Here is a 57671-nt window from a genome sequence, read left to right on the forward strand (position 1 = left end):
CACGGCGTCGTCGCCGGCCTCGCCTTGCTCACGGTCGGTGGCGGCTACGGGGCCTGGCTCGTCGGCCGCTGGGCCGCGAGCGGCTTCCAGCGCCTCCCGCTGGTGGGGGCCGACGTGGTCGCCTTTACCGCCATCGTCCTGGGTCTCCAGGCTGTCTTCAGTTCGTTTTTCTTCAGCACGCTGGCGGACGACGCGTAGCGGAGTCCCGGGCACGGTGGTGCGTTCTGGGCACGGTCGTGAGAACTGGGGCAGTGGTGCGTCCTGGGTGGTCTCGGCCACTCACGACGGCCTGGCGCTGTCCTGCGCTGGGTTCGACGACGGCGACGTCCCCGGCCGGCACTCTCGAACTATCGAATCTGATTCTCGGGGGCCAACGACTATGTGGGCCATTGGCAAAGATAGGTCCATGCGTGGACTCGCGGATCCGGACGGGCCGGTGCCAGCGATCGTGACAGTCGCCGTCCTCGGCGTCGTGTACCTCACGGTGCTGTCCGTCTGGACGGTCCTTCGAGCGGGCCGCCAGGGTGGCGACGCGATCGTGCGTCAGGCGGCCCGGGTCGGCCGGTGGCTCCCGACTCCGTCCCGCCCGGCCTGAGCCTGATCTACCGATCGACTGACTCGGATGGAGCAACGAGAACGGCGCTCGGAACCGGGTCAGTCGTCGCTTTTCTCGCCGGCGTCATCGCCGTCGGTCGCGGCGTCTGCTCCCGTGGCGCCGCTATCGTCGTCACCGTCGTCGATGCTCTCGAAGCCACTCTCGTCGTCGGCCGCCGTCTCGTCGGCGTCGCCAGCATCGATCGGGACGTCGGTGCCGCGCTCGACTTTCGGAATCTCGATTTCGAGCGTGCCGTGATCGGTGAGTCGTGCCGTCGCGTCGTCGGTGTCGATGTCGGCCCCGGGCGGTAACTCGACGCTGCCGTCGAGGGCGAGTGCACGGCCCGGGAACACCGTCTCGAAACCCTCGCGGAACTCCCGGAAGCGGTCGATCTGGACCTCGATTCGCCCGTCGGTGACGCGGACGGCGACGTCGCTGGCGGTCGCCCCGGGCGCGTCGACGACGGCGAGATAGGCCTCGTCGCTTTCGAGGAGGTCGGCGGGGAGCGGGCGGTGGCGCTGAGCCTCTGAGATCGCACGACCGATCGACTGGCTGACCTGGTGGCCGATCGACCGGGCGAGATCGCGTGGGTTCGTCATGGCGGGCGCTACGAGCGGCGCTGTCTTATAATCCACCCTCGGCGGGGTCGCCCGCGATCACTCCCAGTCGGTGAACGCGTGGATCTCGTAGGGCTTGTTCGCGCTCCCGCCGGTCCCCTGGAACAGGCCGACGTCGACCGGGATTGGCGGCGTCGTCGCCCACCCCGAGTCCAGTCCGGCGGTCCAGAGGATCCGCCCCGATCCGAGGTCGATCGCCATGGACTCGCGGTGGGTGTCGTACCCGCCCGCGTAGACGGTGCCACCGCCGATGGTCGGCGCGGGCGGATCCTCGGCGTACCCGACCGTCTGTCGCCACTGCTCGCGGCCGTGGCTCGCGTCGAGGGCGACGACGTCGGCGTCGGTCCGGACGACGACCAGCGAGGACGTGACGGCGGGCGTGGCGGCCGTCGAGGCGCGTTGCGTCCACTGCTGGGTGCCACGGGCGACGTCCCGGGCTTCGACGCCGCGCTGCCCGACGACGTACACCAGGCCGTTGCGCACGACCGGCGCGTACGGGCCGGCGAACACGCTCGTCGAGCGCCAGTCCTCTCGGTCCTGGAGCGGGTTGATCGCGACGACGTCGCGGTTGCCGTCGCCGGCCCGGGTCACGACGACGATCCGGCTCTCGGTGGTCGCGGGCGGGGCGGCGATCTCGCCGTCGATCGACCGCGAGTAGCGCTCGCTTCCGTCGGCGACGTCGACTTCGACCAGGCGTTCGGGCCCACCGCTGACGATCCGATCGGAGAGTCGCGGCCGGGGGACGAGCGCGCGCTCGTTGGAGACGTCCGCTCGCCAGTCCTCTTCGCCCGTCACCGGGTTGAGCGCGACGAGATAGCCCGTTCGCGTGGCGACGACCAGTCGGCGCGTGCCGTCGGTGTCGCGATGCAGCGTCGGCGGCCCGGTCGCCGCCGTCCCCAGATCGACCGACCAGACGACGCGGCCGGTGTCCGCCGCGAGCGCGAACAGCGAGGGCTGGTCGTCGCGATACCCCTTGAGCGCGGCGAAGACCAGCCCGTCGCTGACGATCGGCGCGAACGTCTCGCCCGGGAGTTCGTGACTCCAGACCCGGCGTGGCTGTGCGCGCAACTCGGTGGCCTCGTCCGCCGTGGCAGAGTTCGATCCCGCGTACCGAAAGGTCGGGAACGCGGTCTCGGTGCCCGCCGCCGCCAGGCGGTCCGCTCCCTGGGGTCGCGGCCCGGTGGTCTCGACCGGGTCGGCGGTCAGGGCCGCCGTCGGAGAGCCGACGGTCGCGTTCGTCCCGTTCGTCTCGTTCGCCGGGGCCCCGTCGTCGCCGTCGAGACAGCCAGCGCCGATCGCCATCGTCCCCGCGAGGCCGGCGAGCAGGGCCCGCCGTGTCGTGTGTCGCTCCACCATGGGCGTGTGGTCGCAGGCCCCTCCCATCAACATGGCGGTGGGGCGGCGCTCGCGTTCCGGCCGTCCATCCGTGACTCGGGGGCGGCGAGAAGGGCCGCGACCGATCCGCCGAACCGACGGTATATACGCCCGCGCCCGGTACGGGGCGGCCATGACCGACGTGACGATCGTCGACGGCTACGTCGACGAGCCGGCCCACTTCGGCGTGCCGCCCTACATCTCGACGTATCCGCGGTACGTCGCGGGCGCGCTCGTGGACGCGGGCGTCGAGAGACGTGCGATCACTTACCACACGATCGACGCGCTCAGAGAGGAGCGCCAGCGCTGGGGTGACGTCGCGGACGCCGACCTCGTGGTGTACGTCGGCGGGATGACCGTCCCGGGCCAGTACGTCGGCGGGACGCCTGCCACTCCCGAGGAGGCCCGCGAAGTGGCCTGGACCGCCGACGGGACGACACTCATGGGCGGGCCGGTTCGATTCGGGGTGGGCGACACCGAGGGGCGCACCGAGACCGAACGCGACGACCTGGACTTCGATTACGTCGCGGGCGCGGACGTCGAGGCCGCCGCTCACGACCTCGCTCTCAACGACCTGTCGGGCGTCGAACACCGCTATCGCGACCTCGAAGAATCCTCCCGGTGGGCCCGCGAGGGCGCCTTTATCGTCGAGCAACACCCCACCCATCCCGACTACCTGATCTGTGAGATCGAGACCGGGCGGGGGTGTGCCTACCGGTGTTCCTTTTGTACCGAACCGCTGTACGGCGACGCGACCTTCCGGGACGCCGAATCGATCGTCGACGAAGTCGACGCGCTGGCCGACCACGGCGTCCGATCCTTTCGCCTGGGCCGACAGGCCGATCTGCTCGCGTACGATCACGGGCGAAAACCGAACCCAGCGGCCATCGAACGGCTCTACCGGGGGATCCGTGCGGCCGTCCCCGATCTGGAGACGTTGCATCTCGACAACGTCAACCCCCGGACGATCGTGGAGTTCCCCGAGCGATCGCGCGAGGCGCTGGCGACCATCGCGGAGTACAACACGGCGGGCGACACCGCGGCGTTCGGCCTCGAATCGGCCGATCCCGTCGTGCAGGACGAAAACGATCTGCAGGTCTCCGCCGACGAGTGTTTCCGGGCGATCGAAATCGTCAACGAGGTCGCTGGCTGGCGCCCCGAGACGGGCGACGACACGACGCGCCTTCCGAAACTCCTCCCGGGGATCAACCTGCTCCACGGGCTGAAGGGCGAACGCGAGGAGACGTTCGCGCACAACCAGCGGTTTCTGGAGCGGGTGCTCGACGCGGGCCTGATGGTCCGGCGGATCAACGTCCGGCAGGTGATGACCTTCGAAGGCACCGAGATGGCCGAGGTGGGGACGGAGATTGCGGTCGCCAACCAGGACCGCTTCCGGGCGTACAAACGCGAAATTCGGGAGACGGTCGATCGGCCGATGCTCGAACGGGTCGTCCCGCCGGGGACCGTTCTGGAGGACGTTCACCTCGAATACCACGAGGAGGGCACGACGTTCGGCCGCCAACTCGGGACGTACCCGCTGCTGGTCGGGATTCCGGGCGAGCGCGATCTGGGTCGGACCCTCGATATCGCGATCACCGACCACGGCTTCCGGTCGGTGACGGGCGTGCCCTACCCGCTCGACGCGAACGCGGCCTCGATGGACGAACTTGCCACGCTGCCGGGTGTCACGCGCTCTCGGGCGGGCGACCTCGTGGTCGATCGCCCGTACGAATCGCCCGACGACGTGCCGGGCGTCCTCGATCCGTTCGTCCGCGTGGGGTGAGGAGGTCAAATCCCGGAACACTCTTTGTCGTCACGCGCCTTAGATGAGCCAATGGACGCTCATCGGGGGGTGAGCGTCGTCCTGCCGGCGTACAACGAGGCCGACCGCATCGCTGAGACCGTCGCGGTCACCGTCGAGACGCTGGAGGCGTACGATCCCGCGGGCGGGTTCGAGGTCATCGTCGCTGAAGACGGCTGCGAGGACCGCACACCCGAGATCGCGGATCGACTCGCTCGCGAGGACGACCGCGTGCGACACGTCCACAGCGACGAACGCCTGGGTCGGGGCGGCGCTCTCGAACACGCATTCAGGGCCTCGACTGGCGAGACCGTCGCGTATCTCGACACCGATCTCGCGACCGACATGGTCCACCTCCAGGAGGTGGTGGGGTCGGTCCACGACGGCACCGCGGACATCGCGATCGGGTCGCGACTGACGCCCGGCGCGCAGGCCGACCGACCGCACAAACGCTCGATTCCGAGTCTGGGGTTCAACCTCCTCGTGCGGACGTTGATCGGGTCGACGGTCCAGGACCACCAGTGTGGGTTCAAGGCGTTCGATCGCGCGGTCTTGTTCGAGATCCTGGCGGACGTCGAGGACGAACACTGGTTCTGGGACACCGAGGTGCTCGTGCGCGCCCAGCGTGCGGGCTACGAGGTTCGGGAGATCGCCGTCGACTGGGAGCCAAAAGGCGACTCGAAAGTTGATCTCGTGCGTGACGTCTTCGGGATGGGCAGTCAGATCGCGCGGACGGCGTGGCAACTCCGGGTGAGCCCGAAGATTACGCCGCGGCGGTCGATGGCCGCGGGCACGCTGCTCGTGATCGCCGTCCTCCTCGTGATGCCCCAGTATCTGGACTTCGGGGCGGTCCTGGACGAACTCCGCCAGGCCGACCCCGCGCTGGTCGGTCTCGCGGCACTCGTCTACGTCACCTCCTGGCCGCTGCGCGGGACTCGGTACCGGGACATCCTCGTCAGACAGGGCTATCGCGAGGACTGGGCGTTCCTGACGGGCGCGATCTTCATCAGCCAGACGGGCAACCTGATCATCCCCGCCCGGATGGGTGACGCCATCCGCGCGTACGTCATCAAGGCCCGCCGTGGGGTGCCCTACCCCTCGGGAGCGGCGTCGCTGGCGGTCGAACGCGTGTTCGACTTGCTCACGATCGCGGTGCTCGCGGGCGTCGTCTTGCTCGGCGTGATCGCGACCGGTGGTGCCGACGCGCTCGTGACGGCACTCACCGAGGGGGTCGGCCTGGAGGCCGAACGCCAGGCGAGCGCGCAGGTGGCGATGGTCGCGGCCGCCGCGGTGTCGCTCGCGGTCGTCGGGGCGACGATCGCCATCCTCGTCTCGGCGCGGACCGACCGGAACTACATCGGGCGGGTCGTCCACTCGCTGTCGGAAGACTCCTATGCCCGGTGGGTCGCGGATCAGATCCGCCAGTTCGTCGGGGACGTCCAGGTCGTCACCAGCGACGGGCGCACCTTCGCACTCGTGGGGACGACGAGTCTCGCGATCTGGACGATCGACGTGATCACCGCGGTGCTCGTGCTCGTCGCGTTCGACGTCGCGGTCGCGCCCGCAACGTTGCTCGCGGTCGGCTTTTTCGCGGTCAGCGTGGGCAACCTCTCGAAGGTGCTTCCGCTCTCGCCGGGCGGCCTCGGGTTGTACGAGGGGGCCTTTACCGTGATCGTCGTCGCACTCACGGGCCTCGGTGTCCCCGTCGCGCTGGGCGCGGCGATCCTCGATCACGCAGTGAAAAACGCCGTCACCGTCGCGGGCGGTCTGGTCTCGATGCTCTGGCTGAACGTTTCACTCACCGAAGCGGTCTCGGAAGCGCCGGACGTGGCCGACGAGGCGGCGGTCACCGACGACTGACTTAAATGGCGTGTGGGTCGGTACCGATCGCCCGATTGACCGATCGATCGTCGGATTCTCGACCTGATACCACAACCATTAAATAGGATTCTAACAAACCGCTCTTTCACCGAACCGCTTTCCGGGTTCTCGGGCGGCCTGCCGGGAAGCACACTCTTAGCCATGAGCGAGACCTCACTCCGATCCCAGTCGACCGTCGAAGAGGAAGAAGAGACCGAAGAGAGCGATCTTGTCTGTCCCGAGTGTTCGGGCAAACTGGTCGTCGACGACGAACACGGCGAGACCGTCTGTGAGGGCTGTGGACTGGTCGTCGAAAGCGGCGAGATCGATCGTGGGCCCGAGTGGCGCGCGTTCGACGCCCAGGAGAAAGACGAGAAGTCCCGCGTGGGCGCGCCCACGACGAACATGATGCACGACAAGGGACTCTCGACCAACATCGACTGGCGTGACAAAGACGCCTACGGCAACTCCCTGGGTGCGCGCCAGCGCGAGAAGATGCAGCGCCTGCGCAAGTGGAACGAGCGGTTCCGCACGCGTGACTCCAAAGAGCGCAATCTCAAACAGGCCCTCGGTGAGATCGACCGGATGGCGTCGGCGCTCGGCCTGCCCGAGAACGTCCGCGAGACCGCCAGCGTGATCTATCGGCGCGCACTCGACGAGGATCTCCTCCCCGGTCGTTCGATCGAGGGCGTCTCCACCTCGGCGGTGTACGCCGCCGCGCGCCAGGCCGGCGTCCCCCGGAGTCTCGACGAGATCACCGAGGTCTCCCGCGTTGAGAAAGACGAGATCGCCCGCACCTACCGCTACGTCGTCCGGGAACTCGGCTTGGAAGTCAAGCCCGCCGACCCCGAGAGCTACGTGCCGCGCTTCGCTTCTGATCTCGACCTCTCGGAGGAGGCCGAACACCGTGCGCGCGAACTGCTGCAGAACGCCAAAGAGAAAGGCGTCCACTCGGGGAAATCGCCGGTCGGCCTCGCGGCGGCAGCGGTCTACGCCGCCTCGCTGTTGACCAACGAGAAGACCACTCAGGCCGCCGTCAGCGAAGTCGCTGACATCTCGGAAGTGACGATCCGCAATCGATACCACGAACTGCTGGAAGCCGAGCAGTCGATCCCGATGGCCTGAGCACCGCCAAATAGTCGATTCGCCTCTTCGGACCCGCGACTGCGGCCCGCCCGCGATGGACGCCTTCTTTTCTGTGGCGCTCGACCCAGGGGTATGGAGGGGCCGCTGTGGACGAGTACGCACGCGCCGTCGATCGAGGAGCTCCCCCAGGCCGAGGTGCGCGAGCACTGCCGGACGCTGCTCGAAGAGCCGATGAACGCGTTCGTCTACGGCCCCCGCGGCGCGGGCAAGACCGCCGCGGTCGGCGCGCTCGCCCGAGCGGCCCACGACGACCCCGAGAACGACTTCGTCGTCATCAACGTCGACGATCTGTTCGCGATGACGAAATCCGAGCTGGAAGACGACCCCCGATTCGGCAGCTTCATCGATACGACACGCCGGCGGACCTCTTCGAAGGCCGATCTCGTGAACCACGTCCTCACCGAGATCGCGAGCTATCCGCCCGTCGCCGGGTCGTACAAGACGATCTTGCTCGACGACGCGGGCGCGATGCGCCAGGACTTCCAGCAGGCGCTCCGGCGTGTGATGGAGCGGTACCACGAGGCCACGCAGTTCGTCCTCGCGACGCGTCGCCCGGGCGCGGTCATCCCGCCGATCCGGTCGCGATGCTACCCCGTCACCGTTCGTGCGCCCACGATCGAGGAGATCGTCGGCGTCCTGGAGACGATCTGCGAGCGCGAGGGCGTCGATCGGACCGCCGACGGCCTGGAGTACGTCGCGGGCTACGCCGACGGTAACCTCCGCCGGGCGATTCTGTCCGCCCAGACGATCTCGGTCGAGGCCGACGCGATCACCATGGAGACGGCCTACGAGACGCTCTCGGCGGTCGAGACCGACGACGTCGCCGCCGAGATCCTCCAGGCCGCCGAAGAACAGCGGTTTCAGGACGCCCGTGGGCTGATCGACGATCAGTTGATCGACGAGGGCTACTCGGGCCAGGAACTGCTCGGCGACTTGCTCGGGGCGGCCCGGTCACGGTATACGGGCGATCGCCTCGCGCGCGTGGTCGAACTGGCCGCCGACGTGGATCTCGACCTCGAAACCGGGACGAACGACCGGATCCATCTCGCGCATTTCGTCGCCCGACTCCCCGCGATCACCGGGTGAGGGTCGCGCTCGATCCCGACTCACTCGTTGACGACCGCCGTCTCGAAGCCCGCGTCGGTGCGGGCGACGCCCGCGGCGGCGATCGGGTGCTCGAAGTCCATCTCGTAGACCTCGCGAGCGGCCGCCTCGGCACTTTCGGCGTCGAACGCGACCGGTTCGGGCCGATTCTTCTCGTAGGTCGCGACGAGCGTGGGTTCCTCGACGCTCTCGACCAGCAGTGCGTCACGGCGCACGACACCAACGTACGACTCGTCGACCGCCGATCCGTCCCCGACGACGCCCGCGACGCGGGGCGTGTCGTAGTCGTCTTTCTCGTAATCGAGTGCGTGCAGCGCCTCGACGAGCGCGTCGCGAGCGGGATAGCCCCGCGCGAGTTTCTCCGCGATCGGATCGACGTGTGAGCCGTTGCCGATCACGGCACCGCGATCGGTGGTTCGCAGACAGTTGTACGCGATGTAGGGATTCGATGTCTCGGGGGCGTCGGGCGTCGGTTCGACGGTGACGGCCCCCTCGCGGGCGCGGGCGCGACGGTTCGGGAACGATCGCGAGGAGACGCGATACGCGGCCAGTGATGGTGCGACGACGACGAATCGTCCGACGTACATGCGATAGCGTGGGCCGGCGGGCGGAAAGTAGCTGTCGGACGGCGACAAGGGCTATACGGTGCCCGGTCGAACCCCACGTCGATGCGAACGGTCACGGTCGCGGTCCTCGCGGTCGCCCTCGTCGCCGTCGCGACGGCCGGCGCGGCCTGGTCGCCAGCCGTGGACGGCCAGGCCGTCGACGCCGACACGGTGCTCATGGAGGCCGACCTCCAGCCGTCGGGTACGGCGGTCTGGACCGTCGCGTATCGCGTCCGTCTGGACACCGACAACGAGACCACCGCGTTCGAGGAACTCCGTGCGGACGTCCGGGACAACGAGTCCCGGTACGCGACCGCGTTTCGCGAGCGCATGTCCGGCACCGTCGACGCCGCCGCCGAGGACACCGGCCGGGCGATGACCGTCGCAAACGTCTCTGCCGACGCCCGGATTACGCGCGTGCCCCGCTCGACCGGCGTGTTGACCTATCGTTTCGAGTGGACTGGGTTCGCCCGCGCCGACGGTGACCGTCTGATCGCCGGCGACGCCCTTTCTGGACTCTATCTCGACTCGAACACCGTGCTCACGATGGCCTGGCCGTCTGACTACGAGACGACGCGGGTCGCACCGTCGGGCGAGGCGGGCAATCGGAGTGTAACGTGGTACGGGCCTCGCGATTTCGGCCCGAACGAGCCCAGCGTGGCGGTCGCGCCCGCGGACACCGCTTCGGGCCCGAGTGGTGTCTCCGCGGGGTCGCAGTGGCCTCTGGTGGTGATCGCGCTCGCGCTCGTCGTGCTCCTCGTCGTGCTCGGCTACGGCTGGCACCGACGCGGCGACGACGCGGACCCGACCACGACCGAAGGGACGTCGAGCGACCACGCGGGCGTCGACGAGACGGCGGCGGACCCTGACCGTGGCGCGTCGGCCGACGACACCGCCGACGGCCCGCCGTTCGACCAGTCGCTGCTCAGAAACGACGAGCAGGTCGTTCGCCTGCTCGACGCCAACGACGGGCGGATGAAACAGCAGGCCATCGCCGCGACCCTCGACTGGACCGACGCCAAGACCAGCCAGGTCGTCGGCGGCCTCCGCGACGAGGGGCGCGTCGAGACGTTCCGGATCGGTCGCGAGAACGTCGTCGAACTGACGACCGACGGGGATCCGGAGTCCGCTTAAGAACGTTCCGGTCGTTCGACGACGGCCGATGCCAGTATCAGCATCGAAACCGCTGCTGTCTGGTGGTTTTAATCCGGCTTAATCGGGCCCAATCCGGGCTCAGACGGGCTGACGGACTCGGATTTATATGCCCTTCTGGCTCCTACCTGAGGATGCAATGACCCACCGAACGCCGCTGTTGATCGCACTGCTGGTCGTCGTGGGGGCCGTCGGGCTCCTCGCGACCGGCGGGGCGATGGCACAGACCGAGACGAACACGACGAACGCGAGCGAGAACGCGACCGTCGAGCCCGGCGCTCGCCTCGCTGGCGTCGTCGGCATGCAGGACGCCGAGATCGACGGCATCGTCGATCGACGCGCGTTCGGCCTACGGGTTGCCGCCGCAGCGAGTGACGACGCGAGAGCCCGCGCGGTCGCTGATCAGACCGACCGTATCGGGGAGCGCGTCGACGCCCTCGAACAGCGCAAGGCGGCACTCGAACGCGCCCGCGAGAACGGCTCGATCAGCGACTCGCGCTACTCCGCTCAGATGGCCGAGCTGAGTTCGGAACTCGACGCGACGCGCAATCTCGCGAACGACACGAACGAGACCGCCGCGGGACTGCCCGAGGAGACGTTGGAAGCCAACGGCGTGAACGCCACGGCGATCCAGATGCTCAAAGACCGGGCTGACAACATGACTGGCCCCGAAGTCGCCGCGATCGCGCGGACCATCGGCGGCCCGCCCGAGAACGTCGGCCCGCCCGCCTGGGCCGGTCCGAGTGGCGAGCGTGGCCCGCCCGCTGCGGCCGACCGCGGTGGGACGGAGAGCGGTGAGCGCGGACCGACGAACATGACCGACGGCGAGCGCGGCCCGCCGGGTGACCGCGGTCCGTCCGGTGACGAGTCCACCGATGCGACCGACACCGCGACCGACGGATCGGAGTCCGCGGCCGAGAACGGGTCCGAATCCGGGCTGTAACTGGCCAGTAGATTTTTTGACCGACCTTTGAGAAGCCAACACATGGACTATTCGACGATCCGAACACAACTGCTCGTCGCGCTGATCGCCGTGGGCGTCGCGAGCCTCGCGGTCGTGGCCGTCGGGCCCGCTGCCGCGCAGACCGACCCCGGGGCCGTGACGGTCGCGCTCGACACGGACGGTGCGGCGACCGTGTCGGTGACCTACCGGTACGACCTCGCGGGCGAGCGGGCGGGCGCCTTCGAAGACCTCCAGGGTGACGCGACCGCACAGGAGACCACCGCCCAGCGATTCGCTGACCGGGTCCGATCGATCGCGGGCGACGTCGAAAACCAGACGGGCCGCGAGATGTCGATTTCGGACCCCCGTGCGGCGGTGTCGACCGCGGACGGCGTCGGCACGGTCACGGTCTCGGTGACCTGGGACGGCCTCGCGGCGGTCGACGGTGACCAGATCAGGCTCGCGGAGCCGTTCGACGCGGGCTTCGAGTCCAATCGTCCGCTCGTCGTCGACTTGCCGGACGGCTACACCGCCGTCGAGACGACGCCCGAGCCGGACAGCGCCGCCGACGGCGAACTGCGCTGGACGGCCGATCAGTCGCTGACGGACTTCGCGGTGACCGCCGCGCCCGAATCGACGCCTACGGCGGCAGGCGGGCCGGGCTTCGGGGCCGGCGCTGCAGCGCTCGCGCTGGTCGTGACGCTGGTCGCAGTCGGGCGATCGAGATTCTAGTTCCTGGTCGCCCCGGGGGCACGACCCTGATTGTTGGTCGCCCTCTGTCGAGCGCGACCCTACTTTCCGGTCGCGCCCTGACGGGCGCGACCCTCGTTGTAGGTCGCGAAAAACCGCTCGCGACCCTAGTTTCCGGTCACCCTCTGTCGAGGGTGACCCTAGTTCCCCTGGATCGCGTCGATGACCATGCTCGCGGCGATGATCGCTTCTTTCGGGACCGAACTCGCGTCGTCGATCGTGATGTCGTATTTATCCTTGAGCGAGACGCGGCCCTCGATCGAGCCGACGTGGCCGCCCTCGGCGTCGGTGATCTCGTATTTGTGGGGGATGAGCCAGCCCAGCGGGAGGTAATGACGCGTGAGCGTGATCAGGGCGCCGCGGGAGTCGATCTTCGCGAGCACCTCTTCGGTGTCGGCGTCACGAACCCGCCAGGTGTCCTGGAAGATCGAGAAGTCGTTGTCCAGCACGACGACCTCCTCGCCGGTCTGGGCGTCGCTCAACACGTAGTTGCCTGCGACGTCGATGATCCCCCCGGCTTTGACGGTGAACACCTCGGTGCCGTCGCCGTCGGTAAAGGGGAACTCCTCTTTCATCTTGAACATCTTCTGTTTCCCCCGGAGTACGACGTTGCCGGCGGCGTCTTCGGCACGGTACTTGTTGCGAATCATCGACTGGACGACGGTGTACTCGTCGTCGTTGAGATTCACGCCGGCGATTTCGTATTTGCCCATGTGCGAGGGGACTCCGGCATGGCTCAAAAAACCAGACCATCGGGGCCCGAGACCGAGTGAGAACCGTTAACTGCCGATGCCGCAGTATCACAACCAATGGAACTTCCCGACACGCAGGCAGCGGTCCTCGACGCCGCGAGTGCGACCGAGCGGCGGTCGGTCGAGGTGATTGCCGACGATATCGGCGTCCCACCGGCGGCCGCGCGCCGGGGGGCGCTCGAACTCGCGGATCGGGGCCTGCTCGACGTGGACAGCGAGACCGAGGTGTCGATCAGCGTGACCGCGGAGGGCCAGCAGTATCTCGACGAGGGCCTCCCCGAGGTCCGCCTGTATCGGGCCGCCGTCGACGCCGGCGCGGACACCGATCCTGTCGAGATGGGGCCGCTCCTCGGCGCGGCCGCCCTCGACGGCCCGGCGGTCGACATCGCGCTGTCGAACTTCGCGCGGAAAGGCTACGGGTCGATCGACGCGGGCGCGGTCGAGGCGAGCGACGCCGATCCCGACGCCGACCCGGAGGCGGCGGCGCTCGCGGCGGTGGCCGACGGCGAGAGCGCCGACGAGGGCGTCCTCGATCGCCTCGAATCGCGCGGCCTGATCGAGCGCGCCGAGCGGACCGTCGATCGAGTGACGCTGACCGAGGCGGGCGTGACCGCGATGATGGAGGGCGTGGAGGCCGTCGACCGCGTCGATCAGGTCACCGGCGATCTGCTCGCGAGCGGTGACTGGCGCGACGTCGAGTTCGCAGCCTACGACGTCGAAGCCGACGCGCCCGCGCGTGATCCGGGGCGGATGCACCCGCTGCGCGCGATGGCCGAGCGCGTCAAGGAGGTCCTCGTCGGCATGGGGTTCGAGGAGATGGACGGGCCCCACGCCGACGCGGAGTTTTGGATCAACGACTGTCTGTATATGCCCCAGGACCACCCCGCGCGCACGCACTGGGACCAGTTCAAACTCGACGTGCCGCCGATGGCCGAGTTGCCCGACGAGGTGCGTGACGCCGTCGAGCGCGCCCACCGCGAGGGCGTCGGCCCGGACGGCGACGGCTATCACTCCCCCTGGGGCGAGGAGATGGCCCGGGAGGTCGACCTGCGTGGCCACACGACCTCACTCTCGGCCCGGCATCTCGCGGGCGTCGCGCGTGGCGACCTCGAACCGCCACAGCGGTTCTTTTCGGTGCAGAAAGCCTATCGGAACGACGAGATCGACCCGACCCACCTCCTGGAGTTCTTCCAGATCGAGGGGTGGGTGATGGCCGAGGACCTCTCGGTGCGGGATCTGATGGGCACCTTCGAGGAGTTCTACGCGCAGTTCGGGATCACTGACCTGGAGTTCAAGCCCACCTACAACCCCTACACCGAGCCGAGTTTCGAGCTGTTCGGGGAGCACCCCGTCACGGGCGAGGTCGTCGAGATCGGGAACTCCGGCCTGTTCCGCCCGGAGATGCTCGACCCGCTCGGCGTCGACTGTTCGGTGATGGCGTGGGGGCTCGCGCTCGAACGGCTGATGATGCTCGTCACGGGGGCCGAGGACATCCGTGACGTCCACGGGACGCTCGTGGATCTGGAGTATCTGCGGACCGAGGAGGTGCGATACTGATGCCCACCGTCGACGTCGATCCCGACGACCTTCGGGACCTGACCGGCCACGAGGAGAAAAGCGACGACGACCTGCGCGCGGACCTGTTCGAACTCGGCCTCGAATACGAGGGCGAGACCGAGGAGGGCCTCCGTTTCGAGTTCGAGCCCGATCGCCTGGATCGCCTCTCGGTCGAGGGTGTCGCGCGATCGCTGCGGTATCAGTACGGCGACGATCGCGGGGTGTACGTTCCACCGACGAACGACCCCGAGTGGACGATCAGCGTCGAAGACGTGCCCGACGAGCGGCCCTACGTCACCGGCGCGGTCGTCCGGGGCCTGGACCTGGACGAGGCGACACTCGACTCGCTGATCCAGTTGCAGGAGAAACTCCACGCGACGATGGGGCGCAAGCGCGCGAAAGGCGCGATCGGTGTCCACGACCTGACGATGCTGAAAGGCGAATCGATCGCTGCGGACGAGGGCGACGATTCCGAATCGGGCGCGCCAACCGACGGGGAGAAGCAGATTACGTACACCGGGGTCGCCCCCGACGGCGATCGGTTCGTCCCCCTGGAGGGCGACGCGGAGCTAACGCCTGGGGAGGTCATCACCGACCACCACATCGGCCAGGAGTACGCCAGCCTCGTCGCAGACATGGACCGCGTGCCCGCGATCTACGACGCGATCGGCCTCTTTTCGTTCCCGCCGGTGGTCAACGGCCGCCGGACGGAGGTGACGACCGAGTCGCGCGATCTGTTCATCGAGATGACGGGGACCGACCAGTGGACGATCGATCGGATGCTCGCGATCGTCTGTTATGCGCTGTCGGCCCGGGGCGGCACGATCGAATCCGTCCGCGTCGAGTACGAGGACGCCCCCGACGAGTACCCCGCCGAGTTGGTCCGGCCCGATTTCGAGACGACGACGAAGACGGTCTCCCACGAGCGCATCGAGACCACGCTCGGGGTCGGCCTCGCGGAGGATCGTGTGATCGACCTGCTCGAACGGTCGGGCCTCGACGCCACCGTCTCGGACGGCGAGTATACCGTCGCGATTCCGCCCTACCGGGTCGACGTGCGCCACCCGGTCGACGTGGTCGACGACGTCGGGCGCGCGTACGGATTCAACGACCTCGACTCGCGGTACCCGGACGTGAGTACGATCGGCGGGCGCCACGACCGCTCGCGGCTCGAAGAGGCGGTCCGGACCGCGCTCGTCGGCCACGGCTTCCAGGACCTCCTGAACTTCCATCTCACGAGCGAGGCCGACGTCCTCGACCGGATGGACCTCGCGCCCGACGACGAGGCGTTCGGCGCGCACTCGCCCGCGTGCGTGAAGAACCCCTATAGCGAGGCCTACACTGTCGTCCGGACGTGGCTGTTGCCCTCGATCGTCCAGGTCTTCGAGAACAACACGCACCGACGCTACCCACAGGATCTCGCGGAGGTGGGCTTCGTCGCCCATCGGGACGACGATCGGACGACGCGGGTCGCGGAATCACACCACGTCGCGGGCGCACTCGCGCGTCACGACGCCTCCTACGAGGACGCGAAATCGCGGCTCCAGGCGCTCGTCGCGGACTTCGGTGGCGAGTTGGCGACGCCTCCGATCGACCATCCGAGCTTCCTCGACGGTCGCGTCGCGGCAGTCGAGATCGACGGCGAGCGCGTCGGCGTGATCGGTGAACTGCACCCCGCGGTGCTCGTCGAGCACGACCTCGAAGTCCCCGTCGCGGCCTTCGAGTTCGACCTCGCGGCGCTGTAGTCATTCGTTTTCGAGCGGCGACGCTCTCCAGAAGACTGTCGCGCGGCCGGAGAGCGACCGGTCATACCACGCTCTCACGTCGGGTCCCGGCCGCGTGGGATGCCGCGCGACCGACGGGAGGAGCCGAGTACGGATAGGCGATGCGAACCCTAGATCTCTTCGAGGTGCTCGACGCCCTCCTTCGAGACGTTGCCCTTGGTGATCTCGGTGGGCATCCAGTCGGGCTTGTCGTCGGGCGCGCGCTCGTTCCAGGCCCAGCCCTCGTAGACGTGGACCTTGGTCGTGCCCTTCTCGCGGAGCTGGATCGTCGTCGAGTTCGCCTTCGCGGCGACCTCCGAATCCGCCGGATCCAGCCGTCGCGCGGCCTTCAACGCGGCTTGCCGCGGTGTTCGTCCGGAGAATACGCTCGGTTCCTCGCCGCCAGTTTCCCGCAGCGCGAAGTTGCGCTTGTCGGTGTCTTGTGCCATGGGATGGCCTCTCCATGCAAACCCAGCGCAGGATTCATAATAAAAATACCCCCCAGACGACGGAGGGGTCGCCGTGAAGTTTATACGCTGTCGGTATTCACCCGGTCGATCACCGCTCGATCGGGCTTCGAACGCGTCCAGGGCGGCCGATCGAGGGTGCGCGCTGGCGTCCCGCGCACCGAGCGCGGTACACTTAAGTTCGTCCTGCGGCGAGCATGCACCCACGAGTGCCCGATGGTCCGAAAGAAGAAGCTCAGCCCGAGTGGGGCCAAAGACGAGGACGGCGAGTATCACAACGTCCATATCAATCTCCACGAGGACGAACTGTCTGTCGCGGGCATGGAGATCGGTGACGAGGTCTTCGTCCGCGTTCGTGATAACAAGATCATCATCCAGAAAGCCGATCAGGATGACGTCGAACACGACTTCTAGGGTGGATCAGTGACATTCTACGAAGCCGTTCGACCACTGGTTTTTCGACTCGACCCCGAGCAGGCCCACCACCTCGTCGCACGCGGCCTGGGGCTCGTCGACGGGACGCCGATCGAACGGGCCATGGGGGCCGCGCTGACCGTCGAGGACGACCGATTGGGGACCGAAGCGTTCGGCTGTGAGTTCGCGTCGCCGGTCGGCGTCGCCGCGGGCTTCGACAAGAACGCCGAGTTCCCGAGCGCCCTTGGGGCGCTCGGGTTCGGACACCTCGAAGTCGGTGGTGTCACGCCCGACTCGCGCGCGGGCAACCCTCGCCCACGGATCTTCCGCCTCGTCGAGGACGAGGGCGTCATCAATCGGATGGGGCTCAACAACGACGGGGCCCGCGTCGTCGGTGATCGCCTGCGCGGGCGGGCGATCGATCACCCCGTGGGGGTCAACCTCGCGGTGGGCGATCACGCCGAGGACGAACCGGCGGCCTACCGCGAGAGCTACGAGGGCGTCGCGGGCGCGGGCGATTTCTATGTGATCAACGTCTCCTGTCCGAACGCCGAGGGCGTGCGCGATTTGCAGGACCGCGAGAAACTGGAGGCCATCGTCGAGACACTCCAGGACGCGGGCGCTGCACCGTTGCTCATCAAGGTCTCGCCCGACCTCTCAGAGTCCGCGCTCGCGGACGTCGTCGAGGTCGTCGAGCAGTTCGATCTCGCGGGCCTGGTCGCGACGAACACCACGACCGACCGGCCCGAGGGCCTCTCGGGGCCCACGGAGGAGGCAGGCGGGCTCTCCGGGCGGCCGTTAGCCGATCGATCGACCGAAGTCGTCCGTCAGCTGGCCCGCTGCACGGACAAACCGATCGTCGGCGTCGGTGGCGTGTTCACCGCTGCGGACGCCTACGACAAGCTCCGCGCGGGCGCGTCGCTCGTGCAGGTCTACACCGGCCTGATCTATCGGGGCCCGACGGTCGCCCGCTCGATCAACACGGGACTGCTCACGCTCATGGAGCGCGACGGATACGAGTCGATCGACGCCGTCGTCGGTGCGGACCTCGAATAGGCGCTTTTCGGCGGTGTATCGGGCGGTTTGTGACGTTCCACAGCGCCAGGATTGCCGATCTGATTCGCCCGTCCGAACGTGGGTCGTTCACGTACCCCTATCCATTGTAATCGCATGACGGGGCGGCGACGAGACGACGCACTTATATGCATGCCCCCTCTCGGATGAAATACGTCGCGGCGCAGGCCCGCAACGGTCTGCCCGGACGCGATCGAACGCACTCCGATCCGACGCCCTTAAACGGAACGGGCGATTCGGAGTGGAACACGCGCGGTCCGACGTCGGACGCGATTCCGACTCGGATCGATCCGACGCCCTTATATGGTAAGGGCGATTCGGAAATAAACACGCACGGCCCGACGTCGGGCGAATCCGACGAGGGACGATCCGACGCCCTTAAGTGTAAAGGGGCGCTCGGATGTGATGCGAACGCGGCCGGTGGAGGCCGGACGGTCTCCCGCCGCACGGATCGCCACGCCGGTTCGAAGGGTTTATGCCCTTCACCGGAGTAAGACGCGATCCGAACGGAATGAGGATTCCACCCCTGCGGTCCGCCGTAAAGATGGGATCTGATGTCAGCCTTGATGGTTCGGTGACACTCGGTCGGCGGGTGTCGTCGAGCTCCCAAACGATAGCACCACACCAGTTCTGGTGTGGACCCGCCTAACCCCTGGCTTTGCCAGGGACATTCCGGTTGATCCTGCCGGAGGCCATTGCTATCGGAGTCCGATTGAGCCATGCTAGTCGCACGGGTTTAGACCCGTGGCGGATAGCTCAGTGACACGTGGCCAAGCTACCCTGTGGACTGGAATAACCTCGGGAAACTGAGGCTAATTCCTGATAGCGGTCCCCTGCTTGAATGCCGGGACCGTGAAACGCTCCGGCGCCACAGGATGCGGCTGCGGCCGATTAGGTAGACGGTGGGGTAACGGCCCACCGTGCCCATAATCGGTACGGGTGATGGAAGTCAGTGCCCGGAGACGGTATCTGAGACAAGATACCGGGCCCTACGGGGCGCAGCAGGCGCGAAACCTTTACACTGCACGACAGTGCGATAAGGGGACTCCGAGTGCGAGGGCATATAGCCCTCGCTTTTCTGTACCGTAGGGTGGTACAGGAACAAGTGCTGGGCAAGACCGGTGCCAGCCGCCGCGGTAATACCGGCAGCACGAGTGATGGCCGATTTTATTGGGCCTAAAGCGTCCGTAGCTGGCCGCACAAGTCCGTCGGGAAATCGACGCGCCCAACGCGTCGGCGTCCGGCGGAAACTGTTCGGCTTGGGACCGGAAGACCTGAGGGGTACGTCCGGGGTAGGAGTGAAATCCTGTAATCCTGGACGGACCACCGGTGGCGAAAGCGCCTCAGGAAGACGGATCCGACAGTGAGGGACGAAAGCTAGGGTCTCGAACCGGATTAGATACCCGGGTAGTCCTAGCTGTAAACGATGCTCGCTAGGTGTGGCGCAGGCTACGAGCCTGCGCTGTGCCGCAGGGAAGCCGCGAAGCGAGCCGCCTGGGAAGTACGTCTGCAAGGATGAAACTTAAAGGAATTGGCGGGGGAGCACAACAACCGGAGGAGCCTGCGGTTTAATTGGACTCAACGCCGGACATCTCACCGGCACCGACAATGTGCAGTGAAGATCAGGTTGATGACCTTATTGGAGCCATTGAGAGGAGGTGCATGGCCGCCGTCAGCTCGTACCGTGAGGCGTCCTGTTAAGTCAGGCAACGAGCGAGACCCGCACTCCTAGTTGCCAGCAGCATCTTGCGATGGCTGGGTACACTAGGAGGACTGCCGCTGCTAAAGCGGAGGAAGGAACGGGCAACGGTAGGTCAGTATGCCCCGAATGTGCCGGGCGACACGCGGGCTACAATGGCCGAGACAGTGGGATGCCATTCCGAGAGGAAGCGCTAATCCCCGAAACTCGGTCGTAGTTCGGATTGCGGACTGAAACTCGTCCGCATGAAGCTGGATTCGGTAGTAGTCGCGCGTCAGAAGCGCGCGGCGAATACGTCCCTGCTCCTTGCACACACCGCCCGTCAAATCACCCGAGTGGGGTCCGGATGAGGCCGTCTTACGACGGTCGAATCTGGGCTCCGCAAGGGGGATTAAGTCGTAACAAGGTAGCCGTAGGGGAATCTGCGGCTGGATCACCTCCTACTGACCGGGACTGGGGTTCGCCCCAGCCCACCTTTCGGGATCTCGACGATCTCACCGACCGAGCACTTCAGAACCATCAAGGCTGACACCGCAGGGACGGGCCCATAGCTCAGTGGCAGAGCGCCGCCTTTGCAAGGCGGAGGCCCTGGGTTCAAATCCCAGTGGGTCCATACACCGTCCCCGACTCGAAGTCGCTCCCCTTAAGTGTGGGAAGACGTTCGATCGGGTACGGACGACCGATGCACCACCCCGTGTGAGCGCGGGTGGGAAGGGTTGATGCATGCCCCTCACCGAGGGTATGCGGATGACACCGTGTGTACGTGCGATCCAGGCGTCAACTGGACGTGTTCATCGAAGTGCAGTGAAGTGAAGTACCGAAGCCACACCTGACGTGGCTGCTACGCCAGTTGGTGAATGGCTCGGCTCGGAAGCCGAAGAAGGGCGTGCCAAGCTGCGATAAGCCCGGGGGAGCCGCACGGAGGCTAAGAACCCGGGATTCCTCAATGGGAACTCCTCTTCGCAATTGCTTTGCGCAATGGGGAACACCGAGAACTGAAACATCTCAGTATCGGTAGGAAAAGAAAACGAATGTGATGTCGTTAGTAACCGCGAGTGGACGCGACACAGCCCAAACCGAAGCCCTCACGGGCAATGTGGTGTGTGGGCTGGCACTCATCGGCCGACCGTCTGCGAGAAGTCCCCTGGAAAGGGGCGTGAGACAGGGTGATAACCCCGTACCGCAGACCAGTACGTCGTGCGCCAGTTCCGGAGTAGCGGGGGTTGGAAATCCCTCGTGAACGAGGCAGGCATCGACTGCCAAGGCTAAACACTCTCCGAGACCGATAGCGAACAAGTAGCGTGAGCGAACGCTGCAAAGTACCCTCCAACGGGAGGTGAAATAGAGCCTGAAATCAACTGGTTATGGAGCGACGGGGCACAAAAGGCCTTGTGGAGAACGACAGAGGGGCGACCCTCCAGTAGGACCCACGAGGAGCCGGTGTTCCGTCGTACGTTTTGAAAAACGAACCAGGGAGTGTGTCTGTATGGCGAGTCTAACCCGATCATCGGGGAAGGCATAGGGAAACCGACATGGCCGCAGTGCTTTGCACCAGGGCCGCCGTCTTCAAGGGCGGGGAGTCATTCGGACACGACCCGAATCCGGACGATCTACGCGTGGGCAAGGTGAAGCGTGGCGAAAGCTACGTGGAGGCCTGCCAGGGATGGTGTCCTACAATACCCTCCCGTGACCCATGTGTAGGGGTGAAAGGCCCATCGAGTCCGGCAACAGCTGGTTCCGACCGAAACATGTCGAAGCATGACCTCTGCTGAGGTAGTCTGTGGGGTAGAGCGACTGATTGCCGTGTCCGCCTCCGAGAGGAGTCGGCGCGGCTGTCAAACTCCGAACCTACAGACGCCGTCGATGCAGGGAGTCCGGTGTGCGGAGTAAGTCTGTGCACCAAAAGGGAGACAACCCAGAGTTAGGTTAAGGTCCCCAAGTGTGGATTAAGTGCGATCAAAGGTGGTCCCGAGCCCCAGACAGCCGGGAGGTGAGCTTAGAAGCAGCTACCCTCCAAGAAAAGCGTAACAGCTTACCGGCCGAGGTTCGGGGCGCCCAAAATGATCGGGGCTCAAATCCACCACCGAGACCTGACCACACCCGTCACAGGGTGATTGCGTAGGTCGGCGCTCCGCGCGGGTGGAAGTACGGGCGAGAGTTCGTATGGACCGCGTGGTGACGCAAATCCTGGTCGTAGTAGCAGCGAAAGTCGGGTTGAAATCCTGACGGCCGAAAGGGCAAGGGTTCCTCGGCACTGTTCGACAGCCGAGGGTTAGCCGGTCCTAAGATCCGCCGTAATTCGAACGGATCAAATGGGAAACTGGTTAATATTCCAGTGCCACCATACATTCAACGTCGACGCCTTGGGGTAGACTGAGCCGGGCACTCGCCCGGTCGAACCGTCGAAATCCGTGGAAGCCGTAATGGCACGAAGCGGACGAATGGCGGGATAGCGCAAGTCAGTCCAACCTAGGGCCCGTGAAAAGACAGTATGGTGTCCGTACCGAGAACCGACACAGGTGCCCAGGCGGAGTAAGCCAAGGCCTGTCGGGAATAACCGACGTTAGGGAATTCGGCAAATTGGCCCCGTAAGTTCGCGATAAGGGGTGCCTGCCTCGGAAAGAGGCAGGTCGCAGTGACCTGGACGCTCCGACTGTCTAGTAACAACATAGGTGACCGCAAATGCGCAAGCACTCGTACGGTCACTGAATCCTGCCCAGTGCGGGTATCTGAACACCCATTACAATGGGACGAAGGACCCGTCAACGGCGGGGGTAACTATGACCCTCTTAAGGTAGCGTAGTACCTTGCCGCTTCAGTAGCGGCTTGCATGAATGGATTAACGAGAGCGTCGCTGTCCCAACGTTGGGCCCGGTGAACCGTACGTTCCAGTGCGGAGTCTGGAGACCCCCAGGGGGAAGCGAAGACCCTATGGAGCTTTACTGCAGGCTGTCGCTGGGACGTGGTCGCTGATGTGCAGGGTAGGTAGAAGACATTACACAGGTGCGTGCGCTAGCACGTCGCCGAGTCGCCCATGAAACACTACCCGTCAGTGACTGCGACCCTCACTCCGGGAGGAGGACACCGGTAGCCGGGCAGTTTGACTGGGGCGGTACGCGCTTGAAAAGATATCGAGCGCGCCCCAAGGCCATCTCATCCGGGACAGAGATCCGGAGAAGAGCGCAAGAGCAAAAGATGGCTTGACAGTGTTCTTCCCAACGAGGAACGCTGACGTGAAAGCGTGGTCTAGCGAACTCATTTGCCCGCTTGATGCGGGCAATGAATGACAGAAAAGCTACCCTAGGGATAACAGAGTTGTCGCCGGCAAGAGTACATATCGACCCGGCGGTTTGCTACCTCGATGTCGGTTCCCTCCATCCTGCCCGTGCAGAAGCGGGCAAGGGTGAGGTTGTTCGCCTATTAAAGGAGGTCGTGAGCTGGGTTTAGACCGTCGTGAGACAGGTCGGCTGCTATCTACTGGGGGTGTCATGGTACCTGATGGGAACGCTCGTATAGTACGAGAGGAACTACGGGTGGTGGCCACTGGTGTACCGGTCGTCCGAGAGGGCGTTGCCGGGCAGCCACGCCACATGGGGTAAGAGCTGAACGCATCTAAGCTCGAAACCCTCCCAAAAAAGAGGTACCTCTGAGACCACTCGTCTAAGACGAGATCGATAGACTCGGGGTGTACGCACCGAGGTAACGAGGTGTTTAGCCCGCGAGAACTAACTGGTCGAAGCCACCAATCATACACCATGTGGCTCCGGACGAACACGTCCAGGCGTTCACTGGATCGCACATACACGCGGAAACCGACTGCTGGCCATTCGCGCGGTTCGACTCCGCGAGTCGGCGTTAAGGCGGCCACAGCGGCGGGGCAACACCCGTACCCATTCCGAACACGGAAGTTAAGCCCGCCTGCGTTCCGGTGAGTACTGGAGTGGGAGACCCTCTGGGAAACTCGGATCGCCGCCTTTCATTCTTACCACATTCACGTTCGCGAGCGACGGCTATGTCGCTCGCAGTTTTCGTACCACGAAGAGCGGCTGCACCGTGCAGCCCACTCCTTACCCGTAGTCGTCACGCTTTACCCCGTCCCTGTCGAATCCGTCGCCATGAGCGCGGAGGCGGCCACGAACACCGTCGTCATCGGCCTGGAGGTCCACGTCCAACTCGACACCGCGACGAAGATCTTCTGTGGCTGTGCGACCGAGAGCGCGGACGAGCCGAACACGAACACCTGCCCGGTCTGTCTCGGCCTGCCGGGATCGCTGCCGGTCCTCAACGAAGCGGCCGTCGAGGCCGCCGTCAAGGTCGGGCGGGCGATCGACGCGACGATTCCCGAACGAACCCGATTTCACCGGAAGAACTACTACTACCCCGACTTGCCGAAGAACTTTCAGATCACACAGTACGACGCGCCGATCTGCCAGGCGGGCACGCTCGAATTCACCCACGAGGGGACGCGCCGATCGATCGGCATCGAGCGCGCCCATCTCGAAGAGGACCCCGGGAGCGTCCGCCACATTCGCGAGGGGACCGGTCCGATCGACGTCCGGGACTGTTCGATCGACCGCGCGGACTACACCCTGATCGATTACAACCGCGCGGGCACGCCCCTGATGGAGATCGTCACCGAACCGGACTTCCGCGATCCCAGCGAGGTGCGGGCCTTCCTGGAGAAACTCGAAGAGATCCTCCAGTACCTAGGCGTCTACGACCCGACAGCCGACGGCTCGCTCCGTGTCGACGCGAACCTCTCGCTCGTAGACGCGTCGGCGGTCGGTCCCGACGGATCGATCCCCGACGACGTGCTCGTCGAGGCGAACCGCACGGAAGTCAAGAACATCTCCAGCCACCGCGGCGCCGAGCGCGCACTCGCCTACGAAGCGTCGCGCCAGCGCGATCTCCTCGCCGCGGGCGAGACCGTCGCCCAGGAGACCCGCCACTTCAACGAGACCCACGGGAACACCGTCGCGATGCGCTCGAAAGAAGAAGAGAAGGACTATCGCTACTTCCGCGAGGCCGACCTCCCACCGCTGGAGGTCAGTCACTGGATCGAGGAGATCCCGATCCCGGAACTGCCCGACGCGCGTCGCGAGCGATTCGGTGCGGAGTACGGCCTCGACGACGAGACTGCCGAGAAGTTGATGTCGCGAAAGGCCGTGGCGGACGTCTACGAAGAACTCGCGGGCGCGTACGACCCCGACCTGGTCGCCACCTGGGTTGCCGACGAACTACTGGGTGAACTCAACTATCGCGATCTGTCGCTCGACGCCGTGACTGATCGCCTCGACGAGGTCGAGCGCCTGGTCGAACTCGTCGCCCGCGAAGCGATCACCGCGAAAAACGCGCGCGAAGTGGTGCTGCGCGAGATGCTCGACGCGGGCGCAGATCCCGATACGGTCGTCGAGCGCGAAGGCCTGGGCACGGTCGCCGACGACGCAGTCGCCGAGGCCGTCGCCGCTGCGATCGCGGACAACCCCGACGCCGTCGCGGACTACCACGACGGCGAAGACGGCGCACTGAACTTTCTCGTTGGCCAGGTCATGCAACAGACGGGTGGCTCGGCCGACCCGGGAACGGTCAACGAGCGGCTACGCGAACGCCTCGACAGCGAGTGACGGCCCACGTCCGCAATTGACGCGACGATCAGGTTCTTTCTCCTCGCGCTCGAACACCAGCTATGCCGTCGATTGTCGATGCCGCGTGGGTGGAGGCAAACGATCCGGTCGTGATCGACGTCCGCGAGTCGTGGGCGTACGACGCACTCGGACACGTCCCCGGCGCGGTGAACGTCCCCTTCGAGACGATTCGGTCGGGCGAACGCGGCGCGGGCGACATGCTCCCCGACCGTGCGGACTGGATCGCACAGATGCGCGCCGCGGGACTCCGGACCGACCGTGACCTCGTCGCGTACGACGACGACCACGGGGTCTTCGCCGCCCGACTGCTGGTGACGGCGCTCCTCTTCGGGCACCCGCCCGACCGGCTGCACCTGCTGGACGGCGATTTCAGCGCGTGGCAACGCGACTGGCCCGTGAGCGAGGAGTGCCCGTCCCCCGATTCCACCGACTACGACCCCGACCCACCAGTGGCGACGCCGTTGATCGGCCGGGCGGGCGTCCGTTCGGCGGTCGAGAACGACGTGACGATCGTCGACACGCGCACGCGCGAAGAGTTCGACGACGGCCACATCCCGGGTGCGATCCACCTCGACTGGCGTGACCTCGTCGACGACGAGACCCGTGGCGTGCGCGCGCCCGAGGAGATCCGAGCGGTCCTCGCTGATCGCGACATCGCCCTCGACGATCGGATCGTGCTGTACTGTAACACCGCACGCCGGATCAGCCACACCTACCTCGTGCTGTGCGAGATGGGGGCCGCCGACGTCGCCTTTTACGAGGGAAGTCTGACAGACTGGGAGGCCGCGGGCGAGCGCATCGAGTAGCCCCGCATGTCGGTCTGGTGGGTACTGCCCCGTCGAGTCTTGTGGGGGGTCGGTCACAGGGAGCGTACCGGATCGCGTGTCGTGCCCGACGACTCGTCGATCTGCCGATCGTTCGGGCGGTTTTCGCGACGAGAGCAACTGGTCGACCGTCGATGTGGGCCCGTTTGCGGGCGTTTAGGGCGGCCTAATCGAGCACGTATGAATATCACGGTCTACCCAATATTTTCTCAAGGCCTGGGAAGCCGCCGCCCATCTTTACGCAGTCTGCCGAATGAACACATATGGAGGCCCTGGAGCGCGTTCAACGGTCAGTCCAGGGCGGTGACGGCCCGCGTCACGACCGCGAGAGCGGCGTGATTCCCGCCGACGCCGGCCTGGATTCGGTCTGTGACGACGAAATCGAGACCGTCGAGGCGATTCTCGACGGGTATCCCGCACGGACCGAGAGCATCATTCCCGCACTGCAGGACGTACAGGACGAATACGGCTACATCCCGCGGTTCGCGATGGAACTGATCGCCAGCGAGTGCGACTCGACGATGGCCCACGTGTACGGCACGACGTCGTTTTACTCGCAGTTCTATCTCGAACCACGGGGCGATCACACCATCAAGGTCTGTACCGGGACGGCCTGTCACGTTCAGGGTGCCGACGAGGTCTCGGAGTCGTTCTGTGACGAACTCGACGTCGACCTCGAAGAGATCACCGAGGACGGCACCTTCACCGTGAGCCACGTCCGGTGTATCGGCGCGTGCAGCCTCGCGGTCGCCGTGATGGTCGGAGACGAGGTGTACGGCGACGTCGAACCAGACGGTGTCGACGATATCATCGAGGAGTACCGCGACTCATGAGTGTCACCACGTCCGCCGTCGATCGCATCGGCTCTCGATCCGACCTGGATGCCCTCCGTCGCGAGGGCGAACGGTCGCTGTATCCCGACGACCCGAAGGTCATCGTCGGGATGTCGTCGTGTGGCCAGGCCGCCGGCGCCGACGACGTCTACGAGGCGTTCGTCGAGGCGACCGGCGACGCGGTCCGGGTGGGCAAAACCGGCTGTCTGGGCTTCTGTGACGCCGAACCGCTGGTCGAGATCATCCAGCCAGACGGCGCGAGCGTCATCTACGAGAACGTCGAAGTGCGTGACGTCGAGACGCTCGCTGCGGCCGCGCGCGAGGGGCATTTCCCCGAGGCCGGCCGCCTCGCGGCCCGCGACCACGCCGACTCGTGTGCTCACGACGACGATCACCCCCACATGGACGACGTCGCCTTCTACGAGTCCCAGGACCGCGTCGTCATGGGGAACTCCGGGCTGGTCGATCCGGTCTCGATCGAGGAGTACGTCGCCCGCGACGGCTTTTACGGGCTCTGGGAGACGCTCACCCAGTACGACCCGGAGGGCCTGATCGACGAACTCAAGCGCTCGAAGTTGCGCGGCCGCGGGGGCGGTGGGTTCCCGACGGGCCAGAAGTGGCAGTTCCTCGCGGGCGAGGACCGCGAGCCGAAATACCTGATCTGTAATGCCGACGAGGGCGACCCCGGGGCGTACATGGACCGGACGCTCCTGGAGAGCGACCCGTACGCCGTCATCGAGGGGATGCTCATCGGCGGGTTCGCGATGGGCGCCGAGAAAGGCTACATCTACGTGCGCGCGGAGTACCCCCTCGCGATCGAACGCCTCCAGGAAGCCATCGAGACCTGTCGGGCGGTCGGCCTCCTCGGTGAGGACGTCTTCGGAGAGGGGTTGAGCTTCGATCTGGAGATCAAGAAAGGCGCGGGCGCGTTCGTCTGCGGTGAGGAGACCGCGCTGATGGCGTCGATCGAGTCCGAGCGCGGCATGCCTTCCCCGCGCCCCCCGTTCCCGCCCCAATCCGGCCTGTGGGAACAGCCCACCTCGATCAACAACGTCGAGACCTGGGCGAACGTGCCCCCGATCGTCCGGAAGGGTGCGTCGTGGTTCGCGGATCTCGGCACCGAGGAGAGCGGCGGAACGAAGGTGTTCTCGGTCACGGGCGACGTCGAGAACACTGGTCTCGTCGAGGTCCCGCTGGGGACGCCACTCGAAGAGGTCGTCTTCGAGATCGGCGGCGGGACGACCGGTGGCGAGTTCAAGGCCGTCCAGACCGGTGGGCCCTCCGGCGGGGTGATCCCCCGCGAGGACGCCGACACGCCGATCGACTACGAGACGCTCGTCGAACTCGGCTCGATGATGGGCTCCGGGGGGATGATCGTCATGGACGAGTCGACCTGTATGGTCGATCAGGCCCGTTTCTTCCTGGATTTCTGTGTCGACGAGTCCTGCGGGAAATGTCCTCCCTGTCGGTACGGGACCAAACAGTCCCTGGAGATGCTCGAAGCGATCACCAACGGTGAGGCCGATTCGGAGACGATCGACGAACTCGCGGATCTGGGCGAGACGATGCAGGACACCTCGTTGTGCGGACTCGGCCAGACAGCGGCGAACCCCGTCTTGAGCACGCTCGAATACTTCGAGGCGGAGTACCTGGCCCACGTCGAGGACAACGAGTGTCCCGCCGGCGACTGTGAACTCGGCAGCGGCCAGCACTCGAAGACCTACAAGATCCTCCACGAGGACTGTATCGGCTGTCACCAGTGCTCGAAGGCCTGCCCGGTCGACGCGATCAGCGGCGAACCCCAGGAGACCCACGAGATCGATCCCGAGGCCTGTATCGGCTGTGGACAGTGTGTCGAGGCCTGTCCGCTGGACATCATCGAGGTACGGACGTGATACAATGAGTCAAGCGACAGAGAGCGAGGCGCCGACGACGGTCAGCCTCACCATCGACGGCACGGAGGTACAGGCACGACCCGATCAGACGATCCTGGAGGCCGCCCGCGAGGCCGACATCGACGTTCCGACGCTGTGTGCGTACGAGGGCCTCTCGAACGTCGGGGCCTGCCGGATGTGTCTGGTCGAGATCGACGGTGAACGTACCGAGACGGCCTGTACGACGACCGTTCAGGACGAGATGAGCGTCGCGGTCCACACCGACGAGTTGTGGGACCAGCGACGCAGCCTGCTCGAACTGATGTTCGCGGAGGAGAATCACTACTGCATGTACTGCGAGATGGAGGGCGACTGCGAACTCGAAGACCTGTTCAACGAGGCGGGTCTCGACGAGTGTCACCTTCCGCTCGAATACATGGATCTCGACCCGGACACCAGTCACGACTACATCACGCTCGATCTCGACCGGTGTATCTCGTGTGGCCGGTGCATTCGGAGCTGTGAGGAGGTCGTCGGGAACGCGACGCTCTCTTTCAGCGATCGGGGCCGCGAGGCCGAAATCGTCGCAGACGACGACGTGCCGCTGGGCGAGTCCTCGTGTGTCTCGTGTGGGTCGTGTGTGCAGGCCTGCCCGACCGGGGCCCTGTACGGCACCCAGTCGGCCTACCGCGGGCGCGAACGCAACTGTGAGGTCACCGAGACGACCTGTCCCGAGTGCTCGGTCGGCTGTACGCTGGAGGTGTACACCAACTCCGGGCGGATCGTCAAGATCGAGGGCGCCGAAGACGGGCCCGATGGTGGGCAACTCTGTGAGAAGGGTCGCTTCGAACTGCTTGGCGACGGTCGCCCGCGCGTGGAGAAAGCTCGCGTCGGGGGCACCGAGGAGTCCGTCAGCGAGGCCCGCCAGCGCGTCCGCGAGATCCTCGCTGACGCCGACGCGATCGACGCGGTCGCCTCGGATCGTCTGCCCCTGGAGACCCTGCAGGGCTTCGCCGCCGCTCTCGAGGACTACCCCGCGGCGGTGTCCGTGCCCGGACGCGAGCGCGTGACACTCGAAGATCGCGTGGTCGCGGCCGTCACGAGCGAGTTCGACGTCGATCGCGGTGACCTGTACGCGAGTACGCTCGCCGGTCTGGAAGACCGTGACTCGATCGTCGTCTACGACACCTCGATCGTCGATTCGCACCCGGTCGCCGCGAGCTACGTCCGCCGGGCCGCCCGGTCGGGCGCGGACCTGGTTACCGTCGAAGACGAGACGGATCGACTGGATCGGTTCTCCGACACCACGATCGATCGGTCGGCCCCGCTCGCGGACGTCACCGACGACGCCGCCGAAGTGTTCTCGGCGGGCACGAGCGCGATCGAATCGGACGCCCAGTCGGCGGCCGAGAGCCTCTCGGCGGCCGTCGACGGCGACAGCGCGATCGTCGTCGGCCCGGAGATCCGGGACGCATCGACGCTCGCGAACGTCTTCGGGCTGGCGGCGATGTCGGGCGCGGAGGTCCTCAGCCTCAACGACGCCTCGAATCAGGTGTTCGGCCGGATGGAGACGACCGACTCGCCCGCCGATCCCGACGTGGCCTACCTGTTCGCGGCCGACGACCGTGATGAACACATCGAGGCGATGATCGAGCACGCGCTCGCCGCCGACACCGTCATCGTCCAGGCCACGCGCGAATCGCCGCTGACGAAACTCGCGGACGTCGTCTTGCCCGCGCTCGACTGGTACGAACGCGGCGGGACCTTCGTCGACGCCGCGGGTCGACGCCGGACGATCGATCCAGTGCTCCGCCCGCGCGGCGCGATCGACGACGATCTGGTCGCGGACGTGGAGGTGGACGCATGAGCGCCGACAGCGAGGCGAGCGATGCACCGGCCGACACGGCGGGAGACGACGAGGACGCTCGCACCACCGTCGCGACGGTCTGTCTCGGCGGCTGTTCGGGCTGTCACATGGAGTTTTTGAACGTCGATCACGGACTCGTCGACCTCCTCGAAGACGTCGAGTTCGTCGCGAGCCACATGATCGTTGACGAGAAGGAGGTCCCAGAGGCCGACATCGGCATCGCGGAGGGCGTCGTCACCAACGAGGAGAACGTCGAGGTCGCCCAGGAACTCCGCGAGAACTGTGACACCGTCGTCGCGTGGGGCGACTGTGCCGCGCTCCGGGGGATCATGTCCCTGCGCAACGACCAGGACCCAGAGGATATGCTCGAAGCGGCCTTCGACGGCAAAGCCGACGAGCACAGCGAGGTCCCAACTGGCGAGGGCGATGCCGTCCCACGCCTCCTCCAGGACGCCCGGCCGCTCGACGAGTTCATCGACGTCGACGTGTTCGTCCCGGGCTGTCCGCCCGACGCCGACGTGATGGAAGCGAGCCTGGCCGCACTGGCCCGCGGTGAAACCCCCGAGATTTCGGGTGAAGCGCTGCAGTACGACTAATCCATGAGCGAAACAGAAGTCATCGACCCTGTCACGCGCGTCGAGGGGCACGGCAAGATCACCATCGAACTCGACGACGACGGTGGCGTCGAGGACGCGAAGTTCCACGTCACCGAGTTTCGCGGGTTCGAGGAGTTCGTCGAGGGCCGTCCGGTCTGGGAGATGCCCGAGATCACCGCGCGGATCTGTGGGATCTGCCCGGTGAGCCACCAGCTCGCGGCGGCGAAAGCCGCCGATCAGATCGCGGGTGTCGAATTGCCCGAGGGCGCGGTCCGCCTGCGCGAGTTGCTCCACATGGGCCAGGTGCTGCAATCACACGCCCTGAGTTTCTTCTACCTGTCGAGCCCGGACCTCGTGCTGGGCCACGACGCCGATCCCGCCAAGCGCAACATCGAGGGCGTCTTGGAGGAACATCCCGATCTCGCCGAACGCGGGATCGAACTCCGGAGTTTCGGCCAGGACGTCATCGCCGCGCTGGGCGAGAAGAAAGTCCACCCCGACTTCGCGGTGATGGGCGGGGTGACGAACACGCTCGACCGCTCGGACGGCGAGTCGCTGCGCACGCGTTCCGAGCCGTTGACGGGCTACATCCGCGAGACGATCGATGAACTCGCGGAGATCTTCGCGGACATGGACGAGCAACTGCTCGACTACGCGACCTACGCGACGGGCTATATGGGCCTCGTCGACGACGGCAGCCTCGAACACTACGACGGCGACGTCCGCCTGACCGACGAGGACGGCTCGATCCTCGAAGAGATCGACGACGCGGCGTACGACGAGATCATCGCGGAGCGCTCGACGGACTGGAGCTATCTGAAGTTCCCGTACTACAAGGAGGCCGGTTTCGAGGCCGGTCAGTACCGCGTCGGCCCGCTCGCGCGGTTGAACGCCGCCGACTCGGTCGACACGCCCGAGGCCGGCGAGGAGTACGAGCGCTTTATGGCCGCCGCCGACGGCCCGGTCCACGAGCGCTCGACGTACTACCACTGGGCGCGCCTGATCGAGATGCTGTACTGCGTCGAGCGGATTCAGGAACTGCTCGACGGGACCGCCGTCTACGACGGCATTCCGAACGTCGCCGCAAAACCCGAGAACTCCCGCGGTGTCGGCGTCATCGAGGCGCCCCGGGGAACGCTCATCCACGAGTACGAAGTCGACGACGGCGGCGCGGTCACCAACGCGAACTTCATCGTCGCGACCACCCACAACAACGGCGCGATGAACCGCGGCGTGAAATCCGCCGCCGAGTCGTTCATCCAGGGCCCGGAGATCCCCGAGGACACGCTCAACACCATGGAGAGCGTGATCCGGTGTTACGACCCCTGCCTGTCGTGTTCGACCCACGCCATCGGTGAGATGCCCCTGGAGGTCACCCTCGAACGCGATGGCGACGTCCTCGATCACGTCGAGCGCTAATCCATGACACTGATCGTCGGCATCGGCAACGAGATCAAACGCGACGACGTGGTCGGCCTCGAAGTCACCGATCGCATCGCCGAGGCGTACGATCTCGACGCGGAGATCCGGACGATGACCTCCGGGCGATTGATGCTCATCGACGAGTTGAGCGGGCACGATCGCGCCATCCTGATCGACGCGGTCGCGACCGAGGACGGGACGCCCGGCGAGTGGTACCAGTTCGACCCCGCGACGGTCGAACCGGACTCGGGCGGTGGGGTGGCGACCCACAACGTCGGCCTGGAGACGCTGACGACACTGGGCGAGGCGATGGGCGAGTCGATGCCCGAGGTGACGATCTACGCCATCGAGGTCGCAGACCCCTTCACGTACGAGGAGGGGATGACCGATCCGGTCGCGGCACGCGTCGACGATCTGGTCAGCGAGATCGGTGACGCGATCAGCGAGGAGTTGGCGGCGGCGATGTAGTGGTCGACGACTCGTTTGTTCGAGCTTCTCGATCGCCGTCTGGACCTCGTCACGTTCGTGGACGACTCGAGTGGTATTCTGGTCAGGGACGGCGATATCGACCCGCCGTTCCTTCGACGGTGGCTGTCGAGGTGGTGGAGATCTACGAGGAGTGGTTCACGCCGGTGGCGTGAGGCGGCGAGTCGCGGGGACGGCCAGAGTGGACGGGTGTATCGGGGTGGGGGAGGCGTGTGCGGCTCTACTGGAGCCCCACGGTGACGGTTTTCGTCTGCGTGTAGTGATCGACGGCGTCCTGGGCGGTCTCACGACCGATCCCCGACTGTTTATACCCGCCGAACGGCTGGCCCGCCGGGAAGTCGTTGTACGTATTGATCCAGACGTTGCCCGCTTCGAGATCTTTCGCACACTCGTGGGCGGTCGAGACGTCACCGGTCAGGACGCCCGCGGCGAGGCCGTAATCGACGTCGTTGGCTAGGTCGATCATCGCGTCGTAGTCGCTCCAGGTGAAGATTTCCTGGACCGGGCCGAAGATCTCCTCCTGGACGGCCGCGTGATCGTGATCGATGTCGCTGATCAGTGTCGGCTCGACGAAACAGCCGTCCGCGAGGCTGTCGTCGTCGGGCTGGCTCCCGCCAGTGAGGACGGTCGCGTCCGCGTCGCGGGCGCGCTCGATGTACTCCAGTGTACGATCGAGCTGGTCGGCACTCACCTTCGGGCCGAGATCGGTCGATTCGAGCAGCGGATCACCAATCGTGAGGTCTGCGGCGGCACTCGCCAGCTGATCGAGGAACTGATCTTCGATGTCCTCGTGGACGAACAGCCGCGACCCGGCACAGCAGACCTCGCCGGTGTTGAAAAAGATCGCGAGGATCGCCGTCTCGACCGCGGCGTCGAGGTCGGCGTCCGGGAAGACCACCAGCGGGCTCTTCCCGCCGAGTTCGAGCGTGACGTCGGTGATCGATTCGGCGGCGCTCTGCATGACCTCCGAGCCGACCGCGGTCGACCCGGTAAAGGCGAGCTTTCGAATGTCGTCGTGGCTGGCCAGGGGCGCGCCAGCCGCCTCGCCCAGACCGGGGACCACGTTGACGACGCCGTCCGGAATGATGTCCTCGGTCAGTTCCATCAGCTTGAGAATCGAGAGTGGGGTCTGCTCGGCCGGTTTGAGCACGACGGTGTTGCCCGCCGCCAGCGCGGGACCGAGTTTCCAGGCGGCCATCAACAGCGGGAAGTTCCAGGGGATGATCTGCCCGACGACGCCGTAGGGCTCTTCGAGCGTCTGGACGTGGCGGCTGTCGTCGGTCTCGACGGTCGTGCCCTCGTGGGTCCGGGCCGCGCCGGCGAAATACCGGAAGTGATCGATGACGAGGCTCACGTCGATCCGGGCCTCGCTGATCGGCTTGCCGTTGTCGAGCGATTCGAGTCGGGCGAACGCCTCGCTGTTCGCTTCGACCCGGTCGGCGATCGATTCGAGCATCGCCTGGCGTTCGGCGGTCGAGAACTCGCTGAATCGCTCGTCGAAGGCGTCCCAGGCGGCGGCGACGGCGTCGTCGATGTCGGCGCTCGACCCGGCGGCGACGCTGGCGAGTGACTCGCCGGTCGTCGGGTCGCGCGTCTCGAACGAGTCGCCCGAGGCACTGTCGACCCAGGACCCACCGATGTACAGGCTGCGATGGTCCGGCAGCACTTCCTCGGCCGCGTCGGCGTGGCGCTGTTCGATCGACGATGCTTCGTCAGAGATGTCCTTACTGGCTGTCTCCATACATATGTTGCCGCGACCCACTATAATTTAAACGTATCTGTTTCGAATCGCGAAATATCGGTGACGGCGGGCTGGTCTCCCACGACGACATCGAATCCTCGTCGAGCGAGTCGCGAGCCACACGGGAACCGGCACGTCGGTCAGGAGTCGAGACGTGCCGCGTTCGCGACCGCGCGCCACCGCCCGCTGTGGAAGCGATAGGTGTTGACCGCCGCCTTGAGCGCGTAGTCGGCGACGAGGGCGGTGTAGATCGCCGGCAGGCCAAGGCCCGCACCGATCGTGACCGTCCCGAGCGCCGGGAGCGCGACCGCGAGGCCGGCCGGCAGCGCGAGCGCGGCGATCGCGAGTCGAACCGTCGATCCGAGGACCGTGCCGTAGAGTGGCCACCGCGTGTCGCCCGCACCCCGGAGTGCGCCGCGCATCGTCCGCGAGAGGCTGAAACTCGCGACGATCACGCCGAAGGTGCGGACGAACGCGACGACGAGATCGGGATGGGCCGTCCCGAAGAGGTGCGCGATCGGGCGTGCGGCGGCGACGATGACGATCGCGACCCCCACCTGGGTGACCAGTGCGATCCGTGCGGTCTGCCAGCCAGCCGATCGCGCGCCGTCGGGATCCTCACCACCGAGACGCTGCCCGACGAGCGTACTCGACGCGGTCGCGAAGCCCCACGCGGGCATCATCGCGAGCATGACGACGCGTCGCCCGACGGCATAGGCCGCCACGGCGGGCGTACTCACCAGACCCAAAATTGCGAGGAAGGGGAATCGCGCGCCGGTCTGGAGCAGCCGCATCCCCGCGAGCGGGAGCGCGACCCGGACGATCTCGACGATCAACGCAGGATCGACGGTGGGTCGGCGCGGCAGCGCGACGACGAACCGCCCCGAGAGCAACAGGCCGAGGAAGGCACCGGCGGCGATCGCGTTCGCGATCACGGTCCCGATCGCCGCGCCCGCGACGCCCAGCCGCGGGGCCGGCCCCAGCCCGAAGATCAGCACGGCGTTGAGCACGACGTTCGTCGGGAGCGTGATCGTCCGGACGGCCATCGGCGTGACGGTGTCGCCACCGCCGGCGAGCGCCCGCGCAGCGACCATGCTCCAGAATCGCGGCACCATCGCGAGCATGACGATCGCGAGGTACGTGCTGCCGTAGCGCACGACGTCGGGATCGGGCGTGAGCAATCCCACCAGTTCGGGCGCGCGGAGCCAGGCGAGCACGGTCAGCGGCAGACCGATCGCGACGGCGAGCCACAGCGACTGGGCGACCGCGCGGTTCGCCCGGTCGTACTCGCCCGCGCCGTGGAGTCGCGAGACGACACTGATCGTCCCAGAGGAGATCGCCAGCGAGAGGCCGAAGCCCACGAAGTAGTACTGAAAGCCGAGTTCGAGGCCGGCGATCGCCGCGTCGCCCAGCGCCCATCCGACCATCGCGAAATCCGCGACCCGGAGGAGCACGCGCAACCCGCCGGTGACCATCACCGGCGCAGCCAGCGCGAGCGCCGCTTCGCCGTCGGTCCGATCGACGAGACCCAGCCAGGCGAGCGCGGCGACGTACGCGTGACCGACGCGTCGGGCGATCGAGCGAATCCCTGCCATCGCGTGGCTGGACGGTCGGGCCCCCGCTGGCTTCGGTGTTCGGATCGCGACGCGTCAGAAAATACGCGTACCATCTGAATAAATTTAATAAAAAGGTTGTTGCAGTTAGAGCGTCTAGTGCGATCGTTGCGAGGGGAAACCGCAACAGATCCAACGATGGAACCACACGACTCCGCCGACGACGACCCGGTGACCGACCGGTTCGCGTCCACACGACGACGATTCATGCGAACGGGTGCCGCGGCCGGGCTGGGAACGGCCGCGCTCGGAAGCCTTTCGACGGCGTCTGCGGCGACGCTGTCGAACCCGGACGCCACCGACAACGCACGCGCACTGTACCAGTATCTCCAGGAGATTTCCGGCGAGAAGATCCTCTCCGGACAGGAGTACGAACCCTGGGGCATCGACGAGATGGACTACCTCCAGGACGTGACGGGCCGCCAACCCGCCGTCATGGGCCTGGATTTCATCAACGAGAACTTCGAGTGGCGTGTCGATCGCGCGATCGAACACTGGAACGCGGGTGGGATCGTGACGCTCATGTGGCACTGGGGCGCGCCGACGTTGGGCCCGGGCTACGAGAACAGCAAGGGCGAGATCGACGTCTGGCGCTGCTTCGAGGAGGGCACCGCCGAGAACCAGGCGATGTACGAGGATCTCGACCAGATCGCTGAGCACCTCGCGACCCTGCGCGACGAGGGGATCCCGGTCATCTGGCGGCCGATGCACGAACTGAACGGGGGCTGGTTCTGGTGGTCGAAAAGCGGTGCCGACGCGTTCATCGAACTCTGGCAGACGGTGTACGACTACTTCACCGACGAGTGGGACCTCGACAACCTCATCTGGGTGCTGGGCTACGCCGACACCCCCGACGCGGACTGGGACCCCGGTCGCGAGTACTACGACATCGCCGGGGCCGACACCTACAGCCCGCCCTCTGACTCCCTAGTGAGCATGTACGACGGCGTCGTCGACATCCACGGCTCGGAGATCCCCATCGCGTACCACGAGTGCGGGACCCCGCCGGACCCGGCGGCGTGTGCGAACGACGGCGCGTGGTGGTCCTGGTGGATGAACTGGCACACCGAGTGGCTCACCGACAACTCCGACGGGCATCTGGACTACGTCTACAATCACGACCTCACCCTGACACTCGACGATCTTCCGGATCTGACGGATCAGGGGACGACCTGTGAGCCGACGGACCTCGCGCCGTACGTCAGTGTCGACGGCGGCGAGTGGACCGAGGCCGCGACGGTATCGATCGAGGCGGGCCAGACCGTCGAGATCGGCCCGCATCCGACCGACGGTGGGTCGTGGTCGTGGGACGGGCCGGGCGTCTCGGCGACGACCCGCGAGATCGAGGTCTCGCCGTCCGAGACCAGTACGTACACCGCGACGTTCACGAACTCCTGTGGCGAACAGTCGACCGTGTCGGTGACGGTCGCCGTCGAAGAGGCGTCCGGCCCGGAGCCCATCGCGGGCACCGTCCCACAGGACCTCGACGGTGACGGCCTGTACGAGGACGTCTCCGGCAACGACAAACTGGACTTTCCCGACGTGAACGTCCTGTTCCAGCACACCGACGATCCCGCAGTCCAGAATTACGCGTCGGCATACGACTTCAGCGGCGACGGCACTGTCGACTCACAGGACGTGCTGGCACTGTTCGAACTGGTGTAAGACTGCCACGGCTGGACGTCCAGGCCCGGCCGTTTTTCACGCTGGCCGACGCCGTTCGCATATGGCCGTCTACGAGACCGAGGTGCCCGGCGTCGGTCACAAGTTCGAACTCGACCTCGACCGCGACCGACGAGTGATCGTCCTGATCCATCACGACGGCACGCGCGAACTGTATCTGCGGCCCGACGCGGACAGCGACAGCGAGAAACTGTTCAGCCTCGACGACCAGCGCGCGCGGCAACTCGGGTCGATCCTCGAAGGCGCTCACTTCCAGCCGATCGAGGCCGGCGACGTCGAGGTGCCGCTGGGCGACGGACTCATCGAGTGGACGGAAATCACGGCCGACTCGCCACTCGTCGGGCAGACGCTCGCAACGACGGACATTCGCGAGCGAACGGGGGCGTCGGTCATCGCGATCCAGCGCGACGAGCAGTCCATTCCGAATCCCGGGCCCGAGACGACCGTCGAGGCTGGCGACCTCCTCGTCACGCTGGGCACGCGGGACGAACAGCACGCCGTCGACGAGATTACGGATTCGAACTGATGGCGCCACTGCTCGAAGTGGGCATCGCGCTCACTGCGATCGCACTCGCCGGCGCGCTCGCCTCCCGGATCGGTCTCTCGGTGATCCCCGCGTACATCGTCGTCGGCGTGCTCGTCGGGCCGAACCCGCCGACCGAGCTGTTCGGCGTGTCACTCACGCTGGTCGCGTACGGCGAGTTCGTCGAGGTCGTTGCCGAACTCGGTGTGGTCTTCTTGCTGTTCTTTCTCGGATTGGAGTTCAGCGTCGGCCAACTCCTCGCTGATCGCGAGCGCGTCCTCACGATCGGTGCGGTCGACGCCGTGATCAACGGCGGACTGGGCCTCGCGCTCGGCTTCCTCTTTGGGTACAGCGTGATCGAGACGCTGTTTCTCGCGGGGATCGTCTACATATCGTCGAGTGCGGTCATCACGAAGTCGCTGATCGACACCGGGTGGGTCGCCAACCCCGAGAGCCGGCCAATCCTGGGCACGCTCGTCTTCGAGGACATCGCGATCGCGGTGTATCTCGCGGTGCTCGCGGCGGTCGCGCTCGGATCGGGCACGCCCGTCGAGGCGGCGATCGACGTGGGCCGGGCCTTCGCCGTGCTGGGCGTGCTCGGAGCGGTCGCGTGGTACGGCCCGTCGCTCGTGACTCGACTGTTCAGCACCGACAGCGACGAACTGTTCGTCCTCCGGGTGATCGGCGTGACGACGCTGATCGCCGGCGTCGCGCTCGCGACGGGGCTGAGCGAGGCGGTCGCCGCCTTCTTCGTCGGGATGGCGTTCAGCGAGACCGATCTCACCGATCGCATCGAGTCGGTCGTCGGGCCCGCCAAAGACCTGTTCGCGGCCGTCTTTTTCTTCGTGATCGGCGTCCAGACCGACGTCACGCTGTTCGCGGGCGTCGCCGGCCTCCTGGCGGTGGCGGTCCTGGTCACGACCGCGGGCAAACTCGCCAGCGGCACGCTCTCGGGGCAGGTCTACGGGCTCTCGCGAACACGGTCGATTCGCGTGGGACTCGGCATGGTGCCTCGCGGGGAGTTCTCCCTGGTGATCGCCGCGCTCGCGACGACGGTCGGGACCGGCGCGCTCGCCGCGGAGATTCCCGCCTTTGCCGTGGGCTACGTCCTCGTGATGAGTACGCTCGGGACGATCCTCATCCAAGAGTCGGCGTGGATCACCGATCGAGTGGGGACCTGAAGGCAAGGAATTTTGTCGTCGCGCACGGAGTCGCCGGTGTGCCCGACCGCGACTCCGATCCAGACGACTCCGTCCGCGACGCGATCGAGCGCTCCCGGAGCGGTGCGCCCGCGGCGGGCCGTGTCATCCGCGATCGCTTCTCGTCGAACGAGATCTTCCAGCGCATCATCGCCGCCGCCGACGAGGAGATCACCGCCGACTCCCGAGAGCTGTTTTTCAGCGGGCTCGCCGCTGGCTTCGCCATCTCGATCACCTTCCTGCTGTACGTCTCTCTGACGGCGTCGACCGACGGTCATTCGGTGTTGAGCGTCCTGCTCTACCCGCTGGGTTTCATCTACATCATCATCGGTGGGTATCAACTGTTCACCGAGAACACGCTCCCACCGGTCGCGCTGACGATCGAGCGACTGGCGAGCGTGCCCGCCCTGCTCCGCAACTGGGTCGTCGTGCTCGCGGGCAACTTCCTCGGTGGCCTCGGCGGTGCGGCCGCACTCGCGTTCGGCGGCGTGCTGTCGAGTGACGCGACTGGGGTGGCACTCGATATCGCTCAGAAGGGCATCGACACCGGCCCGGGCGTCCTGTTCGTCAAGGCGGCGTTCGCCGGCCTGATCGTCGCCGGCGTCGTCTGGGTGGAGTACGCCGCGCGCGACACCGTCTCGCGGATCGTCGTGGTCTATCTGGCCTTTCTGGCGATCCCGCTGGGCAACCTGTTCCACGTCGTCGTCTCCTTCACGGAGATGATGTATCTCGTCTTCGCGGGCAGTGTCGCCGTCGGGACGGGAATGGTCGAGTTCGTGCTCCCCGTCCTCGCGGGCAACACCGCCGGCGGCGTCGTGCTCGTCACCGTCGTGAACTACTTCCAGACCAGCGAAGAGCGCCTCGAAAGCGCCCGCTTCGAGGGCGCGCGTCGACAGCTCTCCTGGCGAGAGTGGCTGTTCGGCGGCCTGGCCGGCCGATCGTACGTCCCGCTGGTCGAAGACGAGACCGAGTACACCGACGAGGACCCCTTCCGGATCGTCGTGCCGATCGCCGATCCCGACGTCAGCACGGGCATTGGAGACCTCGCCGGTGGACTGGCCGCCTCGAAAGCGAGTGCCGTCGTCGAACTCGTCCTCGTCGTCCCCGAGTACGATCCACATTCCCGGCCGATCGACACCGAACACGCGACGACCGATGCCGACGCCGCGGCGATGCTCGCAGACGTCCGCACCGCCGTCGAGAGCCACGGTGTCCGGTGTGACGTCTCGTCGGCCGTCGCACGGCGGCCGTTCCGCGCGGTGTTCACGGGGCCCGCGACCACTGCCGACCTCCTGGTGATGAAACAGGGCGAAGACTCGACGTGGGCCTCGGGCGTCGCAGACCGTCGCCTCGCGGAACTCGCCGGGCGACTCCCCTGTGACGTGCTGGTCTTCCGCGACCGTGGGTTCGACCCGGGCCGCGTGCTCGTTCCGGTGCTCGACACGCCCCACGGCACCCTGAGTGCCGAGGTCGCTCGACAGCTGCTGAGCCAGTTCGACACTCGCGTCACGCTGTTACACGTCGTGGACGGCCCCGACCGACGGGCCCACGGCGAGCAGTTCCTCAACAACTGGGCGATCGATCACGACCTCGAAGACGCCGATCGGCTGGTCGACGACAGCGGCGACCTCCCGACGGCGTTTACCGACGCCGCCGCCGATCATACGCTCGTGATCGTCGGGGCTCGCGAGCGTGGCCTGATCTCGCGGTTGCTCGACGACTCGTTGCACCTCGAAGTCGTCTCGGAGATCGATCAGTCGGTCCTGCTCGCCGAACGCCCCACGGGCGGTGGGCTTCGGACCCGGCTGTTCGGCGAGTCCTGACGCGACGACCCGCTTGCCTTTTCATCACGTCGGTCGAGTGATCGGTATGAGCGTTCGAGATCACCTCTGGTCGGGAGTGGGCGTCGTCCGCGAGGAGCCACGAATCGCCGTCGTGATCGCTGCCGTCGTCGCCGTCGGCCACCTCGCTGTCGTCGGAACTGTCGGTCTCTTGATGGTCGTTCCAGACTCGCTTGCCGTCTTCTTTATCTTGCTCGTTCCGATCGTGGTGACGATGGCGATGCCGGTGCTGGCCACTGTCGCGATCGACGGTCTGCTCGGGACGGTCGACACCGCGGTCGCTGGCCGGTTTTCGCCGCGTCGTCTTCTCGCACCGGACCTCGAACGGTACGGTCTGCTCTTCCTCTGGGTGCTCGCCCTCGGCGCGATCTGGTTCGTCGTCTGGCAGGTGGTCTCGATGCTGGGGTCGATCGTGGCTGTCGTCCTCCTTGAGGTGACTCAGACGTCGTCGACCGGTCCTGCTGTCGCCGTCCTGGCTGCGACCGTCGTGGTCGCTATCCTGGCAGTCGGGACGCTCGCCTTCGCGGTCCCGCTCGCGGCTCTCCTCTGGGTGCCCGCTGCTGTCGTCCTCGACGAGCGCTCACTCGGGCCAGCCCTCCGGGCCGCGTGGTCGGCGGTCACGCAAGCGCCCGGGACGAGCGTCGCACTGGCGGTGATCCCGATCTTCGGGATGGTCGCCGGGTCGGTCATCCCGGGCAGCGTACTCGCGGCCGTCGATGCGGTCGTCGGCCTGCCAGCGGGACCGGACGATGTCGTGGTCACGGTCGTCACCTCCGTCGTGGGAACGGTTCTGATTACGACGGCCACGTGGACTCTCGTCCTGCCAGCGTATGTGGTCGCGTACCACGAGATCGGGCCCGTGAAAGAAGACGCCGCTCGTCAGTCTCCCGATTCGACGTACGGCAGCGAGTCGGCGGTCGCGTCGATTTCGCCTCCGTTCGCACTCATCAGCGCCGTCGTGTCCCAGATCCCCTCGACTAAGGCCTGGCGCTGGGCGTCGTCGACCTCGACCTCGACGGTCTGATCGCCGTAGGTGACGGTCTCGCTCTCGACGTCGATGTCGATGTCGCCGTCGGGATTGGCTTCGACCCAGTCCTGTAGCTCGGCGATCGTCTCGCTGTCGGCTGTGACGGTCGGCATGCCGAGTGCGAGACAGTTGCCCGCGAAGATCTCCGCGAACGACTCGCCGATGAACGCGTCGATCCCCCAGCGCATCAGCGCCTGCGGGGCGTGTTCACGCGAGGAGCCACAGCCGAAGTTGTCGTTGACGACCATGATATTCGCCTCGCTGAACTGGTCCTCGTTCATCGGGTGGGCTTTCTGATTGTCTTCGTCGTCGTAGCGGACGTCGAAGAAGGCGAACTGGCCCAGGCCGTCGAAGGTGACGACCTTCATGAACCGCGCGGGGATGATCTGGTCGGTGTCGATGTCGTTCCCGCGGATCGCCACGCCCGTGCCCGCGACTGCGCGGACTTCGGGAATCTCGACGTCGCTCATGCGGAGGTCACCTCCGGCAGTTCGCGGACGTCAGTCACTTCGCCGGTGATCGCGGCCGCGGCGACCATCTGGGGGTTCATCAGCACGGTCCGGCCGTCTTTCGAGCCCTGACGGCCGACGAAGTTCCGGTTCGAGGAGGACGCCGACGCTTCGTCGCCCTCCAGTTGGTCTTCGTTCATGCCCAGACACATCGAACAGCCGGCGTTGCGCCACTCGAAGCCGGCCTCGCGGAAGATATCGGCCAGGCCCTCTGCCTCGGCGGCCTCCTGGACGCGCTGGCTGCCGGGGACGGCCATCGCGCGCACGTCGTCGTCGACCTGGCGGCCCTCGACGATGGCCGCGGCGCGGCGCAGGTCGGGCAGGCGACCGTTCGTACACGAGCCCAGGAAGATCACGTCGATGTCGTAGCCCGCCATGGTCTCGCCGGGCTCGACGCCCATGTGCTCCTGAGCGCGCCGCGCGGTGTCCTGTTTGTCCGCGGGCAGGTCCTCGGGGTGGGGAATCGGCTCCGAGATCCCGACGCCCTGTCCCGGGGTGGTCCCCCAGGTGACCATCGGTTCGAGCTCGCTGGCGTCGATGTGGACGACATCGTCGTACTCGGCGTCCGCGTCGCTGCGAATCGACTCCCAGTACGGTTTGAGTGCCTCGAAGGCCTCGGGGTCGTCCTGGAAGGCGTCGGTCTCTTTCAGGTAGTCGTAGGTGGTGGCGTCGGGGTTGACGTAGCCCGCGCGCGCCCCGCCCTCGATGGACATGTTGCAGATACTCATCCGGCCTTCCATGTCGAGGTTCTCGATGGCCTCGCCCGCGTACTCGTAGACGTAGCCCACCCCGCCGTCGGTGCCCAGCCGGCGGATGATCTCCAGGACGATGTCTTTGGCCTCGACGCCGGGCCCGAGTTCGCCGTCGATCTGGATCTTTCGGACTTTCTGTTTCTCCATCGCGATGCACTGGGTGGCCAGGACGTCCCGGATCTGGGAGGTCCCGATGCCGAAGGCCAGCGCGCCGAACGCGCCGTGCGTGGAGGTATGACTGTCCCCACAGACGATGGTCTTCCCCGGCTGGGTCATGCCCTGCTCCGGGCCGATGACGTGGACGATGCCCTGATCGCCCGTGGTGGGGTCCGAGAAGTCGATGCCCGCCTCGCGGACGTTGGCTTCGAGTTCGGCCATCATCTCCTCGGCGGCGTCGTCGCTGTAGGGTCGGGACTGATCGCTCGTCGGCACGATGTGATCGACCGTCGCGTGGGTCAGGTCGGGGCGGGCGACCTCGATATCGCGCTCGCGAAGCATGCCGAAGGCCTGCGGACTCGTCACTTCGTGGATGAGATGGAGGCCCACGAACAGCTGATCCTGCCCGTTGGGCAGCGTCGTGACCTTGTGGCGATCCCACACCTTGTCGTACAGCGTTCCCTTACTCATGCTCGAAATTACTCCTCGGCCCAGCTGAACAGCTCACGCAGGTCCGCGCCGACCCGTTCGATGTCGTGGTCGGCCTCGGCGTCGTGCAGCTGTTTGTAGCTGGGACGATTGGTCTGGTTCTCGGTGATCCACTCGCGGGCGAACGTGCCGTCCTGGACCTCCTCGAGGATCTGTTCCATGCCTGCTTTCGCTTCCTCGTCGATGACGTACTCGCCGCGGGTCAGCCCGCCGTACTCGGCGGTGTCGGAGACCGAATCCCACATGCCCGAGAGCCCGCCCTCGTAGATCAAATCGACGATGAGCTTCATCTCGTTCATGACCTCGAAGTACGCCATCTCCTCGCTGTAGCCCGCCTCGACGAGCGTGTCGTAGCCGGCTTTCATCATCGCCGTGACGCCGCCACAGAGGACGGCCTGCTCGCCGAACAGGTCGGTCTCGGTCTCCTCGGCGAACGTGGTCTCGATGACGCCCGCGCGCGTACAGCCGATCGCTTTCGCGTAGGCGAGCGCGCGATCGAAGGCGTCGCCGGTCGCGTCCTGCTCGACCGCGACCAGGCCGGGGACACCCTCGCCGTTCTCGTAGGTCCGGCGAACGAGATGGCCCGGCGATTTCGGCGCGACCATCGTGACGTTCACGTCTTCGGGCGGTTCGATCTGGCCGTAGTGGATGTTGAACCCGTGGGCGAACTGGATGGTGTCACCGGCGTCGAGTTCCTCGGCAATCTCGTCGTACACTGCGGGCTGGATCGTGTCCGGGACGAGCACGGAGACCACGTCGGCGGCCGCGGCGGCGTCGGCGGGCGTCTCGACGGGCAGGCCCGCATCCTCGGCGGCCGGGCGGTCGGGGTTGCCCTCGGGCAGGCCCACGATCACGTCGACCCCGCTGTCCGCGAGGTTCTGGGCGTGAGCGTGGCCCTGGCTGCCGAAGCCCAGCACGGCTACGGTGGTGTCCTCGAGTGTCGATACGTCGGCGTCGTCGTCGCGATAGACGGTCGCGTTCAGATTCTCGGTCATGGTATATCGGTCGTGGATCTGTATTGTGTCGTGAATCGTCGTTCAGTCGTGATTCAGCGTCGTCGTCCCCCGATCGAGTGCGGCCGCACCCGTCCGGGCGAGTTCGTGGATGTCGAACTGATCGAAGGCCTCGATCGCGGCGTCGATCTTCTGCTCGCTGCCGGTGATCTCGACGGTGACGGCCTCGGGCGAGGCGTCGACGGCCTGGCCGTCGTACATCTCGGCCATCGCCTGCACCCGGTCGGGGTGGTCGTTGGCGACCTTGATGAGGGCGAGTTCCCGGCGCGTCGCCTCGATTTCGAGTTCGCGCACCGAGATGACCGGCACGAGCTTGCGAAGCTGCTTTTTCGCCTGCACGACGCCGGGTTCGGGCTCTTCGATCACGATCGTCATCCGCGCGACGTCCGGATCTGTCGTCGCCCCGACGGTCAGACTTTCGATGTTGAACTGCCGTCGGCTGAACAGTCCGGAAATCTCCGCGAGGACGCCCGGTTCGTGTTCGACCAGCGTCGAGAGCACGGCGTGGCGGGGTTCGTGGGTCACCTCGACTTCGGGGTCGACCCGGATGCCCTGGCTGTTGCGCCGGCCCTGCGGGCGCATTCGATCCTCGGGCGCGGGCCCTGGCAGTCCACCCGGCATTACAGCCCCTCCAGTTGGGCCTCGGTCAGCGCGAACAGGCCGTTGTCGCCCCCGCTGGGGACCATCGGGTAGACGTCCTCGCCGGGGTCGATGATCGCGTCGATGACCGCCGGGCCGTCGTAGGCGCGTGCGGCCTCGATGGTCTCGTCGACGTCGCTCTCGTCTTCCAGCCGGAAGCCCCGTGCGCCGAACGCCTCGGCGAGTTTGTCGAACTCGGGGACCCACGGATATTCGGAGGCCATCCGGCGGCCCTCGTAAAAGCCGTCCTGCCACTGGCGAACCATCCCGACGGCCTCGTTGTTCAGCACGACGTACGTGATATCGAGGTTCTCCCGGACGGCGACCGACAGCTCGTGGACGGTCATCAAAAAGGAGCCGTCGCCGTCGAAGGTGACGACCTCGCGGTCGGGCGCGGCGACTTTCGCGCCGATCGCGGAGGGGACGCCGTAGCCCATCGTCCCCAGGCCGTTCGAGGACACCCACGTCCGGGGCGACTCGAACGTCCAGTACTGACAGCCCCACATCTGGTGTTGGCCGACGCCGGTCGTGACGATCGCGTCGTCGTCGGCGATCGCGTCGAACCGCTCGACGACGTACTGGGGTTTGAGCGGTTCGTCGTCGGGGGTCTCGTAGTCCAGGGGGTACTCCTCGGTCCAGCCCCGACAGGTCGCCCGCCAGTCGTCGGCGTCGGGCGGCCCGTCGAGCGCGGCGTCGAGTTGGTCGATGACTGCCCCGGCGTCACCGACCAGCGGGTAGTCGGCCTCGATGATCTTCGAGATCTCCGCGGGATCGATGTCGACGTGCGCGATCGCGGCGTCGGGCGCGAACGTCTCGACGCCGCCGGTCAGGCGGTCGTCGAACCGCGTGCCGATCCCCAGGAGGTAGTCGGTGTTCGTGATCGCCAGATTCGCCGCGCCCGTGCCGTGCATCCCGGCCATGCCCAGCGCCAGATTGTCGGTCTCGGGGAACGATCCCAGCCCGGGCATCGTCGTGATGACGGGGATCTCGTACTGCCGGGCGAACGATCGGAGCGCGTCGCTGGCGTCGCTTTTGATGACGCCGCCGCCCGCGAGGATGACCGGGCGTTCGGCCTCACCGAGCGCGTCGGCGGCCGCCGCGACGGTCGACTCGTCGGCCGTGAGTTGGGTCTCGTAGGTCTCGGGTGTCCCACCCTCGACGATGGCGTCCGCGACGTCGGCTTGCGTGACGTCTTTGGGCAGGTCGACCAGCGTGGGCCCCTGGCGGTGGGCGTCGGCCAGGTCGAACGCCTCGCCGACGGTCGACCCGATCGTCGCCGGGTCGTCCGCGAAGTAGTTGGATTTGGTGATCGGCTGGGTGATGCCGACGGTGTCGACCTCCTGGAAGGCGTCGTTGCCGACGAAGTCGGTCGCGACCTGGCCCGTCAGCGCGATCAGCGGATCCGAATCCATCGACGCGTCTGCGATGCCGGTGATGAGATTCGTCGCGCCAGGGCCCGAGGTCGCAAACGCCACGCCCGGATCGCCGGAGACGATGCCGTACGCGTCGGCGGCGTGGGCCGCGCCCTGCTCGTGGGCCATCGTCACGTGGGTGATCGTCGAGTCGTACAGCTTGTCGTAGACGGGCATGATCGCGCCGCCCTGGACGCCAAAGGCCGTCTCGACGCCCGACTGTTCGAGGGCGGCGACGACGGCTTCCGCGCCAGTCGTGGGATCGTCGAAGCCGGCGTCGGTGGGTTCGGCCGCCGACCCGCCGTCGGTCGTCGTCTGCTCCCCTGTCGTGTCGTCTGGTGTCGGTTCCTGTTCGCTCATCGGTGATTCGTCGTCTGTGTGGAGTGCTCGCTCGCTCATGGGTCTGTGGGCTGTGAGGTGGTTGGCCCGTCGGTCGGGCGTCGAACGATACGGCCGGAATCGAGGGTGAAGAGAGGTGGGGCTAGAGCGCCCCTACGAGAACGAGGGCGAGCGAACGCGCCGGGCCACTCGATCGGGCCATCGTATACTGACCGAACGGACGATTCGTAATAAATTTTCCGTGTGGATCCGTCACAGTCCGGCGTCTGCGGGCGTCCCGGTCCGCACCCGGAGTGCGAGCACTGCCGCTGGGGAGTCGGCGACCCGACGACGTGGGCGCTCACGCTGTGACCTCTTCGGTGGCCTGAGCGACGCCGACGTCGTCGGCAAATCGTTCGAGAACCTCCATCGTGACCTCGCGGTCCTGGGCGCCGTAGTCTTTGACCCGCCGGGTGACCTGCTCGACGTCACGCTCGCTGGGCTCGTAGCCCGCGTCTTTCAGGCGCTCGCGAACGGAGTGTTGGCCCGTGTGTTTGCCGAGGACGAGTTCGCGTTCGGCCCCCACCATCTCGGGGGTCATCACGCCGGGTTCGAACGTGTCGGTGTTCTCGATGACGCCCGCGGCGTGGATGCCGCTCTCGTGTGAGAACGCGTTCGAGCCGACGACGGGCTTGTTGCCCGGGACGTCGATCGAACTCTTCGATTCGATCAGCTGCGAGAGCTCCGTAATCGACGTGGTCTCGATCCCCGTGTCCACGTCGTAGAGGCTCTCTAAGGCCATGACGAGCTCTTCGTAGGCGGCGTTGCCCGCCCGCTCACCGATGCCGTTGACGCTGACCTGGGCCTGGGCCGCGCCGCCTTCCATGCCCGCGAGCGCGTTCGCCGTCGCCAGCCCGAAGTCGTCGTGGGTGTGGACGTCCACGCGGGCGTCCGTGTGCGCGGTGACGGTCTCGATCAACTCGCGGAATCGACCGGGCGTCGCGACGCCGGTCGTGTCGGGGACGTTGATCCAGTCCGCGCCCGCCTCCGTGACGGCCTCCACGACTTCGACGAGAAACTCCTCGTCGGTCCGGGTGGCGTCCATCGGCGAGAACATACACTCGACGCCCGCGTCTGTCACGCGCTCGACGGACTCGACCGCGCGTGCTTTGGCCTCCTCGCGGGAAGCGTGCATCGAGTCCTGCAACTGGATGTCGCTGGTCGAGACGAACACGTGCACCAGGTCGACACCCGAGTCGAGTGCGGCCTCGACGTCGGCCTCGACGACGCGAGCCAGTCCACAGACCGTCGTCGACGTGGCGGCCTGGATGTCGCGGACGGCCTCGAACTCCGCCTCGCTGTTTACGGGGAACCCCGCCTCGATGACGTGGGTGCCCATCTCGTCGAGCAGCGTGGCTATCTCCCGTTTGTCCTCGTAGGAAAACGAGGTGCCGGGTGACTGTTCACCGTCGCGCAACGTGGTGTCGAAAATTCGTGCCTCGGTAATTTCCGAGGTGCTATCCAGAGTGCCCTGGAAGAACTCGACCCGCCGGGGAATCCGACGAATCCTCCTGTCGTGTCATCGTGTCCGCACCGAGGTACTGCTCGGTCTTAAGCGTTCCCGAAGCGGCCCACTACTGCGCCGGCTGGGCGATCGCTGCCATCGGCGCGCTGTCTCCGCCCGCCGCGCTGACGTTCACCCAGAGATGCAGCGTCCGATACGCCGTCGCGTCGGTCGGCTTCTCTGGAATCCCGTCGCGATAGAGCAGCCATTGCAGACGCAACTCCGTGCCGGTCGTGCGCGGCGTGACGCTCACGGCGCGGTGGGCGGTCTCGTTGTCGCCCAGCGTCGTCTCGAAGCGCGCGACCTCCTCCCGTTGCTCGACGATCACCGCGGGGGCGGTGGTCGGCGTGGCGGTCCCGGACGCGTTCGGGCGATCCTCGACGGTCCGGTTCTCGATGCGGACCTCCTGGAGTTGCCCGACGACGCCGTAGTTGACCGGTTCGTGCTCGTGATTGCCGATCCCGACGATCAGCGTCGCGGCCTCGCCGTCGACCATCTCGGTGGGGTAGTCGTCGGCGACCAGCGCGCCGTCGTCGCCCTCGGTCAGCAGGTAGAACTCGGTGAACCCCTCGCCCTGGTGGGGGACGAACACCGCCCACCCGACCGAAGCGGTCGCGAGCAATAGCGAGGCGATCAAGAGGACGTTCAACGCGGCGTCGGCCCGCGAGTCCGGGTGGAACAGTTCCGCGCGAGCGTCCGCGACCCACGCGCGATAGGGGACGCGAAACCGATCGTCGGGCGTACAGTCCCGACGGCGCTGGACGGCGATCGCCGTCAGCGCGAGCGTCAGGCCACCGTGCGCGACGACGATCGGGACGGTCCGCAGCCCCCACGGCGTCACCGACAGTGCGAGGCCGAGGAGCGCGACGACCGCGATCGAGGTCCCGATCGCGAGTGCCGCCCGCTCCAGGCCGTCGATCGCCCGATCGTCCGGGAACAGTGCGGCGACGAGTGCGTACCCCGGCGCGACGAGGACGAACGTGACGCCGATCGCCGCGCGGATCGGCGTCTCGTCGATCGGTGGGACGAACACGACGAACGCGGTCACGACCGTCCAGACGGCGATCGCGGCCAGGTCGGCGGGCACTTCCCGAATCGGCTCGGGGAGCAGTCGCCAGAGCGTCGCGCGATTCATCGCACTCTCTCGCCGGATGCGGCCATGCACGCCCGTTTCGGGGCGACCCACTCGAACGTTTCCACTGGGCGACTCGCAGTCGGCCGATCGCGTGTCAACGGGGTCGGGGAGCGATCGATCGGCCCCTCGATCGCCCGACGGCCCGCGCGTGGACACCGGTAGGTTCAACAGAGCCCGGTGAATGGCGAGAGTATGGACCGACGTGATTACCTCGCAACGCTTTCGACGGTGTCGATCGCAGCGCTCGGCGGGTGTACGGGAACGGGCGGTGGCGCACTCCCGTTCGGGGACGCGACGAACGTGACGGTCGGAACGGAGTACGTCGACCACCGCCAGATCGAGTACCTCGTCGACCGCGTCGACATCGCCCGCCGATACGAGACGGCCGACGAGACGGTCCGCCAGGCCGATTCGGGGTCGATGTTCGTCTTCGCGCACGTGACCGCGACGAACACGGAGGGCGTCACCGAACTGCCCGGTGTCGAGGGGCTCGCTCTCCTCCACGGCGGCGATCAGGTCCAGCCAGTGACTGACCTGGAGGCCGGCGATCGGTTCGTCTCGCCCGTCTCGGGCCCGGTGCTCGAACCGGTTGGAGACGCCAAGCCGGGCACGAGCACCGAGGGCTGGATCGTCTTCGAGGCCCCCGACGACTGGTCGTCGCCACGCGTCTCGGTCACCCTCCCGCCCGAAGACGAGTCCGACTCCGAGACGGTCGCGGAGTGGCGCACGGAGATCGACCCCGCGACGCTACCCGACATCGGCGTCGACGAGATCGAAGCGGCGGGGAACGTCTCCATCGGTGAGAACGTGACCGTCGACGTGGCGTTCCGGAACGACGGCGGGAGCAACGGCTCTTGGGCGGAAGCGGCGACGATCCAGCCCTCTCACGGCGAGAACCGCACGGAGCGGCTGACGGTCGACGTGCCCGCGAACCGGACTCGATCGCAGAATTTCACGGTCCCCGCCGACGCGCTCGGAGACCTGCGGGTGCAGGTCGGTACCGAGACGGCCGTCACCACGGTCGAAGCCGCCAGCCTGGAGTTGGGCACCACGCTCGAACTCCCCTCGGACGTCAACATGACCGTCCACGAGATCACGACGGCCGATCGCGTGACCGTCCTCGGGGTCTGGGACGCCCACATCAACCACTCGCCCGACACCGGCAACCAGTTCGCGTTCGTCCGGCTTGGCGTGCTGAACGACACGGGGTCGTCCAAACCGATTCCGCCACTCGATCAGGTCACCGTCCAGGCCGGCGGCAACGCCTACAACGGTACGCGAGTGTCGGCCACTGCGTCCGAGATTCAGTTCCCGGTTCAGGGGCGACTGTACGATCCGACGAGTGGACTCAGGCCGAACCACTACGTCGAGGGCTGGGCGATCTGTGAGGTGCCGCAGGATCTGGACCCCGAGGCGGCGTCCGTGTCCGTCGGGTGGGCGGGGAGCAACGGCCCGGTCGGCGCGCGCTGGTCGTAGGTTCGACCGCTCGTGATTCGGCCTCGATCGTCGACCAGCGTCGCGACCGATGAGTTCGGCGGTGACGGCCGACGACCCGGGATCCGGTCCTCTGTGAGTGACTGTCGCCGCTCGACTCAGACGCCGCGATCCTGCAGCTTTTCCTCGTCGGGCAGGTCGGCGTTCGCGTCGCCGCGCATGCCCGACCCGATGTCGCTGGAGATCTCCGCGAGCGCGTCGGGGTCGTCGTAGTTGTTGACCGCGTCGACGATCGCTCGGCCCATCTCCTCGGGGTCTTCCGCACCGAAGATACCCGAGCCGACGAAGATGCCGTCACAGTCGTGGTGCATCATCAACGCGGCGTCGGCGGGCGTCGCGATCCCACCGGCGGCGAAGTTGACGACCGGCAGACGGCCCATCTCGGCGGCCTCGTGGACCAACTCGGCGGGGGCCTCGTGCTCGCGGGCCCACTTCTCGCGTTCCTGGTGGGTCATGCCCTCCAGTTTCCGGATCGCGCCTTTGATGTTGCGCTGGTGGTGGACGGCCTGGTTGACGTCGCCCGTCCCGGCCTCGCCTTTCGTCCGGATCATCGCCGCGCCCTCGTCGATCCGGCGCAGCGCCTCTCCCAGATTGCGCGCCCCACAGACAAAGGGCGCGGTAAAGGATCGCTTGTCGATGTGATACCGGTCGTCGGCGGGCGTGAGCACCTCGCTTTCGTCGATCATGTCGACGCCGACCGACTGGAGGATCGCGGCCTCTTTGGTGTGCCCGATCCGGGCTTTGCCCATCACGGGGATCGACACCGAATCGACGATTTCCGCGACGTCGGCGGGGTCGGCCATCCGGGCGACGCCACCGCGCTTGCGGATGTCTGCGGGGACGGCTTCGAGCGCCATGACGGCGACCGCGCCGACCTCCTCCGCGAGTTGGGCCTGTTCGGGGTCGACGACGTCCATGATGACGCCGCCTTTCTGCATCTTCGCGAAGCCGCGTTTGACCATCTCGGTCCCGCGCCGCAGCGTTTCGAGATCCGTCGGTTCTGACATAGGTGGTGCTTCTCAACGGACGCACTTGACCCTGTCCACCGGGCAGGTGTTCCGTCCGAACGCCCGCCGCTGGCCCCTCGGCGTGCCCGACCACAATCGCTTTTGCCACGCCGCACCCCACTCGGGGCGTGTCCGCTATCGGTCGCCTGCGCGCGGAACTCCTGGCCCGAACGCCCACGCCGCCCGCGACGCCCGAGCGCCCGCGGTGGGTCGCGCCGCTGCCGCGCTGGCTCGAAGACTGGGGGCTCCGCCTGGCCTGGCCGATCGCGATCGTCAACCTCGTCGGGACCGCCTTCGGGGTCTGGTACTACGCCGGCCGGCCGACCGACCTCGCCGCCCCACTTCTGGAGGGCCACCTCGGCGCGGCCCCGCTCTGGCAGCTCCCCTTGATCCCGGACTCGCCGGTCGCGACGCTGTTGATCGCGCTGTCTTTGATCGTCTGGCGACTCGATCCGGATCGGGAGTGGGCCCACCATCCCGACTGGCTGCACGTCCTCGCGGTCGTCGGCTGTCTGAAACTCGGCCTCTGGACGCCCTACGTCCAACTGGTGATCAACGGGCCCGGCCACGTCGCGCCCTGGCTGTACTGGTTTCTGATCGGCTCACACCTGCTGATGGCCGTCGAGGCGTTCGTCGTCCACCGGTACGCCCGGTTCACGCCGCGGGCGATCGCGATCGCCCTCGGCTGGTACGCCCTTCAGGACATCGCGGACTACACCGCCGTCCTCGGCCCGCCGACCCACACCCGCCTCGCCGCGGAGTGGACGGGCGCGGGGTACGATCACACACTCGCTGCCCACGACCTCGCGGCGCTCGGGGCGCTCGTCCTCACGATCCTGGCGGCACTCGTCGTGGTCGGTGTCTGGCGCGTCCAGCGCCGGGAATCCGGACCTGAGGCCAGCGTCTCGTAACTGTGGGCCGACGGCCGCCAGTCGGGACGGGGACTCGTTCTTCACGAATAACACGAATGCGAACACTTTGTATATTACGCGCTCAATATTCCATAGATAATCGTCATGGTGGGATATCGTCGATCGTGGGCGCTGGGGCGGGGGCGAGGGGCGATCGATCCGGGCGTCGTGCGGTGGCTGACGGCCCGTCGGGCCGATCGCGGTCGCTCGGAGGGGAGTACCACCGAATCGCGCGGAGAGTCCGCGGCGGGCCTCGAAACCGAGGCCGACCGATCGCGATCGGTCGCCGGCGAGTCGGATCCGGGAGGCGGCGAAAGGGCCGATTCAGACGCCGACCGGCCCATTTCCGACGACCAGGACCATCGCGCGCTGATCGACCGGCTTCGTCGGGCCGAAGCGCGCGTCGAGGCCGCCGAATCCGCGCGGGCCGACAACGACTATCCCGCCGCGGTCGCGGCGTTCGATGGCGCACGCGAGGACTTCCGGGCGGCCCGCGATCGAGCGGCGGAGCTTCCGAACACCAAACACCTCGTCGTGCGCGAGACGCGCGGTGACGCTATCGTGGGCCGCCTCGAAAGTGTCGAGGCCGCCTTACGCGAGGTGCGCGCGAAACGCGCCCCGTACGACCGTCTCGATGGCGTTCTCACCGACGTCGCTGACCAGCGCGCCGCCGCGCGTGGCGAACTCGACGGTGGCGCGTTCGGGGCGGCGCGCACGATCGCGACCGACGCCTGTGAGACACTCGCTTTGGTCGAACGCGCGGCCGCGGGCCACGACCTCGACGTCGGCGGTCGAATCGCGTCGCTCCGGGAGGCCCTCGACAGAACGCTCGACCGTGCGGACCGCCGGGCCGAGCGCCCGGGCGCACTCGCCGTCCGCCCGCCGGCGGTCGTCCCGCGTGCGCCACGACTCTCGCTCTCGCCGACCGCCTACGAGCCACAGGCCGTCGTCGGCACCTCGGGGACGAGTGTCGTCGAGCGCGCGCTCGCCGCGGTCACCGATCGCGAGCGCCAGATCGCACTCAAGCGATTTCGAGTCGAGGCGGACATCGACGCCGCCGTCGATACCTGGATTTCGGTCGCGGATCACGACCACGTCGCGGGCGTCGTCGACCACGGGACCGACCCCGAACCCTGGATCGCAGTCGAGTACCTCGACGGGGGTCGGATCGACGAGCGCGCGGGCCGACTCCCGACCGATCAGGCGCTCTGGACTGCGGCGGCGATCGCTGACGCGGTCTGGCACGCCCACCGTCAGGACGTGATCCACGGCCGGATCACCCCGTCGAACGTCCTCTTTCGGTCGGTCGAGGACGCCTGGGACGTGCCCCGCGTCACCGACTGGGCGGTCGGGCGCGCCCAACGCGACACCGACGACCTCGCGCTCGCCACACACCCGCGCAATGGGGCGCCCGAACAGTTGGCGGGCGAGACGGCCGACGAGCGCACCGACGTCTTTCAACTCGGGACGGTCCTCTACGAACTCGTGACGGGCGAGCGCCCGTTCGGGGCCGACCACCGCGACCGCTCGCCAGCGGACTTCGAGCGACCGACGCCGCCGTCGGAACTGGTGGCCGTCCCCGCCGCCATCGACGACGTGCTCGGTCGCGCGCTCGCGCCCGACCCTGACGATCGATACCAGCGCGCACTCTTTTTCCGTGACGACCTGCGCGACCTCTACCGGTCGTACTAGCGCTGGGCGACGCCCTCGATTTCGATGCCGACACCTTTCGGCAGGTCCTCGACGCCGACGGCGCTCCGGGCCGGGGGCCGATCGCCAATGCGGTCGGCGTACACCGCGTCGACCGCCTCGAAGTCCTCGATATCGGCCAGGTAGATCGTCACGTCGAGCAATGCGTCGAGGCCCGTGCCGGCAGCCGCGAGCACCGCCGCGAGGTTGTCGATGGCCTGGGCCGCTTGCTCGTCGATCGGCGCGTCGTCGAGCACGGTGCCGTCGGGCGTCGCGGGGATCTGCCCGGCGGTGTACACTCGATCTGACGTCGCGACCGCCTGGCTGTACGCGCCGACCGCGTTCGGTGCGTCGTCGGTGTGGATGGGTTCGCGCATGGGGTCGCGTCGGGGACTGGGTCAAAAAGGAGGGGTGATCGGGGAGCACCGTGCTGGGCCGACCCCGCCCGCACCAACAGCCAACTGTGTGGGCCGCGAACGATCTCGTATGGCCGAGCCACCGGACGCGCTCCCCGACGACCATCCAGTCGTCCTGTTCGACGGCGTCTGCAATCTCTGTAACGCGGTCGTCCAGTTCATTCTGCCGCGCGACCCCGAGGGCGTGTTCCGGTTCGCCTCGCTGCAGTCGGCGGTCGGTCAGTCCGTGAGCGAGGCGTACGAGTTGCCGACCGAGGCGTTCGATTCGGTCGTCCTGGTCGAGGATGGCGACTGTTATACGCGCTCGGACGCTGCGCTCCGGATTCTCCGCCGCCTCGGCGGTGTCTACCGACTGCTCTCCTACGCTCGTGTCGTCCCGCGCCCCATTCGGGATGCGGTCTACGATTTGGTAGCGACCTACCGATACCGCGTCTTCGGCCGGCGGGAGGCGTGTGCCCGACCGCCCGAAGACGCGGAATCGCGGTTTCTCGACTTTTCGGATGAAGAATCTTGATAGCCCTCTTCACATTGCCAATTATCCTCAACCCAATATCCACAATGAATAATATATTGGGCCAACGACAGTTCTATCAGAAATCTGATGGCTGTGGCTTGATAGACTGGGTCCCTGAAAAGCGAAATAGTGATATATTATCAGTATGAAAATGTACGATATACTCATGGGTGCAACAAAACGATACCTCTGGTCGGTTTGGCCGGTGATTCTGCTGTTCGGGGCTGTAATTGCTCTTTTTGCTGGAGACTACGCAACATCGTCTCTTGGACTCGTGGTTGGAGGTTTGGGGGCCGTTGTTGTGATGATTCTGGACCACCGAAACGACTCTGGATCGTACGTATTCAATCTCGTCTCCTTTTTGATTATTTTGTTTATTATCTTTGCCCCGGCGGTAGTCTGGGGAGTTGGCGGTGGCTTATCTGTCGTAATTGCAGCTCTTCTAGTCATGCTAGGGTCATCGGTTCGCGTGGCACTGGATGAAAATACTGTTGCATCTTGAATAATATCCGAATCACTCGTAAATTTTCATCCTTTTAGTCGGGTACGAGCGGCACAGCCCATCCGGCACTTGTTGGCTTGTCGTGAATGAAACGAATTCGACCGCATGGTCGCTGACAGTCAAACAGTCTTGCTACCGACAATGGGCAGATTCTGCTATGGACGACAAACCTCTACCGCATCACCCAACGATCACGACGGCGTCCTCGCAGTCGATCATCTCCCCGTCGCCCGAGTAGGTCTGTTCGCGCTGGATCTCGAACATCGCGTCGTCGAGCGTGACGCCCGCGAGTTCGAGGCCCTCG

The 57671-nt window shown here is 66.5% G+C and carries 47 protein-coding genes, 1 tRNA gene and 3 rRNA genes (2 of these 51 only partly in view); 34 read left to right on the forward strand and 17 right to left on the reverse strand.

The genetic code is table 11. The features are described from left to right. Both HARCEL1_RS01105 and HARCEL1_RS01110 read left to right on the forward strand, forming a co-directional pair. On the forward strand, positions 1-198 hold the final stretch of the coding sequence (locus HARCEL1_RS01105) for a glycosyltransferase family 2 protein (protein WP_108384028.1). 1026 nt of this gene lie to the left of the window's left edge; the window shows 198 of its 1224 coding nt (coding positions 1027-1224); its start codon lies beyond the left edge, outside the window; its stop codon occupies positions 196-198. A 208-nt stretch (positions 199-406) separates the two neighbouring features. Next, positions 407-595, forward strand: coding sequence for a hypothetical protein (locus HARCEL1_RS01110; RefSeq protein ID WP_108380786.1), 189 nt, complete (start codon positions 407-409; stop codon positions 593-595). 59 nt (positions 596-654) lie between these two features. Here the strand turns inward: HARCEL1_RS01110 and HARCEL1_RS01115 are convergent, their stop codons facing one another. Both HARCEL1_RS01115 and HARCEL1_RS01120 read right to left on the reverse strand, forming a co-directional pair. After that, complete coding sequence (locus tag HARCEL1_RS01115; protein ID WP_108380787.1) at positions 655-1194, reverse strand: Hsp20/alpha crystallin family protein; 540 nt, start codon at positions 1192-1194, stop codon at positions 655-657. A 57-nt stretch (positions 1195-1251) separates the two neighbouring features. Further along, the gene (locus HARCEL1_RS01120) at positions 1252-2568 is read right to left on the reverse strand and encodes an outer membrane protein assembly factor BamB family protein (protein WP_159076967.1); all 1317 of its coding nucleotides are present in this window, start codon (positions 2566-2568) and stop codon (positions 1252-1254) included. 151 nt (positions 2569-2719) lie between these two features. Here HARCEL1_RS01120 and HARCEL1_RS01125 point away from each other — a divergent pair, with 151 nt between their 5' ends. The 4 genes from HARCEL1_RS01125 (at position 2720) to HARCEL1_RS01140 (ending at position 8479) form a co-directional block, all read left to right on the forward strand. Continuing rightward, positions 2720-4369: a radical SAM protein gene (locus tag HARCEL1_RS01125; RefSeq protein ID WP_108380789.1), complete on the forward strand. Its 1650-nt coding sequence runs from the start codon at positions 2720-2722 to the stop codon at positions 4367-4369. 51 nt (positions 4370-4420) lie between these two features. Beyond that, positions 4421-6247, forward strand: coding sequence for a flippase-like domain-containing protein (locus HARCEL1_RS01130; RefSeq protein ID WP_108380790.1), 1827 nt, complete (start codon positions 4421-4423; stop codon positions 6245-6247). A 162-nt stretch (positions 6248-6409) separates the two neighbouring features. Continuing rightward, on the forward strand, positions 6410-7372 hold the full coding sequence (locus HARCEL1_RS01135) for a transcription initiation factor IIB (protein ID WP_108380791.1): 963 nt from the start codon (positions 6410-6412) through the stop codon (positions 7370-7372). A 93-nt stretch (positions 7373-7465) separates the two neighbouring features. After that, the gene (locus HARCEL1_RS01140; RefSeq protein WP_108380792.1) at positions 7466-8479 is read left to right on the forward strand and encodes an AAA family ATPase; all 1014 of its coding nucleotides are present in this window, start codon (positions 7466-7468) and stop codon (positions 8477-8479) included. A 20-nt stretch (positions 8480-8499) separates the two neighbouring features. Here the strand turns inward: HARCEL1_RS01140 and HARCEL1_RS01145 are convergent, their stop codons facing one another. Further along, positions 8500-9084, reverse strand: coding sequence for an IMP cyclohydrolase (locus tag HARCEL1_RS01145; protein ID WP_108380793.1), 585 nt, complete (start codon positions 9082-9084; stop codon positions 8500-8502). Positions 9085-9165: 81 nt separating this feature from the next. Between HARCEL1_RS01145 and HARCEL1_RS01150 the strand changes: the two genes are divergently transcribed. The 3 genes from HARCEL1_RS01150 to HARCEL1_RS01160 all read left to right on the forward strand — a co-directional run bounded on the left by HARCEL1_RS01150 (position 9166) and on the right by HARCEL1_RS01160 (position 11929). Next, a complete protein-coding gene (locus tag HARCEL1_RS01150) occupies positions 9166-10236 on the forward strand; it encodes a helix-turn-helix transcriptional regulator (protein ID WP_108380794.1) in 1071 nt (356 codons plus the stop codon). 157 nt (positions 10237-10393) lie between these two features. Next, positions 10394-11197, forward strand: a complete 804-nt coding sequence (locus tag HARCEL1_RS01155; RefSeq protein WP_233357371.1) for a DUF7096 domain-containing protein — start codon at positions 10394-10396, stop codon at positions 11195-11197. 42 nt (positions 11198-11239) lie between these two features. After that, positions 11240-11929: a DUF7345 domain-containing protein gene (locus HARCEL1_RS01160; RefSeq protein ID WP_108380795.1), complete on the forward strand. Its 690-nt coding sequence runs from the start codon at positions 11240-11242 to the stop codon at positions 11927-11929. A 158-nt stretch (positions 11930-12087) separates the two neighbouring features. Here the strand turns inward: HARCEL1_RS01160 and HARCEL1_RS01165 are convergent, their stop codons facing one another. Continuing rightward, on the reverse strand, positions 12088-12660 hold the full coding sequence (locus HARCEL1_RS01165; protein ID WP_108380796.1) for an LURP-one-related/scramblase family protein: 573 nt from the start codon (positions 12658-12660) through the stop codon (positions 12088-12090). 96 nt (positions 12661-12756) lie between these two features. On the opposite strand from HARCEL1_RS01165, the gene pheS reads away from it, so the two are divergent. Together pheS and pheT are read left to right on the forward strand one after the other, a co-directional pair. Further along, on the forward strand, positions 12757-14256 hold the full coding sequence (pheS, locus tag HARCEL1_RS01170) for a phenylalanine--tRNA ligase subunit alpha (RefSeq protein WP_108380797.1): 1500 nt from the start codon (positions 12757-12759) through the stop codon (positions 14254-14256). After that, a complete protein-coding gene (pheT, locus tag HARCEL1_RS01175) occupies positions 14256-16001 on the forward strand; it encodes a phenylalanine--tRNA ligase subunit beta (protein ID WP_108380798.1) in 1746 nt (581 codons plus the stop codon). The genes pheS and pheT overlap by 1 nt, the downstream gene beginning before the upstream one ends. 149 nt (positions 16002-16150) lie before the next feature. Here the strand turns inward: pheT and HARCEL1_RS01180 are convergent, their stop codons facing one another. Beyond that, complete coding sequence (locus HARCEL1_RS01180) at positions 16151-16468, reverse strand: non-histone chromosomal MC1 family protein (RefSeq protein WP_108380799.1); 318 nt, start codon at positions 16466-16468, stop codon at positions 16151-16153. 234 nt (positions 16469-16702) lie between these two features. Between HARCEL1_RS01180 and HARCEL1_RS01185 the strand changes: the two genes are divergently transcribed. The 14 genes from HARCEL1_RS01185 (at position 16703) to HARCEL1_RS01250 (ending at position 33202) form a co-directional block, all read left to right on the forward strand. Next, positions 16703-16900, forward strand: coding sequence for a hypothetical protein (locus tag HARCEL1_RS01185; protein ID WP_108380800.1), 198 nt, complete (start codon positions 16703-16705; stop codon positions 16898-16900). 9 nt (positions 16901-16909) lie between these two features. Further along, positions 16910-17956, forward strand: a complete 1047-nt coding sequence (locus tag HARCEL1_RS01190) for a quinone-dependent dihydroorotate dehydrogenase (protein ID WP_108380801.1) — start codon at positions 16910-16912, stop codon at positions 17954-17956. A 687-nt stretch (positions 17957-18643) separates the two neighbouring features. Continuing rightward, positions 18644-20115 (forward strand): 16S ribosomal RNA (locus HARCEL1_RS01195). A 99-nt stretch (positions 20116-20214) separates the two neighbouring features. Beyond that, positions 20215-20286 (forward strand) — tRNA-Ala (locus HARCEL1_RS01200). A 216-nt stretch (positions 20287-20502) separates the two neighbouring features. After that, positions 20503-23421 (forward strand): 23S ribosomal RNA (locus tag HARCEL1_RS01205). Positions 23422-23529: 108 nt separating this feature from the next. Next, a 5S ribosomal RNA gene (gene rrf / locus HARCEL1_RS01210) occupies positions 23530-23651 on the forward strand. The 16S, 23S and 5S rRNA genes sit together here with 1 tRNA gene alongside, the layout of an rRNA operon. A 137-nt stretch (positions 23652-23788) precedes the next feature. After that, positions 23789-25297 carry an Asp-tRNA(Asn)/Glu-tRNA(Gln) amidotransferase subunit GatB gene (gene gatB / locus HARCEL1_RS01215; protein ID WP_108380802.1) on the forward strand — a complete coding sequence of 503 codons (1509 nt, stop codon included), beginning with the start codon at positions 23789-23791 and terminating at the stop codon, positions 25295-25297. A gap of 62 nt (positions 25298-25359) precedes the next feature. Further along, positions 25360-26124 carry a sulfurtransferase gene (locus HARCEL1_RS01220; RefSeq protein ID WP_108380803.1) on the forward strand — a complete coding sequence of 255 codons (765 nt, stop codon included), beginning with the start codon at positions 25360-25362 and terminating at the stop codon, positions 26122-26124. Positions 26125-26405: 281 nt separating this feature from the next. Next, on the forward strand, positions 26406-26975 hold the full coding sequence (locus HARCEL1_RS01225) for an NADH-quinone oxidoreductase subunit NuoE family protein (protein ID WP_108380804.1): 570 nt from the start codon (positions 26406-26408) through the stop codon (positions 26973-26975). Further along, complete coding sequence (locus tag HARCEL1_RS01230; RefSeq protein WP_108380805.1) at positions 26972-28870, forward strand: NADH-ubiquinone oxidoreductase-F iron-sulfur binding region domain-containing protein; 1899 nt, start codon at positions 26972-26974, stop codon at positions 28868-28870. The genes HARCEL1_RS01225 and HARCEL1_RS01230 overlap by 4 nt, the downstream gene beginning before the upstream one ends. A 4-nt stretch (positions 28871-28874) precedes the next feature. Continuing rightward, complete coding sequence (locus tag HARCEL1_RS01235; protein ID WP_108380806.1) at positions 28875-30716, forward strand: 2Fe-2S iron-sulfur cluster-binding protein; 1842 nt, start codon at positions 28875-28877, stop codon at positions 30714-30716. Beyond that, complete coding sequence (locus HARCEL1_RS01240) at positions 30713-31312, forward strand: NADH-quinone oxidoreductase subunit B family protein (protein WP_108380807.1); 600 nt, start codon at positions 30713-30715, stop codon at positions 31310-31312. Before HARCEL1_RS01235 ends, HARCEL1_RS01240 begins: the two co-directional genes overlap by 4 nt. 3 nt (positions 31313-31315) lie before the next feature. Beyond that, positions 31316-32731: a Ni/Fe hydrogenase subunit alpha gene (locus HARCEL1_RS01245; protein WP_108380808.1), complete on the forward strand. Its 1416-nt coding sequence runs from the start codon at positions 31316-31318 to the stop codon at positions 32729-32731. Between the two features lie 3 nt (positions 32732-32734). Beyond that, positions 32735-33202 (forward strand): hydrogenase maturation protease, encoded by a 468-nt coding sequence (locus tag HARCEL1_RS01250; protein ID WP_108380809.1) that lies wholly within the window; start codon positions 32735-32737, stop codon positions 33200-33202. A 238-nt stretch (positions 33203-33440) separates the two neighbouring features. Here the strand turns inward: HARCEL1_RS01250 and HARCEL1_RS01255 are convergent, their stop codons facing one another. Beyond that, positions 33441-34961 carry an aldehyde dehydrogenase family protein gene (locus HARCEL1_RS01255; RefSeq protein WP_108380810.1) on the reverse strand — a complete coding sequence of 507 codons (1521 nt, stop codon included), beginning with the start codon at positions 34959-34961 and terminating at the stop codon, positions 33441-33443. 140 nt (positions 34962-35101) lie between these two features. Next, the gene (locus HARCEL1_RS01260) at positions 35102-36556 is read right to left on the reverse strand and encodes an MATE family efflux transporter (RefSeq protein ID WP_108380811.1); all 1455 of its coding nucleotides are present in this window, start codon (positions 36554-36556) and stop codon (positions 35102-35104) included. A 156-nt stretch (positions 36557-36712) separates the two neighbouring features. On the opposite strand from HARCEL1_RS01260, the gene HARCEL1_RS01265 reads away from it, so the two are divergent. The 4 genes from HARCEL1_RS01265 (at position 36713) to HARCEL1_RS01280 (ending at position 41802) form a co-directional block, all read left to right on the forward strand. Further along, complete coding sequence (locus tag HARCEL1_RS01265) at positions 36713-38239, forward strand: glycosyl hydrolase (RefSeq protein ID WP_108380812.1); 1527 nt, start codon at positions 36713-36715, stop codon at positions 38237-38239. 61 nt (positions 38240-38300) lie between these two features. After that, the gene (locus HARCEL1_RS01270) at positions 38301-38783 is read left to right on the forward strand and encodes a cation:proton antiporter regulatory subunit (protein WP_108380813.1); all 483 of its coding nucleotides are present in this window, start codon (positions 38301-38303) and stop codon (positions 38781-38783) included. Beyond that, complete coding sequence (locus tag HARCEL1_RS01275) at positions 38780-39961, forward strand: cation:proton antiporter (protein WP_108384030.1); 1182 nt, start codon at positions 38780-38782, stop codon at positions 39959-39961. The genes HARCEL1_RS01270 and HARCEL1_RS01275 overlap by 4 nt, the downstream gene beginning before the upstream one ends. A gap of 38 nt (positions 39962-39999) precedes the next feature. Next, complete coding sequence (locus HARCEL1_RS01280) at positions 40000-41802, forward strand: formate/nitrite transporter family protein (protein WP_108380814.1); 1803 nt, start codon at positions 40000-40002, stop codon at positions 41800-41802. A gap of 897 nt (positions 41803-42699) precedes the next feature. Here HARCEL1_RS01280 and leuD read toward each other — a convergent pair. The 7 genes from leuD to HARCEL1_RS01315 form a co-directional block, all read right to left on the reverse strand. Further along, positions 42700-43317: a 3-isopropylmalate dehydratase small subunit gene (gene leuD / locus HARCEL1_RS01285; RefSeq protein WP_108380815.1), complete on the reverse strand. Its 618-nt coding sequence runs from the start codon at positions 43315-43317 to the stop codon at positions 42700-42702. Further along, entirely contained in the window at positions 43314-44735 is a 1422-nt protein-coding gene (gene leuC, locus HARCEL1_RS01290) for a 3-isopropylmalate dehydratase large subunit (protein ID WP_108380816.1), read from the reverse strand. The genes leuD and leuC overlap by 4 nt, the downstream gene beginning before the upstream one ends. Positions 44736-44743: 8 nt before the next feature. Beyond that, the gene (gene ilvC, locus HARCEL1_RS01295; RefSeq protein ID WP_108380817.1) at positions 44744-45748 is read right to left on the reverse strand and encodes a ketol-acid reductoisomerase; all 1005 of its coding nucleotides are present in this window, start codon (positions 45746-45748) and stop codon (positions 44744-44746) included. 42 nt (positions 45749-45790) lie between these two features. Further along, entirely contained in the window at positions 45791-46387 is a 597-nt protein-coding gene (gene ilvN / locus HARCEL1_RS01300; protein WP_174182909.1) for an acetolactate synthase small subunit, read from the reverse strand. Then, positions 46387-48177 carry a biosynthetic-type acetolactate synthase large subunit gene (gene ilvB / locus HARCEL1_RS01305; RefSeq protein WP_108384032.1) on the reverse strand — a complete coding sequence of 597 codons (1791 nt, stop codon included), beginning with the start codon at positions 48175-48177 and terminating at the stop codon, positions 46387-46389. The genes ilvN and ilvB overlap by 1 nt, the downstream gene beginning before the upstream one ends. A 319-nt stretch (positions 48178-48496) precedes the next feature. Continuing rightward, positions 48497-49702 carry a LeuA family protein gene (locus HARCEL1_RS01310; RefSeq protein ID WP_108380818.1) on the reverse strand — a complete coding sequence of 402 codons (1206 nt, stop codon included), beginning with the start codon at positions 49700-49702 and terminating at the stop codon, positions 48497-48499. Positions 49703-49769: 67 nt separating this feature from the next. Then, complete coding sequence (locus HARCEL1_RS01315) at positions 49770-50834, reverse strand: DUF1616 domain-containing protein (protein ID WP_108384033.1); 1065 nt, start codon at positions 50832-50834, stop codon at positions 49770-49772. Between the two features lie 192 nt (positions 50835-51026). Between HARCEL1_RS01315 and HARCEL1_RS01320 the strand changes: the two genes are divergently transcribed. Beyond that, positions 51027-52310: a hypothetical protein gene (locus HARCEL1_RS01320; RefSeq protein ID WP_108380819.1), complete on the forward strand. Its 1284-nt coding sequence runs from the start codon at positions 51027-51029 to the stop codon at positions 52308-52310. Between the two features lie 116 nt (positions 52311-52426). Here HARCEL1_RS01320 and pdxS read toward each other — a convergent pair whose 3' ends face one another. After that, positions 52427-53335 carry a pyridoxal 5'-phosphate synthase lyase subunit PdxS gene (pdxS, locus tag HARCEL1_RS01325; protein ID WP_108380820.1) on the reverse strand — a complete coding sequence of 303 codons (909 nt, stop codon included), beginning with the start codon at positions 53333-53335 and terminating at the stop codon, positions 52427-52429. A 146-nt stretch (positions 53336-53481) separates the two neighbouring features. Between pdxS and HARCEL1_RS01330 the strand changes: the two genes are divergently transcribed. Further along, positions 53482-54246: a DUF1405 domain-containing protein gene (locus HARCEL1_RS01330; RefSeq protein ID WP_233357431.1), complete on the forward strand. Its 765-nt coding sequence runs from the start codon at positions 53482-53484 to the stop codon at positions 54244-54246. Between the two features lie 105 nt (positions 54247-54351). Next, a complete protein-coding gene (locus tag HARCEL1_RS01335; protein ID WP_108380822.1) occupies positions 54352-55938 on the forward strand; it encodes a protein kinase domain-containing protein in 1587 nt (528 codons plus the stop codon). On the opposite strand, the gene HARCEL1_RS01340 is transcribed toward HARCEL1_RS01335, so the two are convergent. Beyond that, positions 55935-56312, reverse strand: a complete 378-nt coding sequence (locus tag HARCEL1_RS01340; RefSeq protein ID WP_108380823.1) for a Rid family detoxifying hydrolase — start codon at positions 56310-56312, stop codon at positions 55935-55937. The two genes, HARCEL1_RS01335 and HARCEL1_RS01340, sit on opposite strands and share 4 nt — an antisense overlap. A gap of 109 nt (positions 56313-56421) precedes the next feature. Between HARCEL1_RS01340 and HARCEL1_RS01345 the strand changes: the two genes are divergently transcribed. After that, positions 56422-56865, forward strand: a complete 444-nt coding sequence (locus tag HARCEL1_RS01345; protein WP_108380824.1) for a thiol-disulfide oxidoreductase DCC family protein — start codon at positions 56422-56424, stop codon at positions 56863-56865. A 145-nt stretch (positions 56866-57010) separates the two neighbouring features. Continuing rightward, complete coding sequence (locus HARCEL1_RS13250; RefSeq protein WP_159076968.1) at positions 57011-57367, forward strand: hypothetical protein; 357 nt, start codon at positions 57011-57013, stop codon at positions 57365-57367. A gap of 180 nt (positions 57368-57547) precedes the next feature. Here the strand turns inward: HARCEL1_RS13250 and HARCEL1_RS01350 are convergent, their stop codons facing one another. Next, positions 57548-57671: the final stretch of a valine--tRNA ligase gene (locus tag HARCEL1_RS01350; protein ID WP_108380825.1), read on the reverse strand. 2549 nt of this gene lie beyond the right edge of the window; the window shows 124 of its 2673 coding nt (coding positions 2550-2673); its start codon lies off the right edge, out of view — the gene reads right to left on this strand; its stop codon occupies positions 57548-57550.

The sequence above is a fragment of the Halococcoides cellulosivorans genome (genome assembly GCF_003058365.1).
Classification (GTDB): Archaea; Halobacteriota; Halobacteria; order Halobacteriales; family Haloarculaceae; genus Halococcoides; species Halococcoides cellulosivorans.

What these genes read in the sequence shown, in the direction of transcription:
- ilvB (WP_108384032.1), bottom strand. Translation starts at nt 48,177, where the DNA reads ATGAGCGAACAGGAACCGACACCAGACGACACGACAGGGGAGCAGACG.
- HARCEL1_RS01125 (WP_108380789.1), top strand. Translation starts at nt 2,720, where the DNA reads ATGACCGACGTGACGATCGTCGACGGCTACGTCGACGAGCCGGCCCAC.
- HARCEL1_RS01320 (WP_108380819.1), top strand. Translation starts at nt 51,027, where the DNA reads ATGGACCGACGTGATTACCTCGCAACGCTTTCGACGGTGTCGATCGCA.
- pheT (WP_108380798.1), top strand. Translation starts at nt 14,256, where the DNA reads ATGCCCACCGTCGACGTCGATCCCGACGACCTTCGGGACCTGACCGGC.
- pheS (WP_108380797.1), top strand. Translation starts at nt 12,757, where the DNA reads ATGGAACTTCCCGACACGCAGGCAGCGGTCCTCGACGCCGCGAGTGCG.
- HARCEL1_RS01265 (WP_108380812.1), top strand. Translation starts at nt 36,713, where the DNA reads ATGGAACCACACGACTCCGCCGACGACGACCCGGTGACCGACCGGTTC.
- leuD (WP_108380815.1), bottom strand. Translation starts at nt 43,317, where the DNA reads ATGAGCGACGTCGAGATTCCCGAAGTCCGCGCAGTCGCGGGCACGGGC.
- HARCEL1_RS01150 (WP_108380794.1), top strand. Translation starts at nt 9,166, where the DNA reads ATGCGAACGGTCACGGTCGCGGTCCTCGCGGTCGCCCTCGTCGCCGTC.
- HARCEL1_RS01240 (WP_108380807.1), top strand. Translation starts at nt 30,713, where the DNA reads ATGAGCGCCGACAGCGAGGCGAGCGATGCACCGGCCGACACGGCGGGA.
- HARCEL1_RS01235 (WP_108380806.1), top strand. Translation starts at nt 28,875, where the DNA reads ATGAGTCAAGCGACAGAGAGCGAGGCGCCGACGACGGTCAGCCTCACC.
- HARCEL1_RS13250 (WP_159076968.1), top strand. Translation starts at nt 57,011, where the DNA reads ATGAAAATGTACGATATACTCATGGGTGCAACAAAACGATACCTCTGG.
- HARCEL1_RS01260 (WP_108380811.1), bottom strand. Translation starts at nt 36,556, where the DNA reads ATGGCAGGGATTCGCTCGATCGCCCGACGCGTCGGTCACGCGTACGTC.
- HARCEL1_RS01120 (WP_159076967.1), bottom strand. Translation starts at nt 2,568, where the DNA reads ATGGTGGAGCGACACACGACACGGCGGGCCCTGCTCGCCGGCCTCGCG.
- gatB (WP_108380802.1), top strand. Translation starts at nt 23,789, where the DNA reads ATGAGCGCGGAGGCGGCCACGAACACCGTCGTCATCGGCCTGGAGGTC.
- HARCEL1_RS01145 (WP_108380793.1), bottom strand. Translation starts at nt 9,084, where the DNA reads ATGTACGTCGGACGATTCGTCGTCGTCGCACCATCACTGGCCGCGTAT.
- HARCEL1_RS01345 (WP_108380824.1), top strand. Translation starts at nt 56,422, where the DNA reads ATGGCCGAGCCACCGGACGCGCTCCCCGACGACCATCCAGTCGTCCTG.
- leuC (WP_108380816.1), bottom strand. Translation starts at nt 44,735, where the DNA reads ATGAGTAAGGGAACGCTGTACGACAAGGTGTGGGATCGCCACAAGGTC.
- HARCEL1_RS01225 (WP_108380804.1), top strand. Translation starts at nt 26,406, where the DNA reads ATGGAGGCCCTGGAGCGCGTTCAACGGTCAGTCCAGGGCGGTGACGGC.
- HARCEL1_RS01135 (WP_108380791.1), top strand. Translation starts at nt 6,410, where the DNA reads ATGAGCGAGACCTCACTCCGATCCCAGTCGACCGTCGAAGAGGAAGAA.
- HARCEL1_RS01180 (WP_108380799.1), bottom strand. Translation starts at nt 16,468, where the DNA reads ATGGCACAAGACACCGACAAGCGCAACTTCGCGCTGCGGGAAACTGGC.
- HARCEL1_RS01335 (WP_108380822.1), top strand. Translation starts at nt 54,352, where the DNA reads ATGGTGGGATATCGTCGATCGTGGGCGCTGGGGCGGGGGCGAGGGGCG.
- HARCEL1_RS01255 (WP_108380810.1), bottom strand. Translation starts at nt 34,961, where the DNA reads ATGGAGACAGCCAGTAAGGACATCTCTGACGAAGCATCGTCGATCGAA.
- HARCEL1_RS01165 (WP_108380796.1), bottom strand. Translation starts at nt 12,660, where the DNA reads ATGGGCAAATACGAAATCGCCGGCGTGAATCTCAACGACGACGAGTAC.
- HARCEL1_RS01185 (WP_108380800.1), top strand. Translation starts at nt 16,703, where the DNA reads ATGGTCCGAAAGAAGAAGCTCAGCCCGAGTGGGGCCAAAGACGAGGAC.
- pdxS (WP_108380820.1), bottom strand. Translation starts at nt 53,335, where the DNA reads ATGTCAGAACCGACGGATCTCGAAACGCTGCGGCGCGGGACCGAGATG.
- HARCEL1_RS01250 (WP_108380809.1), top strand. Translation starts at nt 32,735, where the DNA reads ATGACACTGATCGTCGGCATCGGCAACGAGATCAAACGCGACGACGTG.
- HARCEL1_RS01340 (WP_108380823.1), bottom strand. Translation starts at nt 56,312, where the DNA reads ATGCGCGAACCCATCCACACCGACGACGCACCGAACGCGGTCGGCGCG.
- HARCEL1_RS01115 (WP_108380787.1), bottom strand. Translation starts at nt 1,194, where the DNA reads ATGACGAACCCACGCGATCTCGCCCGGTCGATCGGCCACCAGGTCAGC.
- HARCEL1_RS01315 (WP_108384033.1), bottom strand. Translation starts at nt 50,834, where the DNA reads ATGAATCGCGCGACGCTCTGGCGACTGCTCCCCGAGCCGATTCGGGAA.
- HARCEL1_RS01270 (WP_108380813.1), top strand. Translation starts at nt 38,301, where the DNA reads ATGGCCGTCTACGAGACCGAGGTGCCCGGCGTCGGTCACAAGTTCGAA.
- HARCEL1_RS01110 (WP_108380786.1), top strand. Translation starts at nt 407, where the DNA reads ATGCGTGGACTCGCGGATCCGGACGGGCCGGTGCCAGCGATCGTGACA.
- HARCEL1_RS01160 (WP_108380795.1), top strand. Translation starts at nt 11,240, where the DNA reads ATGGACTATTCGACGATCCGAACACAACTGCTCGTCGCGCTGATCGCC.
- HARCEL1_RS01130 (WP_108380790.1), top strand. Translation starts at nt 4,421, where the DNA reads ATGGACGCTCATCGGGGGGTGAGCGTCGTCCTGCCGGCGTACAACGAG.
- ilvN (WP_174182909.1), bottom strand. Translation starts at nt 46,387, where the DNA reads ATGCCGGGTGGACTGCCAGGGCCCGCGCCCGAGGATCGAATGCGCCCG.
- ilvC (WP_108380817.1), bottom strand. Translation starts at nt 45,748, where the DNA reads ATGACCGAGAATCTGAACGCGACCGTCTATCGCGACGACGACGCCGAC.
- HARCEL1_RS01140 (WP_108380792.1), top strand. Translation starts at nt 7,466, where the DNA reads ATGGAGGGGCCGCTGTGGACGAGTACGCACGCGCCGTCGATCGAGGAG.
- HARCEL1_RS01245 (WP_108380808.1), top strand. Translation starts at nt 31,316, where the DNA reads ATGAGCGAAACAGAAGTCATCGACCCTGTCACGCGCGTCGAGGGGCAC.
- HARCEL1_RS01230 (WP_108380805.1), top strand. Translation starts at nt 26,972, where the DNA reads ATGAGTGTCACCACGTCCGCCGTCGATCGCATCGGCTCTCGATCCGAC.
- HARCEL1_RS01220 (WP_108380803.1), top strand. Translation starts at nt 25,360, where the DNA reads ATGCCGTCGATTGTCGATGCCGCGTGGGTGGAGGCAAACGATCCGGTC.
- HARCEL1_RS01155 (WP_233357371.1), top strand. Translation starts at nt 10,394, where the DNA reads ATGACCCACCGAACGCCGCTGTTGATCGCACTGCTGGTCGTCGTGGGG.